At 46.1% G+C, this 57,671-nt stretch carries 48 protein-coding genes (2 of these 48 cut by a window edge); 22 read left to right on the forward strand and 26 right to left on the reverse strand.

Going from position 1 to position 57,671, the window contains the following annotated elements; translation table 11 throughout:
* Together QUA02_RS04360 and QUA02_RS04365 are read right to left on the reverse strand one after the other, a co-directional pair.
* Positions 1-3,037, reverse strand: the 5' portion of a protein-coding gene (locus QUA02_RS04360) for an aminotransferase class III-fold pyridoxal phosphate-dependent enzyme (RefSeq protein WP_333025587.1). 2,066 nt of this gene lie to the left of the window's left edge; the window shows 3,037 of its 5,103 coding nt (coding positions 1-3,037); its start codon is at positions 3,035-3,037; its stop codon lies beyond the left edge, outside the window.
* A gap of 3 nt (positions 3,038-3,040) precedes the next feature.
* Positions 3,041-6,415, reverse strand: a complete 3,375-nt coding sequence (locus QUA02_RS04365; protein ID WP_333025588.1) for a non-ribosomal peptide synthetase — start codon at positions 6,413-6,415, stop codon at positions 3,041-3,043.
* 451 nt (positions 6,416-6,866) lie between these two features.
* Between QUA02_RS04365 and QUA02_RS04370 the strand changes: the two genes are divergently transcribed.
* Complete coding sequence (locus QUA02_RS04370) at positions 6,867-7,034, forward strand: hypothetical protein (RefSeq protein WP_333025589.1); 168 nt, start codon at positions 6,867-6,869, stop codon at positions 7,032-7,034.
* A gap of 361 nt (positions 7,035-7,395) precedes the next feature.
* On the opposite strand, the gene QUA02_RS04375 is transcribed toward QUA02_RS04370, so the two are convergent.
* Positions 7,396-9,144 (reverse strand): hypothetical protein, encoded by a 1,749-nt coding sequence (locus QUA02_RS04375; RefSeq protein ID WP_333025591.1) that lies wholly within the window; start codon positions 9,142-9,144, stop codon positions 7,396-7,398.
* Between the two features lie 404 nt (positions 9,145-9,548).
* Between QUA02_RS04375 and QUA02_RS04380 the strand changes: the two genes are divergently transcribed.
* Together QUA02_RS04380 and QUA02_RS04385 are read left to right on the forward strand one after the other, a co-directional pair.
* Positions 9,549-9,779: a hypothetical protein gene (locus QUA02_RS04380; RefSeq protein ID WP_333025592.1), complete on the forward strand. Its 231-nt coding sequence runs from the start codon at positions 9,549-9,551 to the stop codon at positions 9,777-9,779.
* A gap of 47 nt (positions 9,780-9,826) precedes the next feature.
* Complete coding sequence (locus tag QUA02_RS04385) at positions 9,827-10,042, forward strand: hypothetical protein (RefSeq protein WP_333025691.1); 216 nt, start codon at positions 9,827-9,829, stop codon at positions 10,040-10,042.
* Between the two features lie 734 nt (positions 10,043-10,776).
* Here QUA02_RS04385 and QUA02_RS04390 read toward each other — a convergent pair.
* From QUA02_RS04390 to QUA02_RS04415, 6 genes are all read right to left on the reverse strand, one after another.
* Positions 10,777-11,175 carry an MgtC/SapB family protein gene (locus QUA02_RS04390; RefSeq protein ID WP_333025593.1) on the reverse strand — a complete coding sequence of 133 codons (399 nt, stop codon included), beginning with the start codon at positions 11,173-11,175 and terminating at the stop codon, positions 10,777-10,779.
* A 103-nt stretch (positions 11,176-11,278) separates the two neighbouring features.
* Positions 11,279-11,935, reverse strand: coding sequence for a hypothetical protein (locus tag QUA02_RS04395; protein WP_333025594.1), 657 nt, complete (start codon positions 11,933-11,935; stop codon positions 11,279-11,281).
* 230 nt (positions 11,936-12,165) lie between these two features.
* A complete protein-coding gene (locus QUA02_RS04400) occupies positions 12,166-13,131 on the reverse strand; it encodes an N-acetylglucosamine kinase (RefSeq protein WP_333025595.1) in 966 nt (321 codons plus the stop codon).
* Positions 13,132-13,402: 271 nt separating this feature from the next.
* Positions 13,403-14,548, reverse strand: coding sequence for an RNA-guided endonuclease InsQ/TnpB family protein (locus tag QUA02_RS04405; RefSeq protein WP_333025596.1), 1,146 nt, complete (start codon positions 14,546-14,548; stop codon positions 13,403-13,405).
* A gap of 13 nt (positions 14,549-14,561) precedes the next feature.
* Positions 14,562-15,416 carry a Uma2 family endonuclease gene (locus tag QUA02_RS04410; protein WP_333025597.1) on the reverse strand — a complete coding sequence of 285 codons (855 nt, stop codon included), beginning with the start codon at positions 15,414-15,416 and terminating at the stop codon, positions 14,562-14,564.
* Positions 15,417-15,575: 159 nt separating this feature from the next.
* Entirely contained in the window at positions 15,576-15,932 is a 357-nt protein-coding gene (locus QUA02_RS04415) for a zinc ribbon domain-containing protein (protein WP_333025598.1), read from the reverse strand.
* Between the two features lie 218 nt (positions 15,933-16,150).
* On the opposite strand from QUA02_RS04415, the gene QUA02_RS04420 reads away from it, so the two are divergent.
* Together QUA02_RS04420 and QUA02_RS04425 are read left to right on the forward strand one after the other, a co-directional pair.
* Positions 16,151-16,477: a phasin family protein gene (locus QUA02_RS04420; RefSeq protein WP_333025600.1), complete on the forward strand. Its 327-nt coding sequence runs from the start codon at positions 16,151-16,153 to the stop codon at positions 16,475-16,477.
* A 259-nt stretch (positions 16,478-16,736) separates the two neighbouring features.
* The gene (locus QUA02_RS04425; RefSeq protein ID WP_333025601.1) at positions 16,737-17,324 is read left to right on the forward strand and encodes an FKBP-type peptidyl-prolyl cis-trans isomerase; all 588 of its coding nucleotides are present in this window, start codon (positions 16,737-16,739) and stop codon (positions 17,322-17,324) included.
* Between the two features lie 92 nt (positions 17,325-17,416).
* On the opposite strand, the gene dnaB is transcribed toward QUA02_RS04425, so the two are convergent.
* The 4 genes from dnaB to gloB all read right to left on the reverse strand — a co-directional run bounded on the left by dnaB (position 17,417) and on the right by gloB (position 25,497).
* Positions 17,417-18,742 (reverse strand): replicative DNA helicase, encoded by a 1,326-nt coding sequence (gene dnaB / locus QUA02_RS04430; protein ID WP_333025602.1) that lies wholly within the window; start codon positions 18,740-18,742, stop codon positions 17,417-17,419.
* A 189-nt stretch (positions 18,743-18,931) separates the two neighbouring features.
* Positions 18,932-19,390: a 50S ribosomal protein L9 gene (gene rplI / locus QUA02_RS04435; protein WP_333025603.1), complete on the reverse strand. Its 459-nt coding sequence runs from the start codon at positions 19,388-19,390 to the stop codon at positions 18,932-18,934.
* Positions 19,391-19,523: 133 nt separating this feature from the next.
* Positions 19,524-24,605 (reverse strand): PAS domain-containing protein, encoded by a 5,082-nt coding sequence (locus QUA02_RS04440; RefSeq protein WP_445305140.1) that lies wholly within the window; start codon positions 24,603-24,605, stop codon positions 19,524-19,526.
* Positions 24,606-24,723: 118 nt separating this feature from the next.
* Entirely contained in the window at positions 24,724-25,497 is a 774-nt protein-coding gene (gene gloB / locus QUA02_RS04445; protein WP_333025606.1) for a hydroxyacylglutathione hydrolase, read from the reverse strand.
* Between the two features lie 221 nt (positions 25,498-25,718).
* Here gloB and QUA02_RS04450 point away from each other — a divergent pair, with 221 nt between their 5' ends.
* The 13 genes from QUA02_RS04450 (at position 25,719) to QUA02_RS04510 (ending at position 39,616) form a co-directional block, all read left to right on the forward strand.
* Entirely contained in the window at positions 25,719-25,922 is a 204-nt protein-coding gene (locus tag QUA02_RS04450; RefSeq protein ID WP_333025607.1) for a hypothetical protein, read from the forward strand.
* Positions 25,923-25,978: 56 nt separating this feature from the next.
* The gene (gene galE / locus QUA02_RS04455) at positions 25,979-26,980 is read left to right on the forward strand and encodes a UDP-glucose 4-epimerase GalE (RefSeq protein ID WP_333025608.1); all 1,002 of its coding nucleotides are present in this window, start codon (positions 25,979-25,981) and stop codon (positions 26,978-26,980) included.
* 46 nt (positions 26,981-27,026) lie between these two features.
* Positions 27,027-27,950, forward strand: a complete 924-nt coding sequence (locus QUA02_RS04460) for an alpha-1,2-fucosyltransferase (RefSeq protein ID WP_333025609.1) — start codon at positions 27,027-27,029, stop codon at positions 27,948-27,950.
* Entirely contained in the window at positions 27,950-28,777 is an 828-nt protein-coding gene (locus tag QUA02_RS04465; protein WP_333025610.1) for a hypothetical protein, read from the forward strand. Before QUA02_RS04460 ends, QUA02_RS04465 begins: the two co-directional genes overlap by 1 nt.
* 132 nt (positions 28,778-28,909) lie before the next feature.
* Entirely contained in the window at positions 28,910-29,725 is an 816-nt protein-coding gene (locus tag QUA02_RS04470) for a class I SAM-dependent methyltransferase (RefSeq protein WP_333025611.1), read from the forward strand.
* Positions 29,722-30,879: a glycosyltransferase family 4 protein gene (locus QUA02_RS04475; protein WP_333025612.1), complete on the forward strand. Its 1,158-nt coding sequence runs from the start codon at positions 29,722-29,724 to the stop codon at positions 30,877-30,879. The genes QUA02_RS04470 and QUA02_RS04475 overlap by 4 nt, the downstream gene beginning before the upstream one ends.
* Positions 30,880-30,965: 86 nt before the next feature.
* A complete protein-coding gene (locus QUA02_RS04480; RefSeq protein ID WP_333025614.1) occupies positions 30,966-32,969 on the forward strand; it encodes an ABC transporter ATP-binding protein in 2,004 nt (667 codons plus the stop codon).
* A gap of 102 nt (positions 32,970-33,071) precedes the next feature.
* The gene (locus QUA02_RS04485) at positions 33,072-34,286 is read left to right on the forward strand and encodes a glycosyltransferase family 4 protein (RefSeq protein ID WP_333025616.1); all 1,215 of its coding nucleotides are present in this window, start codon (positions 33,072-33,074) and stop codon (positions 34,284-34,286) included.
* Between the two features lie 107 nt (positions 34,287-34,393).
* Positions 34,394-35,344, forward strand: coding sequence for a glycosyltransferase family 10 domain-containing protein (locus QUA02_RS04490; RefSeq protein WP_333025617.1), 951 nt, complete (start codon positions 34,394-34,396; stop codon positions 35,342-35,344).
* A gap of 11 nt (positions 35,345-35,355) precedes the next feature.
* Positions 35,356-36,456, forward strand: a complete 1,101-nt coding sequence (locus QUA02_RS04495) for a formylglycine-generating enzyme family protein (RefSeq protein ID WP_333025618.1) — start codon at positions 35,356-35,358, stop codon at positions 36,454-36,456.
* A 127-nt stretch (positions 36,457-36,583) separates the two neighbouring features.
* Positions 36,584-37,558 (forward strand): Npun_R2821/Npun_R2822 family protein, encoded by a 975-nt coding sequence (locus tag QUA02_RS04500; protein WP_333025619.1) that lies wholly within the window; start codon positions 36,584-36,586, stop codon positions 37,556-37,558.
* Positions 37,555-38,427 carry an Npun_R2821/Npun_R2822 family protein gene (locus tag QUA02_RS04505; RefSeq protein ID WP_333025620.1) on the forward strand — a complete coding sequence of 291 codons (873 nt, stop codon included), beginning with the start codon at positions 37,555-37,557 and terminating at the stop codon, positions 38,425-38,427. Before QUA02_RS04500 ends, QUA02_RS04505 begins: the two co-directional genes overlap by 4 nt.
* Positions 38,428-38,581: 154 nt before the next feature.
* Positions 38,582-39,616 carry an Npun_R2821/Npun_R2822 family protein gene (locus tag QUA02_RS04510; protein WP_333025621.1) on the forward strand — a complete coding sequence of 345 codons (1,035 nt, stop codon included), beginning with the start codon at positions 38,582-38,584 and terminating at the stop codon, positions 39,614-39,616.
* A gap of 115 nt (positions 39,617-39,731) precedes the next feature.
* On the opposite strand, the gene QUA02_RS04515 is transcribed toward QUA02_RS04510, so the two are convergent.
* The 5 genes from QUA02_RS04515 to QUA02_RS04535 form a co-directional block, all read right to left on the reverse strand.
* Positions 39,732-40,682, reverse strand: coding sequence for an NAD-dependent epimerase/dehydratase family protein (locus QUA02_RS04515; protein WP_333025623.1), 951 nt, complete (start codon positions 40,680-40,682; stop codon positions 39,732-39,734).
* Between the two features lie 193 nt (positions 40,683-40,875).
* Entirely contained in the window at positions 40,876-41,250 is a 375-nt protein-coding gene (locus QUA02_RS04520; RefSeq protein WP_333025624.1) for a hypothetical protein, read from the reverse strand.
* 117 nt (positions 41,251-41,367) lie between these two features.
* On the reverse strand, positions 41,368-43,044 hold the full coding sequence (locus QUA02_RS04525; protein WP_333025626.1) for an ABC1 kinase family protein: 1,677 nt from the start codon (positions 43,042-43,044) through the stop codon (positions 41,368-41,370).
* Positions 43,045-43,073: 29 nt separating this feature from the next.
* Positions 43,074-43,292 carry a hypothetical protein gene (locus QUA02_RS04530; protein ID WP_333025628.1) on the reverse strand — a complete coding sequence of 73 codons (219 nt, stop codon included), beginning with the start codon at positions 43,290-43,292 and terminating at the stop codon, positions 43,074-43,076.
* Between the two features lie 358 nt (positions 43,293-43,650).
* The gene (locus tag QUA02_RS04535) at positions 43,651-44,808 is read right to left on the reverse strand and encodes a DegT/DnrJ/EryC1/StrS family aminotransferase (RefSeq protein WP_333025629.1); all 1,158 of its coding nucleotides are present in this window, start codon (positions 44,806-44,808) and stop codon (positions 43,651-43,653) included.
* A gap of 127 nt (positions 44,809-44,935) precedes the next feature.
* Here QUA02_RS04535 and QUA02_RS04540 point away from each other — a divergent pair, with 127 nt between their 5' ends.
* On the forward strand, positions 44,936-45,715 hold the full coding sequence (locus QUA02_RS04540) for an ABC transporter permease (protein ID WP_333025631.1): 780 nt from the start codon (positions 44,936-44,938) through the stop codon (positions 45,713-45,715).
* A gap of 204 nt (positions 45,716-45,919) precedes the next feature.
* Positions 45,920-46,561, forward strand: a complete 642-nt coding sequence (locus tag QUA02_RS04545; RefSeq protein ID WP_333025633.1) for a Uma2 family endonuclease — start codon at positions 45,920-45,922, stop codon at positions 46,559-46,561.
* Positions 46,562-46,674: 113 nt separating this feature from the next.
* Here QUA02_RS04545 and QUA02_RS04550 read toward each other — a convergent pair whose 3' ends face one another.
* The 7 genes from QUA02_RS04550 to QUA02_RS04580 form a co-directional block, all read right to left on the reverse strand.
* Positions 46,675-47,448, reverse strand: coding sequence for a hypothetical protein (locus tag QUA02_RS04550; protein WP_333025635.1), 774 nt, complete (start codon positions 47,446-47,448; stop codon positions 46,675-46,677).
* Complete coding sequence (locus tag QUA02_RS04555; protein ID WP_333025637.1) at positions 47,441-48,574, reverse strand: AAA family ATPase; 1,134 nt, start codon at positions 48,572-48,574, stop codon at positions 47,441-47,443. The genes QUA02_RS04550 and QUA02_RS04555 overlap by 8 nt, the downstream gene beginning before the upstream one ends.
* A gap of 169 nt (positions 48,575-48,743) precedes the next feature.
* A complete protein-coding gene (locus QUA02_RS04560) occupies positions 48,744-50,633 on the reverse strand; it encodes a hypothetical protein (protein ID WP_333025638.1) in 1,890 nt (629 codons plus the stop codon).
* A gap of 158 nt (positions 50,634-50,791) precedes the next feature.
* Positions 50,792-51,466, reverse strand: coding sequence for a nitroreductase family protein (locus QUA02_RS04565; protein ID WP_333025640.1), 675 nt, complete (start codon positions 51,464-51,466; stop codon positions 50,792-50,794).
* Between the two features lie 184 nt (positions 51,467-51,650).
* Complete coding sequence (locus QUA02_RS04570; protein WP_333025642.1) at positions 51,651-52,634, reverse strand: GntR family transcriptional regulator; 984 nt, start codon at positions 52,632-52,634, stop codon at positions 51,651-51,653.
* 210 nt (positions 52,635-52,844) lie between these two features.
* Positions 52,845-54,401, reverse strand: a complete 1,557-nt coding sequence (locus tag QUA02_RS04575) for an adenylate/guanylate cyclase domain-containing protein (RefSeq protein ID WP_445305142.1) — start codon at positions 54,399-54,401, stop codon at positions 52,845-52,847.
* Positions 54,402-54,583: 182 nt separating this feature from the next.
* Positions 54,584-55,972 (reverse strand): aminopeptidase P family protein, encoded by a 1,389-nt coding sequence (locus tag QUA02_RS04580; RefSeq protein WP_333025644.1) that lies wholly within the window; start codon positions 55,970-55,972, stop codon positions 54,584-54,586.
* 524 nt (positions 55,973-56,496) lie between these two features.
* Between QUA02_RS04580 and QUA02_RS04585 the strand changes: the two genes are divergently transcribed.
* Positions 56,497-56,940 (forward strand): DUF4332 domain-containing protein, encoded by a 444-nt coding sequence (locus QUA02_RS04585; protein ID WP_333025645.1) that lies wholly within the window; start codon positions 56,497-56,499, stop codon positions 56,938-56,940.
* 72 nt (positions 56,941-57,012) lie between these two features.
* Complete coding sequence (locus tag QUA02_RS04590) at positions 57,013-57,363, forward strand: Spx/MgsR family RNA polymerase-binding regulatory protein (protein WP_333025647.1); 351 nt, start codon at positions 57,013-57,015, stop codon at positions 57,361-57,363.
* An 11-nt stretch (positions 57,364-57,374) separates the two neighbouring features.
* On the opposite strand, the gene QUA02_RS04595 is transcribed toward QUA02_RS04590, so the two are convergent.
* Positions 57,375-57,671, reverse strand: the 3' portion of a protein-coding gene (locus tag QUA02_RS04595; RefSeq protein ID WP_333025648.1) for a GNAT family N-acetyltransferase. 132 nt of this gene lie beyond the right edge of the window; 297 of the gene's 429 nt are visible here — the last part of the coding sequence; its start codon lies beyond the right edge, outside the window; the stop codon is at positions 57,375-57,377.

The following is a 57,671-nucleotide window of genomic DNA, read 5'->3' on the forward strand; positions in this document are numbered from 1 at the left end:
GCTGGCGAAAGGTAATTTTGATGCTAAATTCTTTTTGCAAATTCAGCGCTACTTGAGTTAAAGATAGAGAATCTAAACCCATTTCTAGGAAAGTCAAGTCCTCATCAACACTGCCTAAATCCTCGCCAGAAGTTTCTTCTAGGATGTTTTTAATTACAGGGATAAGTCTGTATTTTCGCGCTGCTTGTTTGGTTTCAATCTGTGAATTTGGCATCGGTAATTGATTGTTGACTGTTGACTGTTGACTGTTGACTGTTGATTGTTGGGAATTGGGAATGGGCAATTGGGAATCGGGCATCGGGAATTGGGAATTCTCCCACTCTCCCACTCTCCCACTCTCCCCATCTCCCCCTCTCCCACTCTCCCCCTCTGACACTTTTGGTTCGATCCAGAAGCGTTTGCTCTCGAACGGATAAGTCGGCAAGGGAAGGCGATCGCGCGTTTCCTCTTGATAAAAGCTCTGCCAGTCGATCGATACTCCGCAAAGCCAAAGCTGTCCGGCTGCACTCAACAAAGCCGCCCATTCAGTTTGATTTTCAGGGCTGTCGCTGAGGGAAGAAATGGCAACTTGTTTTTTCAAATTTTTGGCTTGTTTGCGAGCTAAAGTAGCAGCAGTTGTTCTCGGCCCGACTTCCAAAAGTATCCGGTTCGGATCTTGCCAAAGCTCTTTTATCCCGTCAGCAAAACGCACTGTCGCCCGCAAATGCCGCGCCCAATACATCGGATCTGTTGCTTGTTCCGCTGTTATCCAACTAGCAGTTACAGTCGAAACAAAGGGGATAGTTGGCGCTGACAACTGCACTTTTTTGACATATTCGGCGAAAGGTTCGACGATCGAATCTACCATCGGCGAATGAAAAGCGTGGGAAGTGTGCAGTTGTTTGCAGACAACGCTTTCGCTTTCTAGTTGCTGCTGAAAAAGTGCGATCGCCTCCGTCGGCCCGGAAACAACGCATAAATCCGGCGCATTCACCGCAGCCACTGCCAAATCTCCACTCAAGCGCCCTTCTACCTCGGCAGCCGGTAAGCGCACCGACAGCATCGAACCCCCAGGCAAATCTTGCATCAAGCGCCCTCTCGCTGCCACCAGCATCAAGGCATCTTCCAGGGAAAACACGCCTGCAATCGTTGCAGCTACAAATTCGCCGATGCTGTGTCCGATCGCACCTTGGGGAGTGACGCCCCAACTCTGCCACAGCTTGGAAAGCGCGTATTCTACGGTAAATATCGCAGGCTGAGTCAAGAAAGTTTGGCGCAGCGATTCGGCGGCTGTCGCTTCATCGCTGCCGGGATACAGGACTTTCCGCAAATCTCGGCCGAGGTGCGGCTGCAAAATTTCGGCGCAGCGATCGACTGTTTCGCGGAATAAAGGCTCGGATTCGTACAAATTCAAGCCCATATTGACGTATTGCGACCCTTGTCCCGGAAACATGAAGATTACTGCCGGATTTCTCGATTCGGTGCAGCGGGTTGCTGTACGCAGCGGTGGCAGGGATTCGAGTAACTGCACGGCATCGGCGCGATCGCTGCAAACGGCAAAACGGCGGTAATTGAAGGCTTGCCGCCCGATTTGCAGGGTGTAAGCAGCATCGGCGAGATCGATCTCCGGGTTTTGGGCGAGGTGCGATCGCAAATTTGCGGTAGCTGCGTCCAAAGCAGATGGAGTTTTCGCCGACAGCAGCAGCAACTGCCGCGGGCGAGAAGGACTTGACGGTTCCAGCGCGGGCGCTTCTTCGAGGACAACGTGAGCGTTGGTGCCGCCGACGCCAAACGAACTGACACCCGCTCTTCTGGGCGTTTTGCCGGCTTTCCATTCAGAAAGTTCGGCGTTGACGTAGAAGGGGCTGTTGGCAAAATCAATGGCTGGATTCGGTTGCTCGAAGTGGAGAGTGGCGGGTATTTGCCGGTGTTTGAGGGCTAAAGCTGTTTTGATCAGCCCTGTGACTCCCGCCGCGGCGATTGTGTGTCCGAAGTTGCTTTTGATGGAGCCGATCGCGCAAAATTGTTTGGCTGCGGTTTCGCGTGAAAAAGCCTGAGTTAGCGCTTCTATTTCGATCGGATCGCCCAGTGGGGTTGCCGTGCCGTGGGTTTCGACGTAGGATATCGTTTCGGGATCGACGCCTGCCATCGCGTGCGCCATCGCGATCGCGTCTGCTTGGCCGTCTACGCTGGGTGCCGCAAAGCTGACTTTGGCTGCCCCGTCGTTATTCAAGCCGACTCCGCGAATTACGGCATAGATTGTATCTCTGTCGGCGATCGCTTCTTCCAAACGCTTGAGTACCACAGCCCCGGCAGCGTTGCCGAACACGGTTCCTTCAGCCTTGGCGTCGAAAGGTTTGCAGTGTCCGTCGCTGGAGAACATCCCCCCTTCTTGATACAAATAACCGCTATTTTGGGGCACCGTAATTGATATCCCGCCGGCCAGGGCTAGATCGCACTGGTAGCTCATCAAAGCATAAAAAGCTTGACAAACTGCAACTAATGATGTAGAGCAAGCGGTATGCACGCTGACGCTCGGCCCCTTGAGATTCAGCTTGTAGGAGGTGCGGGTAGCAATGTAGTCTTTTTCATTCCCTACCATCACCTGAAACTCGCCCGCGCGGGAAATTACATCCGATCGTCCGGCGATGTTGTTGGGAAAATAAGTATTGTTGCCCGTGCCGGCGTAAACTCCGATCGAGCCGTTGAAGGTATTGGGATCGCAGCCTGCATTTTCTAGGGCGGCCCAAGCTATTTCTAAAAAAATGCGCTGCTGCGGGTCGGTAATTTCGGCTTCGCGGGGACTCACGCCGAAAAATGCTGCGTCAAAGCGATCGGCACCGTCAATAATTCCTCTAGCTTTGACGTAATTGGGATTTTGTCTGAGATTGGGGTCAATACTGGGGTCTAGTTCTGCGTCGCCGAACAACGTTGTAGACTCCACTCCGCCGCACAAATTCTGCCATAATTCACCGACACTGGCAGCACCGGGAAATCGGCCCGCCATGCCAATAATCGCAATGCCGTCAAGTTCTGAGTTTTCCTGCGAATTTGTCATAAGTTAGGGTTTTTTGGTAGATTGCTTTTGCCGTTTAAAAGCAGCTTTTTGCCGATCGGCCCTGTCTTGAAATTTGTTGTTAGATGGGCTTGCAGTCTGTCCCTGATTTAAATAATTTGCCAATTGGGCGATCGTCGGGTGTTGGAACAATTTGACAACCGGCAAATCTTTACCTAACAGAGTCCGAACTTGGACTGCAACTTGCAGCGTCATCAAAGAATTGCCTCCAATCTCGAAGAAATTGTCGTGAATGCCGACGCGATCGAGCTTCAGCAGCTTAGACCAAACACCCGCCAGCAAAAGCTCCAACTCGCTTTGCGGTGCAGCGTAACTCTGCGACAGTTCTTGTCGCTGCGAGTCCGGTGCCGGCAGGGCGCGGCGGTCGATTTTCCCGCTGGGCGTCTTCGGCATCGCCTCAACATTCACAAACACCGCAGGCACCATGTAATCGGGGAGTTGCCCTTGCAGGTAAAGGCGGAGGTCGGCTATTGCCAATTCCTCCTCTGGATTCGCAACTATGTATGCAACCAGTCGTTTGTCCCCCGGTGCGTCTTCCCGCGCCAGCACCACAGCTTGTTTAACCGCCCGATGGTTTGCTAGTGCCGTTTCGATTTCTCCCAACTCTATGCGGAAGCCGCGAATTTTGACTTGGCCGTCAATCCGCCCGATGTACTCGATGTTACCGTCGGGCAGGTAGCGAGCTAAATCTCCTGTTTTGTAAAGGCGCTCTTCCTCATCCTCGATCGCGCTTATTTCATTGTGTTTAAAAGGATTAGGAATAAATTTTTCAGCAGTCAAGTCCGGGCGGTTGAGATAGCCCCGGGCCAAACAGATACCCCCGATGTATAGTTCTCCCGCTACTCCTAAAGGTATAGGCTCACCATCTGTTTGTAACAAATATATCTCCGTGTTGGCAATAGGGCGGCCGATCGGAGGCAGTGCGGGCCAATCTCCGGGCGGGCCTGCGAGGGTATAAGCTGTTACAACGTGGCTCTCGGAGGGGCCGTATTGATTGTGCAGGGTACAATTTTCTAGCTGCTGAAAGAAATTGGCTATGTAACGGTTGACTTGCAACTGTTCGCCGGCGGTGACTACTTCGCGCAGCGATTTGGGTACTAGCTGATAGGTATCGGCGGCTTCGGCTAAGTGTTGCAGGGCGATGAAAGGGAGAAATAGTCTTTGAATCTTTTCTTTGTCGATTAGCTGCAACAAACTCTGGGCATCTCGCCGGATTTCTTCTGTGATGAAAACGAGGGTGCCGCCGGCACACCAAGTACAGAACAGTTCTTGAAACGAGACATCGAAGCTGAGAGATGCAAATTGCAGGGTTTTGGCTGCGCCTTCAAGGCTGGAGTTTTGCAGTTGCCACGCAATTAGGTTGACTAGGGCGCGGTGCGGGAGGGGAACTCCTTTGGGTTTGCCTGTGGAACCTGATGTATATATTGTATAAGTTAAATTTTGGGGAGAGACGCTGCTAGCTGGGTTTTCGGTGCTGTGACTGCTGATTGTTTCCCAGTCTGCGTCCAAGCAAACGGCGCGGGCTTGATGTGCGGGCAACCCCGATACTAAGTGAGATTGAGTGAGAATAACGGGAGCTTGGGTGTCGGCTAACATGAAGGTCAGCCGTTCTTGGGGGTAGGCCGGATCGAGGGGAACGTAAGCTGCGCCTGCTTTGAGAACGCCTAAAACGGCGATCGCAATTTCTAAGGAACGTTCCATGCAAATAGCTACTAAAACATCGGGCCCGACGCCTAATTGCTGCAAGTAATGGGCTAGTTGATTGGCTTTGGAATTGAGTTCCAGGTAGGTGAGTTGCTGTTGGGAATTTTGGGAAAAAACGGCGGCAATGGCATCGGGCGATCGCTCGACTTGTGCTTCAAATAATTGGTGAACGCATTTGTCTTGCGGATAATTTGCTTGAGTTTGATTCCACTCGTGCAACTGAGCAAGTTCGGCTGCTGTCAGCATTGACAATTTGCTGATTTTCTGCTGGGGATTCGCGGCTATACTTTCTAGCAAAGTTTGCAGGTGTCCCAACATTCGGGTAATGGCGATCGGATCGAACCGCTGGCGATCGCCCGCAATTTTTAGCAGCAGTTCGGTTCCCCCATATGCGTAAACTGTTAGGGGAAAACTTGTCTGTTCTAAAAGCTGAAACTCTCGGTTTTGCCAGTTGCCGCCCAAAGCTTGCAAGGCAGAGTTAATGTGAGATTTTTCAACTACTAGCAGGCTTTCAAATAAAGCTGTGCCCCGGGAAATCTCGCTCCATTCTTGAGTTTTTGCCAGCGGCACGTTCCCGTATTCTTGAAAGGCCGTCCACTGAGTTTGCAGTTGTTTGAGCCAGTCGATCGCTGGTAAATCGGGAGATACAATTACCCGAAACGGCAAAGTATTTATGAATAATCCTACCGCTGATTCTGCGTTTTCTAGATTCTGCGATCGGCTGTTGCAAATAGTTCCAAATACTACATCTTCAGAACCGGAACAGCGGCTCAAAAGTAAAGCCCACGCTCCTTGCAGCAGGGTATTTAGGGTTAGTTGCTGTTCTTGAATTAGGGAGTTTAAGGCTGCGGTTACGGTGCTAGAAAGCCGGATTTCTGGTTCTGCTGATAAATTTTCTGTTGGTGTCACGAACAGGCCAGATGCCTGTTCCACAACTGATGAATTTCCTGGTGGGGCGGGCATCTTGCCTGCCCTTAAAACATCCCCAACCAGAGGGGTAGGAGCGCTGAAACCGCTTAAGTATTGTTTCCAGAATGTTTCTGCTTTCGAGATGTCTGGCTGCTGCCTCGACTCGATGCAATCTCGATCGCGACGGGGCGGTTGTAATTCTAATGGTCGATCGGCACACAGGGATTCGTACAAGGTAAAAACTTCTTGCAAAACAGTTATTGCCGAGGTACTGTCAAGCAAAATGTGGTGATAAGTCCAGATGAGTTTGTACTCGGTTTCCGCAACTCGGAACAAAGCCAAACGCATCAGCGGGGGTTGAGTGAGATCGAAGCCTTGCAGGCGATCTGCTTGCAAATAGGTTTCGAGTTGGTTTGCGCGATCGCCTTCCGACAAATTTCGCCAGTCTCGTTCAACGCTTGGCAGTTCAACTTGTTGGTGTAATGTTTGCAGCGGAACTTCTTCACCTGACCAACAAAAACTCGTTCTCAAGATTGGATGCCGCTGCACTATTTGCTGCCAAGCTTTGAGGAAAGCTGAAACATTCAAATTTTCCCGGATGCTACAGATCGCTTGTTCGATATCTATCCCTGATTGTTGGCCCGAAAGGCTGTCGAACAACATCCCCTGCTGTATCGGTGAAAGTCGATAGGAAGATTCACTATCAGTGGTTGCGGACTGCGGGCGATCGTCTGCTGGCAATGACATATTTATATGTAAGTATTGAGGGAAAGAGTTTTGAGCAACTGTAGCGGGATTTTTAAGGCTTTTTTAAGTAACTATTCATCCCCAAGCACGCTAAAATAATCGATCGCGTGCATCCGATCGTAATATTTTGTTTTTGGCTGTAATATTTTATCGGCTCAGCCGATGTTAACTCAAACTCTACCGCCCTGTAAAGTATTTATGATACATTTTACGGGTAGTGCGCCCAAAGAGCATTTCCCGTTCACCAACCGTGTAATTCCACAGCCTGTAAATATTAAAATTGCTTAATATTCTGTTGGCGATCGACTTTCTTCTCTCAAGAATAACTAAAGCCTTCAACATCTGCTATAACAGGCTGACATCCGCGCTCAACAGCAATGATTTGCATCCTGTCTGCTGGCAATCGCTGCGCTAGATTAGCTACAGCCAACCTCAACCTTTAAAGAAAGCTATGGGATATTTGATTGGTGCGATCGTCCTCGGAATGTTAATTTGGGCTGGATTCGATATCGTGCATACCATCCGCAACTGGGAACTGAATCGCTCCGAAATCAACAAAAAAATTCAAGCTGAAATGGTCAAAGAGACATATTGCTGTCAATTTTATGATTCTGAATAACCACAGAAAGTATAAAGTATCGTTCTGACGCACCGTTTATTGGCTGGTGCGTCATATCAATCCCGGTTGCACCGGAATGATAGCCGCAGAGGACACGGCAATGCCGTTTCCCTACCGCAAAATAATCGTAGCACGAGAGATGTAACAATCGTCCGATTAATTGTAGGGAAACGGCACGGCGCCGTGTCAGACGTGGTTCTACTCCGCACGCGCCTACCGCTGTCGGTAATATTAATTCCGATGCCACCGGAAACAATATCAGTTGGGAGATTGTTAATTTGTATCGAAAATCATCCTGGCTGACGCACCCTACAAAATGAATGGAAAATGCAATTTAAAATTTTCCATTCACTATCTATTTTTATGCCTTAGCCTGAACCCAAACTGTCACCCCTTCAACCCTCAAACCTTTGCCGCGAGTGCCGCAGTATTGACCGTTAGCAGTAACAGGAGTATCACCGACATTCTGGATGTGAGCCGTATAAAATACATCGTATTTATCAGCTTCCGATCCAGTCAGCCGCACTGCAAATCCCTCAATCCGCTTGGCTTTGCCCCGGAATCCAGCTAACTCCCCTTCTTCGATCCAAGCAGTGTCGCCAACTCCTTCAACGTGAGCCATGTACTGCAAATTTAAACCGGCAACGGGAGGCTCTATTTTAATTTGAAATCCTTCCACGCGGCGGCCTTGAGCGCGTGTGCCGGCATATTCTCGATCGCTAAAAGTTCGATCGCCAATTCCTTGAATGTGCGCCAACACTTTTAAACCCACAGGCGCCGCTGGTTGGGAATTCGCAGACGGCGCGATCCAAACTTTGATGCCCTCGATCCTCAAGGCTTTGCCGCGAGTGCCGCAATATTCGCCGTTGGAGGACACGTCGGTGTCGCCGATATTCTGAATGTGAGCCGTATAAAATACGTCGTACTTATCAGCTTGCGGCCCGCTCAACCGCACTGCAAATCCTTCAATTCGTTTCGCTTGACCCCGAAAACCTGCCAATTCTCCTTCGCTGAGCCAAGGAGTATCGCCAACACTTTCGACGTGAGCCATGTACTCGACATTTAAGCCGGGAATTGGAGGATCGATATTAATCGCAAATCCTTCGACGCGGCGCCCTTGAGCTTTAGTACCCGCGTATTCTTGAGCACCGAAAGTTCGATCGCCAATTCCCTGAATGTGCGCCAAGACTTTGATTCCCAAAGTGCCCTCTACTGGCACTTGTTGAGTGCTCCGAGGCGCCCCAAAAACAATGTTCCCGGAGCCGGTTGTTTGGAGGGACTGAGGTACTTCGACGCTGGGAACGATAATCACCTCGTGCATGGGGGCCGAAGGTGCGGGGGATTCCAAAATCTGGATCTGCGGCGCAACTGCAACTTGTTTCGGCGCGACATTTCCCGACGGAATGATAATCACTTCGGGTAAGGGTTGGGCGCTGATTTTTGGTTCTGGCGCTGCTTTCAATGCGGGTTCGACTTTAGCAGGTGCTGCTTTTACCATCTCAGCAATGGTTAATTTGCCTCTGGAAATGGCGACGGCGATTTGTTTGCCAAAAGCGGCGCTGACTGTTTCTTCGAGGATGACCCACTGTTCGTCGTCTAATTTGTCTTGCTGTTCCACCAAGGCCAGCACTGCTGAAACTGGGTGTTTGCCGCTAACTAAGGATTCTGCGTCGGAATGCAGTTGAGTCGGGGTAGATTCGGAAATCGCGCGGTGCAGTTCGCGGGCTTTGGCATGAACTGATTGTAAGGGCGCGAAGTCGCTTTGTTCGCGGTGGGCGATCGCCAATACTCGATCGAGCACTTTCAAGGCTGCGTCGCGAATTTCTGCTTTACCTTGGGAAGCTGCTGCTGTCTGGACTAAGTTTTGAATGTCTTTGAGGGAAGCAATTTCCCCTGGCGCGATCGCGGATTTGTTGAGTTCGAGAGCTTGTTTTTGGACTGTGGCAAAGTTGCGGCTGTAGGCGGCGACTTCTTGCAGCAAGCTGTCGGAGGGAGGAAGGCCGGAGTCTTGCAGTTGTTTGGCTGCTTGGGAGAGGCGATCGGCTAAATTACCATAAGTTTCCGATAGTCGGGCTATTTGTTGTAGCAAATCGTTATGTGCTGCTTCCATAGGTCTTGCCGTAAATATTTAACTTGCTGATTATAGACGGTGAGCGTCTTCTGAAGGTAGAAGGCGGTAGTCATTAGTCATTAGTCATTAGTCATTAGTCATTAGTCATTAGTCAGATGTTGAAGGAAGATTTTCCAACTCTCCCACTCTCCCACTCTCCCACTCTCCCACTCTCCCACTCTCCCACTCCCCCACTCCCCCACTCCCCCCCTCACCCACTCATTCTCTCCCATCCCCCGCGCGATCGCCGTCACACCCGTGCAAATACTTAGTCACACACGGAGAGCCCGGTTGTCACGACCGACCCCTAAAAATGTCACACAAATTGAGCAATAGCCGTCACTGCGGAGTCAGTTAAAACGGTTGATACTGAGGCTACTCAAACAATAAAACCCAGAAGTGTTATGGTACTGATTCGCGACCTCGCCCAACAAGCTCTGACCCTAGGCTATCTCACTATTGAAGCCGAAAATCAACTGCGGCGGATGTTAACTACTACCAAGTATGAGCTGGAAGACTTAAATGCTTTTATGGCTCTGCAACTAGCAGCTATGTCCGGAGGAGTGAAACAAGAGTCTCGCGAGCTGAAACAATTTGAAATGTTTGGCGAGACAGCCTCTAAAACTTCCTGTTAGTAATTAGTTGGCTTTTAACACATTCCAATTTAGTAAGGAACCTTTCTATCGTGCTGATTCGTGAAGTTGTACAACAAGCTATTGTCGCTGGATATCTAAGTGTGGAAGCCGAAAATCAAATGCAGCAGATTTTTGCCTCCGCAAATTGCGATCTGGAAGATTTGAATGCTTTTATGAGCTTGCAGTTAGCTGCAATGGCGGGTCGCGTCAGACATGAGTCTTTGGAATCGATCAATTTACCCAAACTTTACGAACAAAATTAATGAGCTTTCTTCAGTCCTCGGGCTGGAGAGATATTAACTTCTATGCCAGAAAACAGACTTAGATAATAATTTGATTTTTCCTAATTGTATGTACTAATTAATTATAAAATTATTGATATTTGAGTTTCAGCGGTAGGGAGCATCAAGCGCGAGATAATTTATAGGCTGCAAGCGTCTCGCTCGCACTCCTAAAAAATGCTTTTTAATTTCCGAAAAAGATGCTCCAGATAGGTATTAATTGACATTAACTCAGATTTAAAAACTTTAGTTATACTACTTCGGAAAATTAGTGCTACTCGTGAAATTATCAGCTATCGTCTGTAGGGAAACGGCACTGCCGTGTCCGGCCGGGGGTCAGAGCGAATGAACGATAATTTACAGCGTATCCCAGGTTTAGGAAGTGCAGCTTTAGACACGGCCCAGGGTAAGTCCCTACGGGGCTCGATCGATCCGAGGTGTACTTTATAAACGTGGAATCTGCTGTATAATAAGAAAATCAATGGACTAAGACTTTTTTTAATTGGTATTAATACCAATTAAAAAAAATTTGCTATAATCCTCGATCTTATACCAATTATTGAAAACCGCAGCTCCCCACACCGGACACGGCAAGGTCTAAGTCCCTAAAGATGCTCGCCTACAATCTATAGGTCGCAAGACTTTTCATAATTGGTATTATCACCTTGAGGCGGGCTTAAAATGCTCACCCTACCAATCAAGTTGAAGGACTGAGACTATTTCCGACTCCGACGCTCTAATTCTTTAATTAGTCTCAGAACAAACAGCGACATTAAAGCGCCAATTAATGCCAGTTGCCACAACCCGCATCCTGCTGCAGTTCCTAAAGCTGCTGACACCCAAATAGCAGCAGCAGATGTAAGCCCGTGAACTTCAGCTTTGCCTATTTCCTCCTGACTTCCCCGCAGGATTTCTCCGCCTCCCAAAAACCCAACGCCTGCAGCAATGCCTTGAATTACGCGCTCTACAGCATCTCGTTCGTTTCCATTTTTACCGATCGCCAGCGGTATTAAAATAAATAGTGCAGAACCCATACTTACTAGCATATGAGTTCTCAAACCTGCTGGTTTGTGCCGCAGTTGGCGTTCCCATCCAATAATTCCCCCAACAAACATGGCTAGGCACAACCTTAACAGTATGCCTAGCCAATTATCGGGAGACCACAAGTTAGCGATCGACAATGTTTTACTGCAAATAATTAATCGGAAGATTCCAATATTAGCGCAGCACGATGTCCGATCGCAATCTCACCGCCAAATCTTGTTCCGGGCGAATCACGATCACGTCAACGCTGCGCCGCCCCAACAATACTCCAGCTAAAGCGCCGATCCCAGCGCCGCCCAATACTTCTTCAGTGGCGATCGCTTTGTCGCCGGTAATGCCTGCTAGGGCTGCTGCTGCTGCTGCACCCAATGCTGCACCTTGCGCTAATGAACCTGTGCCAGCACCTTTTTGAACTCTTTCGGTTCTGGTAATAATTCCCGAATTTCCGTCAATCCGATAGCGTTGGCGGCGGCTGACAATTAACTCTGTGGCAACAAATTGAGTACCCCTTTGATTGCCCCTTCTGACAGGTCGCAATTCCCCGACAATTTGACTGCCTGCGGGGATTAATACTCTTCCTTGAGCTGTGCGGATGTCTCGCGCTACTGTTAAAGTTAAAGGTGCAGTTTCTTCGGGGGTGACAACTATTTTGTTTTTTTCATAACTAACTGGAATGACACTGCCCGAGGGAATTCGGACGCTATCAAATTGTGAAATTCTTTGTTGAGCTTCTGCGGGAGTAGCTACCACCAGCGGCGCGCTGGTTGCAACTGTAATGCCCAGTGCGAGGATTGCTGCTGTTGCTGAACGCCATTTTTGAGAAGTAATCATATAATTTGTCTCCTTGGTTCGGTTTTTCTTTACTTAGGAACTGACTGCTGCTAAACTTGTTTTTGGTTGCGCATTCATTTGATGTTTTAATTATGGCAGGCTGGAATACAGCAAGTTAGGAAGATAAGGTAGATAATCAAGAATTTTAAAATTTGGCACAATCTAGAAAATCCTTAAGACTAGGGCGATCGGGAAGATAAGGAAGATAGTCAACAGCCATCAGCCAAAAATTAACTGTTGAGAGCGTTTAAGGCTAACAATCCAGCACCGAAAGCTGGTTCGTATCGGGGCGAAATTACCTTGGCTTTCGGGGCGATCGCACTTATTGCAGTTTCAAACCGACCCCGGCAATTTGCCTCGCCACCCCATACACCTCCGATCGTCACAATTTCAAAGTCTTCTGTTTGGTTAAATAACCCTGAAATAGCTGTTTTCGTGGCCCAGATAAATTCTGCCACAGCACTATTAATAATGTCATCAGCAACGCGATCGCCCTCTGCGGCAGCGCGATCGACAATCAGCGCTAAAGCTGCAATTTCTTTCACACCCCAACCCCGCCGATAAACAACTTCTACCAATTCCTCAAGGTTTTTTAGACCTAAATGTACTTGAAACTTTTCTGCAAGTATGGTATAGTTTCCGCGTCCATCGTAGAATTTCAAAGCAGCTTGCAAACCCCGAATTGCGATGTCATATCCGCTGCCTTCATCACCTAAAATATATCCCCAACCGCCGACTCGTTTAGTTTCCCCTTGACGGTTTTGCCCGAAAACAATCGAACCGGTTCCTGAAATCACCGCAATCCCTGAAGAATGGCCCGTGCCGCCAACAAGGGCGATCGCGCAGTCGCTGCAAACTACGATATTTTTAGGCTGCCATAATTGGCTAATTGGTAAATTATGAGTTAACTGCAAATTCTGCACGAAAAACTGCACGATTTCAATATCTTTGGGACGCCCGACGCCTGCTAATCCCAGACAAATTGCTTCTATGTTCAGATGGCGATCGACTTTGATGTTAGCGGATACAATTGCTTGTTCGATCGCCAATTGAATCGATTGTTTAGCCTTCTCAATTCCCAAGGTTTGATAATTTGATGGGCCTGCTTCGCCGCGTCCCAAAACAAGCTTGTTTTCGTCCATTAACAGACAAATAGTCTTAGTTCCGCCGCCGTCTATACCGAATACATAACTCATGCCAAAATTCTTAATTTATCTTAGTTAACTAAAATTGATTGACCTCGATCCGCCAGGGTACAAGCTCCTGGATTCATCCGTGAGGTCGCTTTCTTCAATTGTCCAATTCTTCAATCTAAAATCTAAAATTTAAAATCTAAAATCCATTGACGGCTGCGACACAATGCGGCTATGCTCAGTGCTATGGGTTGCTTTGTTCAGATGAAGCAACCGGCCTCGCCCAAAAATCTATTGACATACTCTCCGGCTTAAACGCACGGGCATTCTAGGGTCAAACAGCAATTGCAGGCATAGCCTGTCTGACATCGCCTAACCTAACCGTTGATGCCCCAACAGCTTGAATGTTCTTGGCGGCATTTTCATCCCGTCCATTAATAGATTGACAGGACGGGCAACGCCACTCTCTAACTGACAAATCTAGGCTTTCCAGAACATGACCGCAATGAGAGCAAGTCTTACTCGACGGATACCACCGCGAGATGAAAACAACTTGTTTGCCTTTCTTGTGGGCAACCCATTCAAGAATTTGCAGAAATTCACCCAATGCCAGGTCTGAGATTTGGCGACCCCAAAGACGCTGCATCCCTTTGAGATTCAGTGTCTCGAAGCACAACACATCAAATTGGTCTGTCAATTCATGTGCCATTTTCCAGAACCAATCACAGCGGCGATTTGCCACGTCCTCATACTGGCGAACCAGGTTTTTTCTAGCACGTTCTCGGTTTGCCGACCCTTTCCGTTTCTGAGAATGCTGACGACTTGCAGTTTTAATGGCGTTAATGGATTGCTTCAAAAATTGCGGGGATTCGATTTTTGTTCCATCCGAGATAGTGAGAAATGTTTTCAAACCAAAGTCAAAACCCGCGATTTTACCCGTCTTGAATTTGGCTTCAGGTTCGCTTACATCGCCAACAACCACAATCATCAACAACTCGCCTAATGCGGTTCGCTTAATGGTTAAGGTTTTGACCTTTCCCTCAATCTCTCTAGAATTCCAATACTGATACACGCGATTGCCAATTTTGACCCGGTTGCCACCGAGAAACTTAGATCCGGCTTGCTTCAGGGTGAATGACTTGTATTTCTTGACCTTTTTGAACCCGGGGGGCGAGACTCCTTTTTTCTGATGCTTGAAAAACAGTTGATATGCCTTTTCAATGCGTTGGCAGATATCTTGAACTGCTTGAGAACCTACGTTCTGCCAGAACGGGTTACGTTTTCGCAATTTGGCAATATGACTCTGAAGCTGAGCACAATTCAAGTGGTTGCCATACATCCGATAGTACCGACGATGGAGGGCAATGCAATGGTTGTAGATTACCCCGGCAGCATTAATTGACCGCTTGAGGTATCTATTCCGCTTGTGATTGTAAAGCTTGAACTTCAGAGTTTTCATGCTAATTATAGTAGCATACATGGCTACTCGTTTGTTATACATTGTCAGTGTCAATTCCGGCGGCTCGGAGTCGATCGAGCAATCGCTCTTTTTCCAGCCGTTCCCGTTCCAGTTGAGACTCAACTAAAGCAAGCTGAGTCTCAGCTTGTTCTAACTCAGACTCTACTTGCTCTAACTGAGTCTCAGCTTGTTCGGCCCGCTGTTTTTCTATTTGGGCTCGCTCCGAACCAATTAGCAGCAAATTCCCCTCCGAATCCCACCACCGCAACCAAATTTGCGTTTGATTTTGATAACTTCCTTCCCACAATCCTAGCTCTATCCCTAAAGGAGGAATAGGATAATGCCCGCGCTCGTTGGGAGTCGTTTTTTGATAGTCACCATTGGCAAACTGGTAAACCTCTAACTTGTTAGTTTGGATCTCAAAAATCCCGTAAAAATGTACGCGCATGATGCGCTCGTAAACCCAGAACTTGCCAGGTTTTTGCACTTCCCCATCGTTATTGTAAAGAGGAGTTCGGTCTCTTTCTTCAGAGCCGTCGCCGGAGGCAAATTCGAGGACAATTAACGGAGCTAAATGCTCTCGCCACAGCACATAAGAACGGCGATATTGACCGTCTATTTTCGGCGGTACATCGGGAACGTAGAACCAGTCAGGGGCTTCTGCTCCTTTTTCTGCGGGTTCGGTTTCTCGCCAGTAGATGCCGCAGTCTTGACCGATCGCATACAATCCATCGGGATGCCGCTGCTCCAAAATTGGCCCGATCGAATCTGTTAAAATTATGCTCTGAGGATGTTCTTGAAAGTTTTTCACAAAGGTTCCATCTTCCTCTGGTAATTGCGTGTGATCGGGAAAGGGTTTTGGTAAATCTTCGATGGTTGTAGAAGTCATGGGATTTTAGATTTTAGATTTTAGATTTTGGATTGAAGAATTGAAGAATTGAATCCACATATGAATCCGGGCTTGCGACCAACTTAGTTTATTTCGGTCATTTTATTTTTAACTGCTTCCGAAGGCAGATGTGTCTATTGTATGCTTTGTGCTATTGGCTTAAATGGACAGGGCAATGCTAATAACAATTAAACCCAATAAAACCAACCAAACGAGATGGCGCTGACACCAATTTTTGATTGATTGCGGCCAGCCGCCGCTGATGTAACGGCTCTTCTGCGGCACAAGCGGCTCGGCTTTGTCGTGATAAAGGGTGCATTCTTTGGCTTTGGGACGCTGCGGGTAGTTGCAGGTGTCGTCTTCGTGGTAAATACAGGTAGTGCACAGAAATTCTGCGGATGGCGATCGATAAAGGGGGATGCCCGGATGACCGAAAGCCTTGAGAGAGGTTCGGCAGTGCGGGCAGGCGATCGCTCGGGCGTCTACAGGTTGGTGACAGCGGGGGCAATCAGGCATTGACGAAAGCTAGTGATGGGGTAATGTTGTCGGTGGGCTCATTAGCGGGTTTTCCGAACGCTGATTGGCGCGATCGAACTCGCCATCAGGCGGCTGGATGCTCCAAAATAGAAAGGTAGGTCAGCGCTGATGTAACTTTAAGTTTACAGATGGTTTCGCAGCGACAGCAGCCGACCTGAGCCGATCGGGTATTACGGGGCAAACAACCGGAAAAATCTATGGATAACAATAGCAACTTACTCAAACAACTGGTAATGCTGGGCATTGGTACTACCTCTCTGGTAGCCGAGAAATTGCAGGAAGCTAGCGAGCAATGGGTCAAAGATGGCAAAATCAATCCCGAGCAAGCCAAAACCTTTGTCGATGACATGACGGAACAGCTTAAATCGGAGCAGGGCAATTGGGATACGCAGTTGCAGCGGCAACTGCGGAATATGCTGCAAGATATGGGAGTTCCCCGACAGTCCGAAATGGATGAGTTGCGCGGCAGGCTCGATCGTCTCGAACGTCAGATGCGGGATCTAGAAAATCGCAACTGGCGCTGAGTGCGATCGGCGAACCACTTCGCTGCTATCTTGTGATAAAATTGTCACCCGAAGGCACTTATGCTCGAAAAGGCACTTATGTAGAAGGCAGAAGGTAAAATTACAAACATTCTGACTTCTTTCTTTCTTTTGCCTTGAAAATTAACTGGAACAAGCCATATTTTGGCTTAAAAGTTCAGATAAAATTTGGTAGTTCTTGTTGTAAGAGGTGTCTTAGATATCTGAGATATCGCGGTTAAAAGTATCAGGAGGATTAATTTTGCGAGGAGTTCTAGTCAGCTTGGGGGTAATGCTGGTTTGCTTTGTGTTTTTGATAGTCGCTCAAATGAGCGGTTCTGGGTCCCAAGCAGTTGCCGCCGAATTGAATAATTTTTTACCCGACACTGCGATTGAGATGCGATCGGCGCAGTCTTTAAATGAAGATAGCTTGCTAGTAGCTGATGCTACTTTACCGGAGGTACCAGCTACTATCGCTGGCAATAACATGACTGAAAATACTGAGAAAACTATCACCACAGATTCTGGCCTGAAGTATGTTGAGTTGAAGCAGGGTGATGGGGCGACTCCAAAAACCGGCCAGACGGTTGTGGTGCACTACACTGGCACTTTGGAAGATGACACGAAATTTGATAGTTCGCGCGATCGCAATTCTCCTTTTCAGTTCAAAATCGGCGTGGGCCAAGTAATTAAGGGTTGGGATGAAGGTGTCGGTACAATGAAAGTTGGAGACCGCCGCAAGTTGATTATTCCCCCTGAACTCGGTTACGGTGCTCGCGGTGCGGGCGGGGTGATTCCTCCTAATGCTACGCTGATTTTTGATGTGGAATTGTTGAAAATCACTGGCTAGGTCGCTCAACGTAACTAACCGCAAAATTTTTACGGTGTTTAGAAACCCGGTTTTTTTTAAGAAACCGGGTTTTTGTGTATGTTCTGGTTGATTTACGATCGCTTTGGAGATGCCAGATTGCGGAAGGAGGTAAATTGGGCGTCAAATAATAGTTTGATGATGCCGGTGGGGCCGTTTCTGTGTTTGGTAATAATTACTTCGGCAATTCCGCGATCGGGCGAATCAGGGTTATAGTATTCATCGCGGTAGAGCATAATTACTAAATCTGCGTCTTGCTCGATCGATCCGCTTTCTCTCAAATCTGACATCATCGGCCGCTTGTTTGTCCTCGCTTCCACACCCCGACTCAACTGAGATAAAGCAATAATCGGCACGTTGAGTTCCCGGGCTAAACCTTTGAGACTTCTGGTAATTCGAGATAATTCTTGGACGCGGTTGTCGCTGCTACCTTCCATTAATTGCAGGTAATCTAGCAAGATTAATCCTAGAACTCCGCCTTGTTCTGCTTGGAGGCGACGCGCTTTCGATCGGATCTCCATAACGGTAATATTGGGAGTATCGTCAATAAATAGCGGCAGTTCTGATAAGTTACCAATGGCTGCACTGATGGGTTCCCATTCGTTTTGGCTGATTCTACCCGATCGCAACCTGTTACTTTCTATTTTGGCTTCACTCGACAAGATGCGCTGCACTAGCTGTTCTTTCGACATTTCTAGGCTAAACATGGCAACGGGCAATTTCTGCTGTCCAGCGGCGATGTGGTGGGCGATATTGGTACAAAAGGCGGTTTTACCCATCGCCGGCCTGGCTGCAACGATGATTAAATCCGATCGCTGAAAGCCTCCTGTCATAGCATCTAAGTCGTAAAAACCGCACGGAATACCGGGAAGTGTTAGGCCTTCATTGCGATTTTCTAGGTCTTGAAATGTTTGGTTTAGCGTTTCGCCGATCGACACTAAATCTTGTTGCGGACGTTCTTGAGTTATGCTAAAAATTTCTTGTTCGGCGCGGTCTAAGACTGTTTCTAGGGGTGCTGATGTCTCGTAACCTAATTGTACTATGTTGTTCCCAGCTTCGATTAATTTACGGCGCTGATATTTGTCTTCAACTAAGGCTGCATATTGGTCGATGTTGACTGCTGAAACTGTGCGATCGACTAATTGTGCTAATTTGGTTAATCCTCCCACTTGCTCTAACTGGTTGCGGTCGGTTAGCCAAGTTGTTACCGTCATTAAATCGGTAGGTTGACCCTGTAAAAATAGGCCTAATGCCGATCGATAAATGACTTGATGAGCGGTGATGGCAAAAAACTCCGGTCGCAGAATTTCTGCAATTCGGGAAATAGCTTCGGGGTCAATTAAAATCCCGCCCAAAATTGCTTCTTCTGCCTCTATATTTGTCGGCATCAAATCGCTCATTAGTCAATAGTCCTCAGTCATTAGTCCGCAGTCATTAGTTATTAGTTATTAGTCATTAGTCATTAGTCATTAGACATCTCCAATAATTCTTGTGGAACAGGCATCTTGCCTGTTCAAAACTTGCTTTTCTGGAGATGTCTATTAGTTATTAGTCCGCACAACTGATGACTGATGACTGATGACTGTTAATTACATCGGAACAACTTGAATATCAACTTCGGCGATAACTTCTGCATGAAGTTTGATTTCAGCTTTGTATGTACCAGTTTGGCGAATTTCGGGTAGGGTGATGCCGCGCCGATCGACTTCTTGACTGGTAGAGTTGAAAATCAGTTCTGCTACTTCTTGGTTGGTAACAGTACCAAAAATCGCGTCTCCTTCGCCGACTTGCTTGGAAATGATGAAAGGCCCGGCCGATTCGAGGGCGGTTTTGCGGACTTCAGCTTGCTGCTTGAGCTCTAGCTGGCGCAGTCTTTCTTCTTCACGGCGGCGCTCTGCTTGCTTGAGAATGCCCGGAGTGGCTCTAAATCCCATGCCTTGGGGTACTAGGTAGTTGCGGGCGTAGCCCGGGGCTACTTCTACTACGTCGCCAGCTTTGCCGAGTTTGCTGACATCTTTATTTAAAACTAATTGAACGCGCTTGGCCATGATCGTTGGTTGTGGGGTTTTAACTGCAACTTTTTATAATAGCGAAGTTTGAGGGGCGATCGCAAGGAACTTCGGCAACGAGCAATGTACGGGATGTAACGGATGGGCATTGCCGTGTCTAAAGCTGCACTTCCTATACGCTGTCAAAGACCGATCGCGCTACAGTAGCAACTAACTCAGTCGGATCGATCGGCTTAGTTAAGTGCTTGTCAAATCCGGCTGCCAAAACTTGGCGCTGGTTCCCTTCTCCAGCATAGGCCGTCAAGGCGATCGCCAACAACTGCCGGAACTGGGGCGCAAGCTGAGTGCGGATGCGATGGATCAGCATATATCCGTCCATTTGCGGCATTCCGATGTCGCTGACGAGCAGATCCGGTGCAGTTTGTTCGATCGACTGTAGCGCCTCAGCACCAGATGACAGGGAAATCACCTCTGCACCCGCTTCCTCAAGCACAAAAGCGACAAAATCTCGCGAGTCAGGCTCATCATCTACGACCAAAATTCTCAATCCAGCTAGCGGCAAGGATGAAAGAGCGGGACTCACAGCCGAATGACGTTCTTCCTCCTCCTGCCTTCTAGAATCATCATTTAATAGCGGTAATCTCACCGTAAACGTCGCTCCTTTACCTTCTCCAGCGCTTTCTGCAAACACCGTTCCGCCGTGAAGTTCGATCAGTTGGCGGACGATCGCCAATCCCAATCCCAAGCCGCCAAATTTGCGAGTTGTTGCGCCGTCTTCTTGTCGGAAATGGTCGAAAACATAGGGCAAAAAATCGGCAATAATACCTTTACCCGTGTCCGTGACTTGAATTTGAGCTATGCCTTCGATTTGCCCTAATCGAACTTCAACTCGACCGCCTTCGGGCGTGAATTTCACCGCGTTTGATAACAAATTCCAGACAATTTGCTGCAAGCGACTGGTATCGCCGACAACTTGACCGACATCGCGACTTAAAATAGTTTGAATTTGAATTTTTTTTGCTTGGGCTGCTAATTGCACGGTTTCCACGGCAGACGGAATAATGGTTGCCAGATTCACCGGAGCAACATTCAATCTGAGTTTCCCTTGCAGAATCCGAGACACGTCAAGCAAGTCTTCAATTAATTGAGATTGCAGTCTCGCGTTGCGCTCGATCGTCTCAAAAGCCTTGGCACTTTGAGCCGCGTTCAGCTTGTCGGCGACGAGCAGTTGCGACCAGCCTAAAATCGGATTTAAGGGCGATCGCAACTCGTGAGAAAGCACCGCCAGAAACTCGTCTTTAATCCGGTTGGCCCGCTCGGCTTCCGCGCGGGCCGTTTGTTCTAATTGCAGAACCATATCGCGCTCGGTTTCCACTTGTTTGCGCTCTGTAATGTCCATTACAGAGCCGATATAACCCTCAAATTGTCCGCTTTCGCTAAATCTGGGATCGGCCGCATCGATCGCCCAAGAATATCGGCCATCGGAGCGCTGCACGCGAAATTCCACGCGGTAAGGTTCCTGGCGTTCGTTGGCGCTCAAAAATGCTTTCTTGGCCTGTTCTCGGTCTTCTGGATGCAGCGCGTTTACCCAACCCAACCCCAAACCAGTTTCCTCAGTTTGACCTGTGAATTCATACCAGCTTTCGCTCAGAAAAGTGCAATAGCCTGTGGAATCTGTTACCCAGACCATAAAAGGAGCGTTGTTAGCCATATTGCGGAATCGTTCTTCGCTTTCTTGCAGCGCTGATAAAGCTTGTTTGCGTTCTGTGATATCCCGACAGACAATCACTCCGCCTGTGATATCGCTGCTAATATCAACTACCGGATAACCGCTGATACTTATCCAGCGATCTGCGGCATCTTCGCGGCGGACAAATACCTCTACATCATTGACATATTCACCTTTGATTGCTCTGGCTAGAGGTAGTTGAGCGTCGGGAAATAGGGTTTTTTTGTCGGCCAAAAATAGCCCGTAGGTGCTCGACCATTCCTCCCAGGATTTTTCATTCGATAGCTGACCGAATATCGCCACGGCGGCTCGGTTAAACAGCACGAACTCCCCTTGTTGGTTTGCCAAAATTAAACCGTCACCAATGCTGTCAATAATTACTTGCAGTAACTTAGTTTGTTCTTGCATGGCGACTTCTGCTCGTTTGCGATTTGTGATGTCGCTGGAGATGCCAATCAGGCCGATGACTTCTCCCGCCTGATTGCGGTAGGGAGCTTTCATTACCAGAAATGTCCGAATGCCATCGTGAGATTCTTCGAGGACTTCTGTTTTGCCGGATTCCATAATGCGCCGATCGTTTTCCGTGACTGTGACTGCAAGTTCTACTACTGGGTATAAATCCAGATCGCGACCACCAATTACTTCAGAAGCAGATTTGCCCATTATTTCCAGCGTGGCTGGATTTGCATAAATAATCCGTCCTTCTCGATCTTTGACAAAAATTGGCGTGGGCGCTGACTCGTTAATCACGTTCAAAATCGCATTCTTTTGCCGCAGTTCTTCTTCAGTGCGTTTGCGATCGCTAATATCGCTCCAATAAGCCGTAAGTCCGTCGGCCGCAGGATAGGCGCTCACTTCTATATATCTCTGGATAGACGGCGAGAACTCTTCAAACTTGACAGAAACTTGTTCGGAAACAACTCGATGAAATTCTTGATAGGCCCTTGAATTGGATTCTTTCTCGGCGGGAAATAGCTCCCAGATCGATCGACCTAACAAGTCATTTCTCGATCGAGCCAGCAGTTTTTCTGCTGTGGCATTAACGTAGGTATAGCGCCATTGTGAATCGATCACCATAAAGGCATCGGTAATACTTTCTAGAATATTGCTGACTTGCTGGGAGGCCGCTTGCAGCGCGAGTTCAGCGTTTTTGCGCTCGGTGATTACTTCGGAAAAAATTATGATCCCGCCAATCTCATTGGTGTTGGTTCGCCAAGGGTGAATTTCCCAGCGCACCCAGTCGATCGAGCCATCAGCGCGGGGAAACGCCTCTTCAGGGGACATTTCGACTGCTCCCGCCAGACAGCGCTGGTGGATTTGTCTCCAACGATCGGGCAATTCCGGAAAGATGTCGTAGTGCGATCGGCCTACAATGTTTTGAGTACCGAGCCCGTAACTTGCCAGCCAGCGGTCACTCACCAGCATATACCGCATCTGGCGGTCAAACATCGCCACCCCCGCAGGCGAATGTTTGACGAACAGCCGCAGTTGCTCGGACTGTTGCTGCAAAAGATTCTCCGACTGTTTGCGATCGCTGATTTCTTTGAAAAGTACGGCGACTTTGCGGCTGTGCGGCTCAGGAGTGCGGAACGCCGAAACCTCAAACCAGCGGTTCATGACTTCCGAGCCGTGTTCCAAGCGCACTGGCTCCCCTGTCAGCGCGACTTTGCCGTAAACCTCAAACCAATAATCTTCGAGATCGGGAAGCATCTGTCGCGCCGTTTTACCCGCAACTTGTTCGAGTCCGGTTTGTTTCAAGAAGGCCGGATTGACTTCCAAAAAGCGGTAATCGATCGGCTTTTCGTTTGCGTCAAACAGCATTTCGATGACGCAAAAGCCTTCGTCTAGGGAGTCAAACAAAGTGCGATACCGTTCCTCGGAACGGCGCAAAGCAGCAACAGCTCGTTTGCGATCGCTAATATCCACAAACGCCGCCACACAGCCGCGAACTGCGCCCTGTTCGTCAAATAACGGCACCGCATTCACCAACCAATCAAACGCCGCCCCGTCCTCGCGCACCATTTGAATTTCCACATCTCGCACTTCGACGCCCGAAGCCGCAGCCCGCTGCATTGGGAGCTCTTCTCCCGGAATTTCCTTTCCGTTGCTGAGTCGTCTAAACGGAAGGACTGCGGCTTGCTCTCCGGTTGCAGAAACATTGGTATCCGGCCCCACTGTCAGCATCAATTGAGCAAACCGGTTAGCGTGAATTACTTGACACTGCGGATCGCGGGCGATCGCAATACCGACGGGTACAGCATCAAGGATTGATTGCAGTTCGTTAACTCGCCGCTCTAGTTCCTGGTTGAGCCGTTGAATTTCTTTTTGGGTAGCTTTGCGTTCGGTAATTTCATGCACCGTTACATTCACGCCCAAAACGCGATCGTCCTCGGCCCTCAGCGGATAGAGACTCAACAGCCAATCCTGTTCTAGTTCTGGCTGTGCTGAGTTCGTCCTGCGAACTTCGAGCTGTTTGAGAGGAACTTTAGTTTCAATAACTTGTCGGTAAAGCGGCTCTAAATCATCTGCCATTTCTGGCAAGATTTCGCGCCATGTTTTGCCGATATGGGCGGCCGCTGGAACTCGGTTAATTTCTGCTAGGCGATCGTTGATGCGGACAAACCGCAACTCGGTATCGATAAAGCAAAGTCCGATCGGCGCGCTAGCATAAATCGCCTCGATTTCTGCTAGTTGTTGCTGCACAGTTTGCGCTTGTTTAATAAAAATAGCCCTCGCCGCCTTCTGCTCGGTTACATCTTGAAAATAAACGGCAAGTCCCGATGGGATCGGATAGGCTCGTACCGCATACCAAGCATTGAGCGGCGGATAAAAAGATTCAAAACTAACCGTAACTTGGAAGGTCGCAGCGCGGCGATATTCCTGCTCGAACAAACTGCCCACAGATTCGGGAAACTCTTCCCAAACGCTGTTGCCAATCACCTCTTCCGGGAGTCGATTGAGCCACCGCGCCGCTTGCGAATTGAGGTAGGTAAATCGCCAGTCTCGATCCAAAGCAAAGAACCCGTCCGAAATACTTTCGAGAGTGTCTGACAGTTGTTGGGCGGGCGCGTTACAGACTGCTTCGGGCTGAGGCTTAGCGTGGGTAAAGGTTGTAACTACCGCATAAGGAGTCGATCGATCTCCCTGAAATAAAGGTTGAGAATTGAGCGTCAACCAAATCAATTCTCCCTTTGGTTGATAAAAGCCCATGATGACATTTGAGCACGGTTGCCCGGTTTGCAGCGCCACCATCGCCGGATGCTTCTCGCCGGGAAAATCCGAGCCATCTTCACGCACAGTTTGCCACAGACTATTGATAGAAGAGCAGCCCTGCATCTGTTCTGCTGTCATCCCCAACAGATACTCGGCGTGAGAATTGCACCCCTGAATGCTGCCATCTGCCAATTGCAAAACCATCCCTACATCTGTTGGCGTTGGCGCATTTGGGTAGAGTTCTTTGTTAGAATCCATTGAAACAGAGGGGTGGATTTGGGATTGAGGTTCAGTATTGCCTAGATTTTTCATCTTCTAACAACGATCGTTGTAATTTTGGCTAAGCCAATGGCGCTCATTAGTTATATATAGGGAAATAATTCAGCGGAACTTTTGATTTAAGCAGGGTAACAATTCAATCTAATACTCCTCAAAATCGGTCTTTCATCCCGCGCAATCGAGCGAAGGTTTGCACTGGATCTTGACTGTTGGCGACTGACTGAAGACTCGGAAAATCAAGGCGCAAAAATGGGTTTGTGCTTTTCTCGATGCCGATCGATGATGGTATCGTGGCTTCATTGCGGCGGCGCGCTGCTTTGACTTCGCCCAAGCGCTGCTGCAAATCAAAATTGTCCTCATCCACAGTTAGGGCAAATTGCAGGTTTTTCAGCGTGTATTCGTGGGCGCACCAAACTCTTGTATTGTCCGGCAAGTTTCGCAGTTGCGCGAGGGAGGCTACCATTTGAGTTGGAGTTCCTTCAAACAGTCTGCCACAGCCTCCAGCAAATAAAGTGTCGCCGCAGAACAATTCGCCGGTTTCGCCTGGGTTGTTGGGGGGGAAATAGTAGGCTATGTGAGCTTTTGTGTGGCCGGGTACGAAGAAGATTTCGGCTGTTCTGCCGGCAAATTCAACGCGATCGCCCGCTTGTAAAAAGACTTGCTGTCCGGGAATTCTGCCTCGGTCTTCTGCACCGCCGTAGACTTTTATTTGGGGAAAGCGATCGATCAGTTGCTGGTTGCCGCCTACGTGGTCGCTGTGGTGGTGCGTGTTGAAAATTGCTGTTAATTCGGCTCCGAGCGAGATCAGTTGCTGCAAGACAGGCTCTGCGACGGCTGGATCGACGACTGCTGCTGTGTGGAGATCGGGGTCGTGCAGCAAGAAAATATAGTTGTCGGACAGTACGGGAAGCCGATAAACCTGCATAGAAAACTGCCTCTCTAGGAAAATTATTATAGAATTGAATTGGTTAGAACGCTATTCAAAGGCACTGTGCAGAATTATCAACTCCGCGCATCTATCTTTGGCAGTAAAACTCTGATACCTTATGTGGGCTGTTCCACAAATTAATTTGTGCTCAGGTATGCACCTTTGGGTCAAGAACTGCAAGCAGCTTTGACTATTTTGACATAAATGCGATCGAATAAATGCGAACATCTCAAAACAAATCGAACTTAACAATTTCTCAAAGGGTCGATCGGATTGTAGCATCTGGCAAAATCTCTCGCCGGGAACACTTAGTTTTGACTTCTGCTATCCTGTCAGATGATAAAATTTCAGAGGAGGATCGACATCAAATCAATCGGATATTTGATTATATCCAAATTGGTCGCCTCAAGTTTATCGATTGAACTTGTAAATTCACAATGTAATCGACAGTTGCAGCTACAAAAACAGGCAGAATAAAATGAGTGCAGAAAAGCAAACTATTTTGGTTACGGGCGGAGCAGGATATATTGGCTCTCACGCGGTATTAGCGCTGAAAAACAGCGGTTACGGTGTGGTGATTTTGGATAATTTAGTTTACGGTCACCGAGATATAGTAGACCAGGTTTTGCAAGTGGAGTTGGTAGTTGGCGATACGAACGATCGCACTCTTCTCGACAACTTGTTCGCTACCCACAAAATTGATGCGGTAATGCACTTTTCTGCATACGCTTACGTCGGCGAATCTGTTACCGACCCAGCTAAATATTACCGCAACAACGTCATCGGCACTATTACCCTTTTGGAAGCGATGATCGCTGCTGGGGTGAAGAAATTGGTGTTTTCTTCTAGTTGCGCGACTTACGGCGTACCGGAGAAGATTCCGCTCACAGAAGACCACCCGCAAAATCCGATCAATCCCTACGGTGCTACTAAGTTAATGGTAGAACGGATTTTGTCGGATTTTGACCCTGCGTACAATTTCAAGTCTGTTTGTTTCCGCTATTTTAACGCGGCTGGGGCAGATCCGAACGGGTTGTTAGGAGAGGATCACAATCCTGAAACTCACCTGATTCCGCTGGTGTTGTTCGCTGCTTTGGGGAAACGAGATTCGATCGCAATTTTTGGCACGGATTACGATACTCCTGACGGTACTTGCATTCGGGATTACATTCACGTTAACGATTTGGCGTCGGCTCACATTTTGGGATTGGAATATTTGTTAAATGACGGTAAATCTGATTTCTTTAATTTGGGCAACGGCGGCGGGTTTTCGGTGAAAGAGGTGATAGAAACGGCTCGCCAAGTGACGGGAAAAGAGATTAAGGCTGTTGAGTGCGATCGGCGTCCGGGAGACCCGCCTAGTTTGGTTGGTAGCAGCAAAAAGGCGATCGAAACCTTGGGTTGGTCTCCAGAATATCCCGATATTAAGGATATCATCTCCCATGCTTGGCAGTGGCATCAAAAACGCCACAACTCTTAGTATGTAGGGTGCGCAATGCGCACCTTACCCTCACAAAAAAGCGAGTATGCTAATAATATCTGCCAAATCGGGACAACTCGGCAACAGACTGCTACTTTTTGCTAATTTCATAGCTTTGGCGATCGAGAATAATTTAACTGTTCTCAATCCCGCCTTTGAGGAATATGCAGAATTCTTTGTTGGCACAGCCAGCGACTTTTTGTGCTGTTATCCTCCTCCATATTTTACCGTACCAGGTAACAAGTTTATCAGAAGTAAATATTTTAAACTTATTAACAATTTAAGCACAAAAAATATCTTAAAAACGCAAGAAATAACCCGAGAAAAACCTTTTAATTGGGTAAAGTATCAGGATATTGAAACACTCAAACACAGTTCAATTGTTTGTTTTCAAGGCTGGATATTTCGAGATGGCTGGTTTGTAGAAGATGTGCCAAAGTTACGCAAGTACGCCGACCAAATTAGATCCTACTTTAGACCATTAGAGCAATATACAATTAATGTAGAGAATTTGATATTGAATGTAAAAAATAACGCCGATCTTATCATCGGAGTTCACATCCGTCAAGGGGATTACGCTCAGCACCAAAATGGGAGGTACTTTTACAAAACTGAGCAATACTTAGAAGTCATGAATTCAGCGGTCAAACTATTTGAAGGGAACAAAATCAAGTTTTTGATTTGCTCTAATATTCCGCAAAGTTCTAGTTTATTCGATCGTTTTAACTGCCTTTTTGCCAACGGTCATTTAATTGAAGATATGTATGCTTTGGCTGAGTGCGACTATATTATCGGGCCGCCTAGCAGTTATACTATGTGGGCTTCTTTTTACGGCGAAAAACCTCTTTACATGATTAGAGATGTCCGTCAAGCAATTAACCTGAAGGATTTTGTGCATTTTTATGAGTGGCAAGGAATTTTTAATTGTCGAGATAACTGGAGCGAGAGTTTTTGGGAGTGGACGCACTAATGAAACTAGAAGCTAAGGGATTTATCACGATTTTAACCGGTTTGTACTCTTTTCAAGATTGCGTTCATTTTCTGGCATCTGTCAGGAAGTTTCACCGCGAACCTATTATTGTTTTAATAGATAGAGTTCCTCGTGTTTTATATCCTTTACTTCAGGCGTTTGGAAATGTCATATTGAAACCTGCACCTGAGAACGAAAATCCTGTTTTATCGTCGCGGCAAGCTAAACTGGCTTTGTACGGGGAATCTCTGTTTGAGAAGACTATTTATATGGATTGCGATATTTGTTTGCTGTCGCCAATAGATGAGGTGTTTGATTTTCTTGATGGGGTGGATTTGTTGGTGACGGAAGATGTGCAGCCTGCGATCGCTAAAGCGGCTAATTTATTAAGAGTCAAGCAGGATATTCTCTCAACGTTGCAATCAGTAGGATTGCCGCTTAACGAAAATAGCATTCAATATAATGGCGGATTTATCGCCTTTACAAACAGCAGTAAAAATCAGGAATTATTCAATTTTTTTAAGAAATATTTCGATATAGTAGTTGCCAATCAAGATGTGCTACTATTAAAAGACCAGGGTGCTTTTGCTGCTGCTATTGCATCTGTCAAGCCGAAAATGAAAACTTTGTCGCCTGTTTACAATTACTTGGACAAATGGAAAGATGTTTATGCGATCGACAAACCGATTAAAGTAATGCACTGCACTTATCCTTACCGCCCTCAGTACGCGAAGAACGTGACGAGAACGCTTTTTACTAGAATATTCGATCGCACGGCTAAAATATTGTTACCAAATCAACTTAACAATCCCTGGCGTTTAAAATAAACTTTATTAAGTTACTCAATATTTAAAAAATTGTAAAAATCTCTCTCTTTCTTTCCTCTCACTCTGCGCCCTCTGCGGTTCAAAAAAAAAATATCATGACACAACAAATAAAATATAACTCCTCTAGCTACTGTGCAACACTACACTGAAGAATTATACAAATACTTACAAAAAACCTCCCAAGAATCAGCCAGAGAAATTATCCCTATCCTTTGGGAATTCGTGCAGCCCAAGCGAGTAATTGATGTCGGTTGCGGCACGGGAACCTGGCTGTCAGCATTCACAGAATTCGGCGTTGAAGATATTTTGGGAATCGATGGTGATTGGGTCGATCCAAAAATGCTAGAAATCCCCGATGCTAACTTTTTAGCATTAGATTTAAACCAGCCTTTGCCCATTGAAAAACAATTTGATTTAGTTGTTTCCTTAGAAGTGGCAGAACACTTGCCCTCTGAGTGCGCCCAGGTATTTGTAGAGTCTTTAGTGAAGCTGGGCCCAGTTATTTTATTCTCTGCCGCAGTACCATTTCAAGGAGGAACAAATCACGTAAACGAACAGTGGCCAGAGTATTGGGCAAAACTCTTTCAAGAGCAAGGATATGTGGCGATTGACTGCGTGAGAAACAAAATATGGCAAAACGATCGAGTTAAATGGTACTACGCCCAGAATATACTTGTATTTGCGAATGCAGAATATTTAACAACGAATCCTGTTTTGCAAAAAGAGGCCGCTCGAACTAACATTTTTCAGCTTTCCTTAATTCATCCCCAGCTTTATTTGCGAACGGCATCAGCAGCAACCAATTTAAGACAAGAAATCAAAGATGCTTTAGCCTTAAAAGATCCGAGAATTTCCCTAAAAAAAGTAATTTTTGCTTTGCTACCCTTGACAAAAGCCCGGTTAAGTAGGAAAATAAAGCAGCTTTTTGATAAAAAAATTACCAAGTGAAAGTTTCATTAGTGGTGAGCGATTTGTCGGGAGGAGGTGCAATTCGTGCTTTTCTTTTGGCTCAAGTCCTGATTGAGCTTAACTATGAGGCAGAAGTTGTCGGATTTCAGTTTGGCAAGGAATTGTATGCTATTCCTCCGCGAGGCATCCCGGTATGTGCGATACCGGGGAAAAACTATCCGGGGTTTTTGATGGATGCTCAAAAAGTTTTGAAAAAAATAGATGGGGATATTATTTATGCGGTGAAACCTAAACTTACAAGCTTTGGTTTATCGCTGCTAAAAAAACTGGATACTCGCCGCCCTGTAATCTTAGATATAGACGACTGGGAACTTAGCTGGTTCGGCGGAGACGAATGGAAGTATCGCCCTGATTTGAAACAACTTTATCGAGACATTTTAAAAAAAAATGGTCAATTAAGAGAACCAGATCATCCGCTGTATGTCAAGTGGATGGAAAGTTTAGTTTCCCGCGCCGATGCTGTCACTGTGGATACTGAGTTTTTAAAACAACGTTTTGGTGGTGTATATTTGCCTAATGGCAAGGATACTGAGATGTTCGACCCTGCTAAATACAATCCTGAATTGAGCAGACAGCGTTACGGGTTGTCCGGGTATAAAATCTTAATGTTTCCCGGGGCACCGCGACCTCACAAAGGTGTTGAGGATGTTTTGATGGCCCTCGAACAGTTAAATGAGCCCGATTTAAAATTAGCGATCGTCGGTGGAAGTCCTTATGATGATTATGACGATCGACTTATGCAACAATGGGGGCGTTGGATTGTTAAACTGCCAAGGTTTCCAGTCGAGACGATGCCGGAAGTTGTAGCGGCGGCTCATGTTATCGTTGTTCCTCAGCGAGAGACTATGACAGCGGTGGCTCAGTTCCCGCTCAAGTTGACAGATGGGATGGCAATGGCTAAGCCTGTTTTGTCTACGCGAGTGGGGGATATTCCAGCAATTTTAGGGGGAACTGGTTATTTAGTCGAGCCGAATTCTCCCGCTCAAATTTCCCAAAAAATTCAATGGATATTCCAAAATTTGACAGCCGCGAATTTTCAAGGACTGAAAGCTAGGGAAAGATGCGTAGAGAAATATAGCATTCAAACAATGGCGCCTATCCTTTCAGATATAATTGCAGGTATGTCGAGGTAACTTTTCAGTGACTGAATGGAGGAATATAAACTGGCTGTAATTAAAAAAGATTTTGAAATCTCGTACTGTTTAGCTGGGAAGGCTCCATGTCTGCAAATAAGCTACTCCTAAAATTTGCCAGACGATATCCAGGCAGGATTTTTTTGACTGTGCTGCTGGGCTTTTCTGGGGCTTTATTCAATGGTATCAGCACTACTCTGATTGTACCAGTGCTTTTAAATTTTTTGCAGGAAGCTGTCGAGTTGCGGGGCGCTCCACCTTTAATTAAAACTTTGATGTATCCCTTTGAAGGAATGCCTCAAAATCAGCGTTTGGTGTTAATGACGGCAGCGATTGTTCTGGCAATTCTTTTAAAAAATATTGCTAGCTATACTAATACTTTAGTAGCAACTTCTCTGACGCGCTCTTTGACTTTTGACTTGCGAGAGGCTGGTTTGCGGTTGTTGCTAGAAGTAGATTTGGATTATTATTCAAAAACTAAAGTAGGGGATTTAATTAATAGACTGGGCGGAGAAGTGGGTCGGACTGCTAGTGCAGTTGGCACGGCTATAGGAATGTTTACTACCTCAATTACTGTTTTGGTGTTTGTGGGTTTGCTGCTTTCAATATCGTGGAAACTGACGGTGACATCTACAATTTTGTTGGGGTTAGTCGCTTGGACAAATCAGTACATTATTACCCGTTCTAAGCATTTTGGTCATCAGTTGTCCGAAATGTCGAAAGATTATTCAGTTAGGGTACTGGAAACCATGACTGGGATTCGGTTGGTGAAGTCAACGGGGAACGAGGAAAGGGAGTATCAGCGGATTAAGCAGTTAATTCAAAGGCGAGAACAAGCGGATTTTTACGCTCAGGTAAACTACGCAGCGATCGCCCCGATTAACGAAGTTGTGAATTTGATAGTTATTATTTTGATCGTGTTTATGGGTCGCACAATATTTGCTAATGAAATAGAGTCGATTTCTACTGTTTTACTAACCTATTTATTGGTACTTTTTAGGCTGATTCCTTTAATTTCTCAGTTAAATGGTGGTCGCAGTCAATTTGCTACTACGTCGGCTAGTGTAGAGGTGGTAAACGATTTTTTAAGTTGTGATGACAAGCCATTTATGTTAAATGGAAAAGTGCCATATACTCAGTTGCGATCGGGAATTCATTTTAATAAAATATCTTTTAACTATCCAAATCATAAAAATTTAGTTCTTCATGGAGTAGATTTATTTCTGCCTCACGGCACTACTTTGGCTTTGGTAGGGAGTTCTGGTTCTGGTAAGTCAACTTTGGCAGATTTACTGCCGAGATTTTACGATCCTACGGAAGGTTGTATCTCGATTGACGGCACCGATCTGCGCGAATTTGATATCAAAAGTCTCAGAAAAGCTATGGGAATTGTTAGCCAAGATACGTTTTTGTTTAATGCTTCAGTGCGCGAAAATATTGCTTATGCTAGGCAAGAAGCAAGCGAAGCAGAAATTGTGGAAGCGGCGAAGGGAGCAAATGCTTACGAGTTTATCGAACAGTTGCCGGAGGGGCTGGATACTCAAATTGGCGATCGGGGCGTGATATTATCGGGAGGGCAGCGTCAGAGAATTTCCATTGCTAGAGCTTTGCTGCAAAACCCGGAAATCTTAATTTTAGATGAGGCAACGAGTTCCCTGGATACAGTTTCGGAAAGGTATGTGCAAGAGGCGATCGAGAAATTGAGCTGCGATCGCACAACCTTGGTAATCGCCCACCGCCTCTCCACAGTCCAAAAAGCCGACAAAATCGCCGTGATCGATCGCGGAAAAGTAGTAGAAATGGGCTCCCACGAAGAATTGCTAGCAAAAGGAGGATACTACACTCGCTTGTATTCAGTGCAATTTGCCGAAGAAACCGCTCGCGATGAAGCTCTAATTAGAGGTTCTTACGAAATTCGCACTCGCCTAACTCCTATGATAGCTTATCTCAAATTGCTAGTAGATGAAATGGTAGATTCTCCCGAAGAAAGAGACGAATTAATCAGGGAATCATTTCACTCGGCTGCTAATATTTTTAAGACTTTAGAATTTATAGAAAATACTATTAAACGTCAGGCTGTTAAGAAGTAGTGACTTGGCAGTTGGCAGTAGTCAGTAGTCAGCAGTCAACAATTACCAATTCCCAATGCCCAATGCCCAATTCCCAATTCCCAATGCCCAATTACCATTACCATGTCTAGATATTATGTATTTTTTACCAGAAATGTCTTGCCACAACCCAATGTAGCCAGCTTAGTTCAAGTTGCGCACTCTGCGAATGCCGCAGCAAATCTCGGTTTACCAGCAGTTTTGGTATATCTCCGCAAAGGATGGAATGCTTTTAATCCGGTTGATTTGTTTCATCCTTTTCAACCGAGAAAACCCGACGAAAAACTTGCCCAAATATACAATATTCAAGATAAATTAAAAATAGCAGATTTACCGATGCCGTGGCCGATCGACCTTTTCGACAGCAAGTGGACGAGTTCCAGTACAATAGTGTCAAAATACTACTTACCGATTCACCTGCGGAAGTCCACCAAAATCGTCCACACCCGCGACTGGAACTTTGTCAAAGCGGCGATTAAAAACGGAATTCCCGCTATCTACGAACAGCATCACCACGAATCCAAGCAATTTGAGCCAGAAATTATCCGCAATCCGCTGTTTCAGATTGCCGTAACTGTTGCCGATACCGTGCGAGACAGCATGATTGAAAATGGAATGCCACCGGAAAAAGTGATTACGCTGCATAACGGTTTCAATCAGTTGTTTCTCGCGAGACAAACCGAAGATGCCCAGATATGGCGACAGAAGTTATTAGGAGATGGAAGAGAGAATTTAGCAGTTTATGCGGGAGGGCTTTACCCGTTTAAAGGTGTTGATATGTTAGTGGATGTGGCTAAGGAATTGCCAAAAGTTCAATTTGCGATCGCAGGTGGCGATTCATCCCAAGTAACAGCATACCAGAAGTTAGCCAAATCCAAGCAAGTTAACAACATCAAATTTCTCGGCTACCTCCCGCAAAATCAACTAGCTAGCTTGCTGCAAGCAGCCGATGTTTTGACTCACCCGCACTGTTTGACAGAAGCCGCGACGTTCACCTCTCCTTTGAAGTTCTTCGATTATATGGCATCGGGAACTCCGATTGTGGCGACGGAGATTCCGTCTTTGCTTGAATTTAAGTCGGGAAATATCGCTGCGACTTGGTGTACACCCGATAACCCGTATGAATTTGCACAAAGCATTCAGGCTAGTTTAACAAAATATCCGAGGCTGGTCGAAGGTTATCCAGAAACTATGGATTTTGTCAAGCAATTTTCGTGGGAAAATCGGATCGAGAGGATTTTGAGTTATGTGGATGAGTCATTAGTAGGGTGCGTCAGTCCGCAGGCGACAGACCATTGATAAAATTATCAAAACTGACGCACCATTAACTGTGCGGTGCGTCAGCTTTTAAATTATCAATTATTGCGAAAATCACCCAAGCTGACGCACCCTACATACTACTAATTATGAACCCAAAAATCATCGGCACAATCACCACCTATCCAGGCATGAACCAAAGCGACTGGCTGTGGCAACAAACCCCCCACAACTTCGGCAAATGGGGAAACATTCAAATGCTAGCAAATCACCCCGATCCCGATTTTTTACTCATGTATCAATTCGACTTTCCCAAACCGCCCAAAAATCAATCCTGGCTCGACAAAATCCGCCGCCCAAGCCCCCAAACTCCAGAAAACGACATTCGAGAAAAACTGCGCGGTGTCCCCAAAGAACGCATAATTTACCTAATCCGCGAGCCACCATTACCAGAAGTTATTGAAATTACCAAAGCCAACTACGAACAAGCAAAACTTTATTGCGGTTACGTTTCCGGCCCCGACGACTTCGCACCCAACCCCAATTATATGCCCGCGATTTGGTATCACTCTAACTCGTTTCGAGAACTAGATGAAATGCCGCCACCAGCTAAAACTAAATCCTGTTCTTGGATTACTTCAGGTGTTAGCCGAACTGCCAATCACCGCCACCGATTGAATTTTATCAAATTGCTGCAATCGCAAGAATTAGACTTTGACCTTTACGGGCGAAACTTGCCAACTTGGGCGCAGGGAAATGGCACTATGAACAATAAATGGCACGCCGTCGCACCATACTATTACAACTTAGCTATTGAAAATTATGCCGAAAACGATTGGTATGTCAGCGAGAAGCTTTGGGATGCCTTATTAGCTTGGTGTTTGCCGATTTATTACGGCGGTGCTGCGGCGGATAAGTTGTTGCCGGCGGGGAGTTTTTTGCGGCTGCCGAGTTTGGATGAGAAAGGAGTAGAATTTATTAAAGAGGTTGTGGCTACTGCGGATTATTGGCATGAAGCGAGAGAGAAAATTGCCGAAGCCCGACAAATCATTCTCCACGAATTGAACTTGCTTAATTGGCTGTCTAACTTTGTATCTTAGGAAATAGCGCAATGACAGAAAACCAAAATCAACCCAGAGAATACGATGCTGTCAAAGGCGGTCAAAATCCGCCACCCATAGATGCTGCTGTTTTAGGCGGGATTCCCGGCGTTAAGAGTCGTTTGGCTTCACCGATTGTCGAGGTGAAAATTGCTGCACTATCTGAAGCGCTGAAATATGGAGAAGCTGGTTTAGATTTAATAATTGCGGTACTGCAAGATGAATCAATGGCAGTGAAGTTGGCAGCCTTTTCGCTGTTGAAGGATAGAGATGAACTAAATATAAAAGAGCAGTTACACAAATATTTGCCTATTTTTGAGTTTGATGTGATAACAGTTGATGCTGAAGGAAAAGAAAACAGTCGTCATAGTTCCTCTGCTCACTTCTTCCCCGAAGACTTAGGGAACAAAGTTGCACTGGAAATTCTTTATATTCCCGGCGGCACTTTTATGATGGGTTCGCCAACAACAAGAGAACGTAGAGACGATTCGGAAAATCCACAGCATCAAGTAACAGTACCCGCTTTTTATGCAGGCAAATATCCCATTACCTACCCACAGTGGCAAGCAGTGATGCGAAACAATTCATCGGATGTCAAACGTGACAAACATCCTGTTGTAAATATATCGTGGCGAGGTGCTGTCAAATTCTGTCGCCAACTCTCCCAAAAAACCGGGAAACAATATCGCCTCCTGAGCGAAGCAGAATGGGAATACGCCTGTCGTGCCGGTACAACAACCCCATTTCATTTTGGGAAAACGATTACCCCGAATTTAGTCAACTATGACGGAAACAGCCCCTACGCAAACGCCCCCAAAGGAGTTTATCGCCAACAAGCAAGCGATGTCGGGAGTTTTCCCCCTAATGAATTTGGACTGTACGATATGCACGGCAATGTTTGGGAATGGTGCAGCGATCGGTGGCACGAAAACTATATCTGCGCCCCAACTGACGGAAGTTCCTGGGACACTGGCACAAATAATTACCGACTGGTGCGTGGCGGTTCGTGGAGCAGGGATGCGGTCAATTGTCGCAGTGCCTCTCGTGGCTGGTATCCGGCGCACAAGGGCAGCCCATTTATCGGTTTTCGTGTGGCTCTGTCTTTCGCGTAGCCTCGGGTTTTTGGTTCTGTGCTTTAGTCTTCCCCGATCGCCCTTCTCTATCCTTTTACCATTTAGATAATTCGGCGGTTGAAACCGCAACGACACAAACAAAGTCCGCCTTCGCGAGACTATAGATATGAATGGAATTTGCACGCTAGCCAACGATACAGTTTGCGACCAACTAATTGCCTTGCTCAACAGTATTGAAGTTATCTTAGGCTCAAATACTCCTGTCTGTATTTATCCTTTCGACGACCAGATAGAGCAAATCAAAGGTGAAATTGTTAACCGTCCCAACGTCTTTATTTATGAAGATAGCGCATCAATCCAGCGATGGGACGAATTCATGCAAGCAGCCGCACCAGAGCGTTTGAATCGCCACAAATTCCGGCTTTACGGCGCGCACCGACGCTTTTGCGCTTTCGACGGCCCGTTTGAAAAGTTTATCTATATGGATGCGGATACTTTGGTGATGAATTCCCTTGATGCGGTTTTTCAGAAGTTAGAGAAATCGGATTTTGTGGTTTATGATTTTCAATTTCGCGATCCAACTAAAGTATACAACATTCAGTCACGAAAACTGCTCGAAGTTTTTGAGCAAAATCGGATCGACTCGGAAATATTTTGTTCTGGATTTTACGGCAGCAAGCAAGGATTGTTTGACAGAAATACTAGAGAATGGCTGTTAGCTCAACTGCAATCTGGCGAGGCGGAAATTCTCTATGAAGGTGCTGGAGAACAGCCGTTGCTCAATTATATGGTGATGAAAACGGGGATGAATAGCTATAATTTTGCTTATAGCCTCCCGGAGGGCGAAAAAACTGGGTGCAGCGTCACTTCTAAACATTTTGAAGAGCAAGATGGGGTTTTGTACGACAAGGGAAACCGACTTACTTACATTCATTATATTGGTGTGCCGCCGGATGTAATTCGGAGAGTTTGTGCGGGCGAAAATATTGGGTTTCCCTATCGCGATTTGTTTCTGTATTACCGCTATCTCCGCGAACCGGAAAAGCGGCCGATTTTTGCCCAAGCGCCAAAGTCTTATACTGAGGTTTCTGCGTCGAATTTGCTACAAAGAGTGTTGAGAAGGTTGAGGATAAATGTATGAATCGCGGTATTTATATTGTTGCGAATGATAAGGTGATCGAAAGTGCGATCGCCCTTCTAAACAGCATACGTCTGTACAATTGTCAAGTACCAGTTTTTCTGATCCCCTTCGACGACAATTATCAGCAAGTCGCAGCCGCACTCAGCCGTCTCCACGGGGTTCAAATGTTCCCAAATCTGGAGTTTGTGGAACAGTTTACCAGGGAAATTGGCCAAATGTTCGATCGCAACTTTTTAGCCCTCCCCAACAAAATGCGAAAACTCGTCGCCTGGTTTGGCCCGCTTGACGAATTTCTCTACATCGATACAGACATCATCGTCTTTGAAGACATCGCACACAACTTAAACAAACTATCAGAAGTAGATTTCTTTTGCTGCGACTACCACCACCTCAGCGAAAAACTGCGAAATGTATTTTCACCACTTGTAAAAGAACAGCATATTTTCACAAATTTAGAACTTCAAGATGTCTTCAACAGCGGCTTTTGGGCTTCCAGAAAAGGAACTATTACAGAATCGCAAATGTATGAAATTTTGCGAGAATGTTCGCAGCATCGAGAATATTTTGACTTTACTCAAAATGTCACAGACCAACCTATACTAAATTATATCATTCTCAAGCTGATTCCTAAACGCTGCAACCTTGTTAAAGTTTCAGCAACAGAACCCGGAAGCTGGGCAGGTTCCAAGCATTTTCAGGAAATAAATTATGTGCTTTACGACAAAGGTAAAAGGTTAAAATATCTCCACTGGGCCGGAATACCGATTAAATCGGGTAGTCCCTACTGGGAACTGTGGAAACATTATCGTTATTTGTATGAGGAAAAACCTAATTTAATGCAAAAAATATTGGAAAATTTCGGTAGGTGAGTATAAACTGAGATGTTAAATTATTATCAAAAAGCTTTGATGAACAGGCAAGATGCCTGTTCCACAATTGATAATTTTTTTATAGTGGTGTGGGCATCTTGCCCGCACCTAAAAAGCAATATATATGCGCTGGTCTACTTATTAAGTAAAAATTATGACAAATGGTATTTATATTCTAGCAAATGATGTGGTTTTTGACCACTTAGTCGCTTTATTAAACAGTCTCGAAGTCAATGGGGCAAAAGATATTCCTGTTTGCATTATTCCCTATGATGATAACCTGAAAAAAGTTCGATCGCACATTGCCTCCCTAACCAGCGTCACCCTGTTTGAAAATACCGAGTCAATCATTTTCTGGGAACATTTTGCAACTCAAGTTTGGAAAACTCATGCCAAAGCTCAAAAAGTTTGGCAAGCTAAAGGTTTAAAACCTGTTCAATGTTTGGAAATGCACCGAAAATTCTGTTGTTTCGACGGCCCTTTCGATAAATTTATCTATTTTGACGCAGACACTCTGTTAATGGGTTCTCTCGATTACATTTATCAAAAACTCGATGAATTTGACTGGGTAGCAAACGATTTTCAATACAAATCAGACCTAAATTATATATTTGATTTGTCGTCCCCAAAATTACCCCAAATTTTAAATTTGGACGAACTGCAATCTCATATTTTTTGTGCGGGTTGGTTTGCGTCAAAACCAGGGATTTTTAATCGCAATAATTGCTCTCAATTTTTAGAAAAAATAACATCAGGAGAAGCGGAAATTATGTCTGTGCGGGGCGCTGACCAATCTTTACTTAACTATTTAGTCGCCCGCAGCGGCATATCTTTTTATAACTTTGCTTATCATCAACCTGCGCTGGTAACGGGCAATCATTGGTCTTCTGAATTTGATGTGAGAGATTATGTTCTCTACGATAAAGGACGGCGGCTGACTTATTTGCATTACATGAGTATTTCGGCTGCCAAAATTAATCAATTGTGTGCTGGTGAAGATGTTGAGATTCCTTACCGAGACGTATTTCTGCACTACCGCTATTTGAATTCGCCGGAAACACGACCAAAACTCGCGCCTCCAAATTTGCTGATTCGCTTGCAGAGAAATCTCAAAAGTTGGGCAATTCAAAAACTTAATAATGTTCAATTTAAGTTGCGGAATTTTTGGGAGAAGCTGTGGAGCATTTAAACCATTAACGATCCAGGTAAGGTGCGTCAGCTAGAACACTTACTATACATGGGAAACGCTTATTACTGACGCACCCTACTATCCTCCTTTAAATGCCGAACAGCTTAGATAGCATCTAACTGTACAAAGACTGAATCCACTCCCATTCGCGCCTTAAACCTTCTTCTAAAGCAACTTGCGGCTGATAACCTAAGATTTTCTTGGCTTTAGACACATCCGCGCTAGTGTGCCGCGCGTCTCCCCTGGCTGCTTCTGCAAAATCGATCCGAATTGGTCGATCGACAATTCTCTCTATTGTATCAATAACTTCTTTCAAAACTACCCGACTTCCCCCGCCAATATTAAAAACTTTCCCCGCAGCTTCGGCAACCTCAGCCGCCGCTAAATTCGCCGCAACGCAATCGCTGATAAAAGTAAAATCCCGCGTTTGCAATCCGTCGCCGAAAATTGAAATCGCCTCGTCAAACAAAATCGACTTAAAAAACTTGTGAAAAGCCATATCGGGGCGCTGTCTCGGCCCGTAAACGGTAAAATAGCGCAGCGAAGTAGTCGGAACGCCAAAATTTTTGTAATAAAGTCCGCACAAACGTTCACCGGCTAACTTCGTAATTCCGTAGGGAGAAACCGGCTGCGGACAAGCGTTTTCATTCGTGGGGAAAGCTTCAGCATTGCCGTAAATTGAAGACGATGAAGCATACACAAACCTTTGCAAATTTGGCGCATCTTTTGCCGCTTCTAACAATACTTGGGTGCTGTTAATATTGCGTTCGGTATAGCTGCGGAAACCGTCGCCCCAGCTAGCGCGAACTCCCGCTTGCGCCGCCTGGTGAAAAATCACCTCTGTATCGGATAAAAGCGATCGCCAATTCAGAGACAAAATATCGCCTTCCACCAATTTAAAACCAGGATACTTATCAAATTGTGCAATATTCTTGCGCTTGAGAGCCGGATCGTAATAATCGTTGAACTCGTCAACACCTATCACTGTCTCCCCTCGATTTAAAAGAGTTTCTACTAGATTAGAGCCGATAAATCCTGCTGCACCCGTAACAATAAAATTACCCATTCGATTTTAGATTTTAGATTTTAGATTTTATATTGGAAATTTTATACAGAAATTCCTGCATAAATTGTGAGCCTCTTCTTTCTATTTCTCTGAGTTCTCTGCGCCCTCTGGGGTTCAAAAAGCATCAAATTAGGATAACATTAGAGAACTATCAACCCCCTTCCTTCTCAGAAAAGAGGTTGATAGCTAACTCTCATCCTTCAAAAGAATCTAGATCCAGCGCTTTGGAACCTCCGCGTTCTAGCTCGATTAAAAGCTTACCCAACTGAGTCCAAACTAGCCAGCCCGTGAGTACCGTCAGTGGCAAAGCTAGAACATAAGAAAGTAATTTTGGGAAGCCAAAAATCTCCATCCCCGAAGCTAAAAATACGCAAATTCCGCCAGCCATTCCCAGAAAAGGTATCAGCAATTGTAGCCCTTGCAGGTTAGCCAAAGTGCGAGTAGAACGATTTTTAGACCACAGTTGTACGGCTTGTTTGAGAGTTGCTTCAAAGGCTACACCGGAGGCCATACCTGCTAGTAATCCAGCCGACATTAAAAAATACGGAGGTTCGGGAAAATAATACACGAATAATTCCTTAATTTGGGTAATTGCAAATTGGAAATTGGAAATTGGAAATTGGTAATCAGGAATTATATCAAATCCTAATAATTTTCCTTTTTCCTTCTTCCTTCTTCCTTCTGACTACAACCGAGTCAGCGCGGCTGCTCCTTCTGTGGAAAACTCCGCCAAAGCGCCTAGAGCAACGTTGAATAGGCGGCCGGGTTGCAAGTCTTCCTTGACTAAGTTCCACAGGCTGCGAACTTCTTCGGTGTGGAGTCGATCGTCCTCAATCAAAGCCAATATCAATTGGCGTCTCAAAAACGACCCTTCCTCTGACAGCAAGAATTGCAAGCCTAGTTGGGCGGTGGGGAGCAAGTCGAAACTGCGATCCGATCGGGCGATCGCGATCATCTCCTCCAACCTGTTCCACTGGAATTTGCCATCCTTGAATAATACCTCAATCAGGCGGCGCCGCAGTGCCGGAGATTCTCCGTTCAACAAACGCCGCGCTACATAAGGATACGCCACCTCGACTATCTTGAAATCGGGATTCAGCGTCAGGGCCAAACCTTCTTCTGTCACCAGAGAGCGAATAATTAAGGCAAATTTCGCCGGCACTCGGAAAGGATAATCGTACATCAACTCCGAAAACTGGTCTGTAATCGTCTTGAAGTTAAAATCTGACACCTTTTCGCCGACGATATCGCCGAGCACAGATTCCAGCGCCGGAACGATCGGCATAATATCTGTATCTGGAGTCAAAAAGCCAAGTTTGACAAAATCCTTGGCTAACTCTAAATAATCTTTGTTGATCAAATGAACGACAGAATCAACCAAAGTTTCTTTAGTTGTTTCTTCCATCTGATCCATCATCCCAAAATCAATGTAAGCCATGCGGCCGTCCGCTAAGGCAAACAGATTTCCCGGATGGGGGTCAGCGTGAAAAAATCCGTGTTCCAGCAACTGCCGCAAACCGCTGCGGACTCCGACTTCAATTAAACTATCGGTATCCAAACCTGCGGCTTTAACACGTTCTATATCTGTCAGCTTGATGCCATCAATCCATTCGAGAGTCAGAACGCATTTTGCAGTATAACGCCAGTAAATGCTCGGAACTTTTACTGTCGGATCGTCGGCAAAATTTGTCGCAAATTTCTCGGCGTTGCGGCCTTCATTAATGTAATCAATTTCCTCGAACAATTTGATACCGAATTCATCGACTATTAAACCAAGGTCGTGACCGAGATTTAGTGGCAGCAACGGGCCCAACAATCCAGCCGCCCAGCGCATTAAATAAAGGTCAAGGCTCAAGATTGGTAACAGATTCGGTCGCTGAACTTTAACTGCTACTGCTTCCCCGGTGAGGAGGCGAGCTTTGTACACTTGACCGAGACTTGCTGCGGCGACAGGTTCGGGGGAGATTTCGCTGTAGGTTTCGCTAATTTTGCGATCGAGTTCCGCTTCAATAATCTCAAAAGCTCGCACGGAGTCAAAGGGCGGCAATTGATCCTGAAGTTTGATCAGTTCTTGGAGAAAGTCTTTGCGGATTAAATCCGGTCTGGTAGAAAGGGCTTGACCGACTTTAATGAAAGTGGGGCCCAAGCGAGTGAGTATTTGTCGCAGGTGGGTGGCTCGTTCCGGCTGGTGTGCTGCGACTTCGTGCTGCCAACTGTCCCACAGCATCCCGATGACAAAGCCTGCAAAAGACCAAATAACGGTAATTGCTCGCCAAATTGCTTTCCAAGGACGTTTGCGGTAATACTGAGCGATCGCTTGTGGATCGTAGCGTCTAGCCTGAGTGAATTGATACTGAGGCACTCGTTTATTTTCCTCTTATCTTCTGAAAATTACAGGTTAAATTGAGAATTGGGCATCGGGCATCGGGCATCGGGCATCGGGCATCGGGCATCGGGCATCGGGCATCGGGCATCGGGGATTAAAAGTCGAAAGTTCAAATATTCTTTATTCTTCCTTCTTCCCTCTTCCCTCTTCCTGACATCCGTTACATCCGTTACATCCGTTACATCCGTCGAGCGAATCCGTTGCCGAACTTCCTTCTTCATCATTGACCGATCGCATTGCAAGTTTTAGGCGAGCGGAAAATGTACCCGTTTGAGGCGGATTGCTAGCCTAAATTTGTTTCTTTTCATTAAATATAGTACATAAAAGTACAAGCGATCGGTCAAAATACTTAACGGCTCTACCTGACCCAGCCCAAAAACGGATACGCTGCCACGTACTTAAGTCGTGGAAAGATAAAAATTTTAGACCCTAGTTCAAGCTCCCAGATTTATCTGTGGAGTAAATCTAAAATCTAAAATCTAAAATCTAAAATCGACTGACCGCTGCACATTCTCACAGCCCTGCAACCCTGCAATTCTTTTCTCCTCCTGCGTTTCCCTCGCTTATGCCATCGCGCCAAAGCTACCGGATGCGATCGCCCTTTGCCAAGCAATCTTTAAGCCCATAAATCGTCCGCTCTTGTTGATCCCTCGACAGTTCCGGGAACATCGGCAAAGACAAGACTTCGCGGCAAACTTGCTCGGCCTGTGGCAACTGACCGACAAGATAGCCCAAAGATTTGTAAACAGGTTGCAGGTGCAAAGGTAACGGATAGTAAACCATCGAACCGATGCCGGATTCCTGCAACTGAGTCCGCATCCAATCTCGAAAATCGCCAGAGGGATTTGGCGCGTCTTCTGGACTTGTCAGCCGGATCGTGTATTGATTCCAAACTCCTTTTGCTTCCGGCAATTCTTTGGGAACGGCAACTCCGGGCACGCGGGAGAGAAATTCGCTGTAAAGAGTCGCGATCGAACGTCGCTGGGCGTTCCAACTGTCGAGATACCGCAATTTAATGCTGAGAATCACCGCTTGCAGGGCATCTAAACGGCTGTTGTAGCCGATTTGTTCGTAGAAATATCTAGAAGACTGTCCGTGTTCTTTGAGCACTCGCATCGAAGCTGCGAGGGCAGGATCGTTTGTCGTCACTGCGCCACCGTCACCGCAAGCGCCTAAATTTTTGGTCGGATAAAAACTGAAGCAGCCGACATGGCCGATGCTGCCGACTTTTCGAGACTGCCACTCGGCCCCGACAGACTGGGCGCAATCTTCAATTACGGCTAAATTGTGTCGAGTCGCAATTTCCATCAACCGAGTCATGTCTACCGGTTGGCCGAAGATGTGGACTGGCATAATTGCCTTGGTTTTGTCGGTAATTGCCGCTTCGAGGAGTTCGACATCCAGATTAAAAGTCCCGCTGTCAATATCGACAAACACGGGAGTTGCGCCGACGGCGCTAATTACCTCAGCCGAAGCAAAAAAGGTAAAAGGAGTGGTAATCACTTCATCGCCGGGGCCAATTTTGAGAGATCGCAAGGCCAAAATCAAGGCATCGGTGCCGGAGTTGCAGCCAACGCACTCGGAAACGCCCGTGTATTCGGCAAACTCTCGTTCAAAAGTCTTCACGGCCGGGCCGCCTACGTAGCCGCCAGAGGCAAGCACTTTTTGCACCGCAGCGGTTATCTCGTCGCCAATTAAGGCGTACTGGCGGGTTAAGTCGAGGGGGGGAACATTATTCACTCTTCACACCACAAATTTCAACCATTATCAAAGCAAATTCTTGCAGCAAAACTGTTTCCCAGAAACGTTTATTCAAATATCTTATATTTGGACAGGCAAACAATCACGTTATCGAAAGGGTGGACCGGTGTTAATTCAGCTAGATTTTACAGATTTGGGTTGGGCTTTGGGGATGGTGGCGATCGCGATCGGGCTTTCGGCGTGGCAGGGATTGGGGTTGGAGGGGGCGATCGCGATCGCCGCGGGGCGCACCCTGATCCAGCTAATCTTAGTCGGGTACGTGCTCGCAGTCGTATTCGATCCGGAGGGGAAAAATCCTTGGCTGGTTTTAGCAGTTTTAGCAATCATGCTGACAACAGCTAGCATGGTTGCCAGCAACCGCATCAGCAAAAAAATCAAGAACTTACTGCCCTTAGTTTGGGGTTCAATTTTTATCAGTACGGCCTTGACTCTCGCCTATACAAACTTGCTAATTTTGCAACCTGACCCTTGGTACGAACCGCAATACCTGATTCCTTTAGCGGGTATGATTTTGGGCAATGCCATGAACTCCGGGGCGATCGCGGGCGAAAGACTTGTCAGTACAGTTAATAGCAGCCAGTTAGAAATAGAAACCCATTTAAGTTTAGGTTCCACGCCGCAGCAAGCAGTAAAACAGTACCGCAAAGATGCCATCAAAGCTGGATTAATCCCGACATTAAACACAATGACAGTCGTAGGAATAGTAACTTTACCCGGAATGATGACAGGTCAAATGCTGAGCGGTGTCAGTCCTCTCGATGCAGCATCTTACCAGATTTTGATTATGTTTGTGTTAGCGCTGGCAACTTTAATCGCAACTTTGCTGTTGACAGAGGGATTGTGTCGGAGGTTTTTTAATCAAGACGCACAATTGATAAAATGGTAATTGGTAATTGGGCATTGGGAATTGGGAATTGGGAATTGGGAATTGGGCATTGGGCATTGGACATGGAATTGGTAATATAATATAGGTAGGAACTTGCATTTAGCCTTATTTTCTTGAACAGGCAAGATGCCTGTTCCACATAGAGTGAGTTATCTTGTGGAGTGGGTTTCTAGCCCGCCCTAGTCATCACTAAGGAGAATAACCATGATTCAAACAGCAACTAAAACGCTAACTTTTGAAGAATTTGCGGAATGGAAGCCAGAAAACGGACGTTATGAACTGCACAATGGAGAGATTGTTGAAATGTCACAGCCATTAGGAAAGCATGAAAAAGTTGTCGGTTTTTCAGCCAGAAAATTGACCGCGCAATTCGATCGATTAAACCTTCCGTACTTCATCCCCAAACAAGCATTAGTTAAGCCATCAGAAAACGAATCAGCTTATTCTCCCGATATTCTAATCTTAAATGAAACCAATTTAGCATCAGAACCTCTGTGGGAAAAGTTCTCCACTGTGACTCAAGGGGCATCAATTCCGCTGGTTATTGAAGTAGTTAGTACCAACTGGCAAGATGACTACATCAAAAAAGTAGGGGAATACGAACTAATCGGGATTCCTGAATACTGGATTGTGGATTATCTCGGTTTGGGCGGCCGGAGATTTATCGGGAATCCTAAGCAACCGACTATTTCGATTTATCGGTTGGTTGATGGTGAGTATGAAGTTAGTCAATTTCGGGGAGATCAGACAATCCAGTCGCCCACTTTTCCCGAATTGAAATTGACGGCGCAACAAGTTTTTCAAGCTGGATTGACTGCGGATAAAATTGCTGGGGATACCGATTAGTTGTGAATGAACAGCACTTATGCAAGAAGTGATTATACGCGCTACTCATAGCGGTAAGGCGCGCAGTGCAAACCTGCAATATAGAGGTTATGCGTAAATCCTGAATTACTCTTTTAGTCAGATAAAATAATGGGAATTAATCGTTCCTCGATTTCATCAATATAGGCTGTTAAGCCTGTATTAACACCGTTTTTTCGTAGATATTCCAGAGGCGTGTCTTCCCAGCACTGTTGTTCGCGTTCCATCTTGCCACCTGTTAGCTTTTCGACAACAACTTTAGGATTTCTAATGCGATCGGGTTCTTCCCATGAGTTAGATCGTAGCCTGTGTGACTCTTCGCAAGGATTAAACGTCAATTCGGTCGTTATCTCTTGAAGAATTTGTTTTTCCTCTTGATTAGATGGAATAAACCCATTCAACACCCAAGCTTCCCGCATTCGATCGGCTGTACCAATAATAATTGCTAATTTAGGTTGTCGATCGATGTGTTCTGAACGCGCTTGCTCGATCCCTTGTCTTCGTTCAGGTTGATTATCTAGATCGCGGATTAGGAGAACTGCTTCAATCTGTCGTGTTTTTTGAATAAATCGTACTAAATTCAGAATTTTTATAGCTGCTGCACCATCAGCTTTTAATGTTCCATCTTTACGATGACCTAAATACCTTGGAGGACGGAATCCTAAGCTTTGTTGGAAATTATCTATAATTTGATTAATATTTTTCCAGCAAGAATTCTCTGTGCCAGCTTCTAAACCACTCCATTGAACTAGATGTTGCAGCGTCTCGTGCTCTAACCACTCAATTTTTTCTACTAAAATGCGATCGGCTAATTTAGTAGCGGTTCGTGCGTCTGCGCTACTTTCCACAATTACAACAAACTCAATCATTGATTTCCCCTGCAACCACCCAATCTTCTCCCTCCGCATCCCAGAATTCTCCGGTGGTTAAAGTTTGTTTTGCCCATTCTACATCAGGATGTTCATCCAATCGTTTGCAACGAGTCACACCTGAATTGTTGTTACTTAATACATGGACTTGAGAAGGAATAAGTTCATCCACAATGTAAGGAGAATGGGTAGAAAAAATAATTTGCAGATTGCTGTTGTCTTGAATAATTTCTTTTAAAACAGCGATTAAGTCTCGTTGCGCTTTGGGATGGAGTCCCTGTTCAACATCATCTAGTAACACTAAATTAGGTTGATTGGGATTCATCAAAACAGTCAGTAATCCGAGAGCGAGCATTGTGCCTTCGCTAATGGCATGGGCTGGTATACGCTTACCAGTATTCATGTCTAAGACAACTTCTTGCCCTGCCATTTCCTGACTTTCTTCGTAGGAGATAGACTTTCCACCGACTTCGATTAAGCGTTGGCGATTCACCATAACTTTAGCTCGCCTTACCCCTACCTCGCGTACACCTGGTACAATCCGTTTCAACATTTCCTGTAAAGATTGAAATTTATCTGGAGCTTCGTCACGAAGATAGTCTAAGGTAGGTGCTAACCCGGAACCATCGAACTCAACTCGCGGTGTAATTGCATCACTGTAAGCTGCTTTAGCAAGATTACTGGCTACGAGCTTAAGATGAACTGCGTTTCTCAAAGATTGCTGAATTGGCTCTTCCGTAGTCATTAAGGAAGGTGCAGAGGTTACTTCATATTCCGGGTTTTTATTGGCATTCCATGATGCTCTAAACGCCCACCCATGATTAACGTCTACGCTCCATTTATAGGAAGCTTTCCAATTATTTATATCTGGGTTTTTCCAAAAACCAGTTGCAGTAACAGACATATTATCTTGCCCAATTGTTGTAATAAATTGAGGCGCTATTTCATGCTGAAAAATATTTTCAAATGATGAATTAGCAAGCCGACTGAGATAATGCACTGCTTGCAACACTGATGTTTTACCCGAACTGTTTTGTCCTACGAGTGCGTGTAGGCGTGAATTATCAAAATTAAGTTCTGTATCTTGATGACTTTTGAAGTTATGAAGTTTTACCTTTTGCAGCATTTGATGGCTAACATCCTTTTATACTTTTTGATTGCCGAAATTGTAGTGTGTTTTCGGATGTTCTAAGTTGTTAGCGCGCATTTAATTGTAACAATCATTTTTCTTGAAACAATGAGTGGGGCGTTGCTCCTCGCCCGCCCCAAAAACTCAAATTAAATGCCGTAACAGCTTACTTCGGTTCGTGACTCGCAATCCGCTTGCCTTCGCCATCGTACACCTGCATCGGAATTTTCGCGTTGTCTGCGATCGCCTCCAAAGCTTTTTGCAAGGTTTCAACGTGCTTTTCCACAGCTTGGCGAGTCTTGGTAGCGTTGTTGTTGTTTGCTTGGATGAAAGTTTGTTGCAGTTTCTGCACGTAATCGGGAGTCATCTGCACCGCAATCAAACCTTTGCTAACAGTATAGTCGCAAATCTTCGGTTGGCCTTTGCAAGTTCTATCCAAATCCGTGCGCGCTTTTTGCAGGTTCCTTTCTTCCTGCAACTTTACTTCTGCTTGCTGCAATGACGTTTTGTAGGAATCGATTAGCGGTTTGGCTTTCTGCGAATAAGAAGTTGCCGCCGGCACTTGCTCGGCGTAACTCAAAGCTCTCCGCCAGTATTCTGATGCTTTAAACCAGCCGTTTTTGCCCTCAAAAATTTGAGCTTCTGCTGCTAAAGTCACTGCTTGAGTGTAGGCATTTTCCGAAATTCCTTCGACATTTTTGCGCTCGCGAGCTTGTGAAAGCTTGGTTTCGTATTTCGGAACTAGGAGTTTACCTTGTTGGTAAGATTGCGTACTGGTGGGAATTTCTGATAGGATTTCGAGGGATTTTTCCCAACCTGATTGCACTTGATCCCAAGTCTCGGCAGTAGTCGCTACTGCTTCGCGAGCTTCTGCTATTTGGGCTGTACTTTTGGCGGCGAGCAGCGTTTTTTCGGCTTGTTTCTCTGTGCTTAACAGCCGATTTCCGCTTGCTAAATTCTTCTGATATTCTTTTGTCTTTCTCTGAGCAAACGGATAAACTGGGCTGTCGGTGGGGATTTCTCCGAGTTGGGCGATCGCGCTTTGCCACAGAGATTGCGCTTCCTGCCCGTTCTCGGCAGAATAAGGCGGATTTTTGGTTTTCTCGGCTGCCGATCGTGCGAGGCGCGCTGCATCGATCGCAGAGTTTACATTCTGACTTTGCTGCCGGTAGTTTTCGAGAGCGCTTTGAGCTTCACCGCGATGAATTGACCAGGAGGGAATCGGTTCCAAAAGGGCGATCGCCTGTTTTAACTGTTCCTGCGCTTCTTCGGGACTGCTAGCAACTTTTGACGTTTTCAGCGTCTTCGCCGAATTTTCGCTCAACTGTTTAGCATTAGCTAATTCAGTACATTCTCCAATGACGCAGGGGCGGCTCAGCAGGTAATAACCGCCTGCCAAAATTGCCCCCGCGATGCTGATGATTCCAGCCGCAGCCAGCATCGCCAACGGTGAATGCTTGGGGGTTTGAGCAACTGTTACCGCAGGCTCCATATCCAGCGGATTAAAGGGATTGTCTGCAATATCTGCCGGGATTGCTTGCACGCTGAAGGCGATCGGATCGCTATTGCTGGAACTTTCTGAAAAATCTGGAAAATATTCATCGCCCCCCGCATCTTTAACATCTGTTTCTAACGGCACATCCTCCGCTGCATCCGCTGCATCCGCCGCATTTGCTGTTAAGACTATCCCCGTTTCTGCTGCGGGAATCTCGGTTTTTTTGAACGCTTGTACTGTTTTTGGTCTTGACAAAACAGGGTGGTGCATCGTAAAAGAATGGAAAGCGTAAGGCTGTTTTTGCCCGGTAATTTTTAGGCAAAGTCCAATCTGTTGAATAGCTTCCGGTTCTATTTCGAGAATTGCTGCTTCTAGCACCGCAAAAGTCGGTTTTGCTTTGAGAACTAAACTGCGCGGGTGTTCTCCCACAACCGTCAAAGAGTCATCTCGAAAATCGCAACTAATATAAAGCGGTAAATTTTTAAATCCGGCTGCTTGCAAGTGCTTTTGCAATTTTACTTCGAGAATTTGGGCGTTACTTTGTCGCTCTGCTACTGTCATACTTTTCCTCTGTCTGATATCACCACTTTCGATTTTAGATTTGGGATTTTAGATTTTAGATTGCGGAACTGTCGGGATTTTTGATTTGTTTGAACTTTGGCACCGATTCATTCCAAATCTTAACTCTTAAAATTCAAGTTGCCACAAAATCTTAACTCTCAAATCTCAACTTGCAAAGTCTCTCCGTAACTTTCGCTGTAATAAACTTGAGTCACGTCAAAACGCCCGCCGTATTGTTTCAAAGGTTCTGCTGCATAACCGAGCGGCAGCAAACAGCAAACATCTACTTCTTCGGGAATTTGAAAGGCTTCTTTCACCTTAGCGCCGACAAAACCTTCCATCGGACAACTGTCTACCCCAAAGCTTTTAGCTGCAATCATTAAGTGAGCTACTGCGAGCATTGTATGCCTGTTTGTCCAAGTTTCTAGGGACTCGAAGCAGGGACGGTTCTCGAACAATTGCGGGATTGCTTGTCGCATATAACCGGCTAAATTGTCGTTCATTGCGCCTGCGGCTTTGCCCAATTCGATTACGGCTTCGGTGTTTTCGGGTTGGGCGGCGCGCCGATCGCCGCAGCAGATTAATACTACTGGCGCTTCTACCACTTGGCGCTGATCGAAAGCGCAAGCTTTTAATTTTTCCTTGCTGGCTGCGTCTTGAAGTACGATAAACCGCCAAGGCTGCAAGTTGTAACCGGAGGGCGATCGCACTCCCAAGCGCAAAATCTCAGTCAATATTGCTGGGGGAATTCGATCGGGTTTGAAGCTGCGGGCGGCCCGGCGGCTTTCGATCGCTGTTTTAACATTAATTGAAGGTTGGATTTCAATTGGCATGGGTTATTGGTTATTGGTTATTGGTTATGGGTTATTAGTTATTGGTTATTGGTTATGGGTTATTGGTTATTGGTTATTGGAAATTAGAACAACAAATAACAACTGCCAAATAACAACTGCCAACTGTAAACTGTCAATTGCCAACTGTCAACTGTCAACTGTCAACTGCCAACTGCCAACTGACTTACCCCAAGCCCAACTCGCGCTTGAGCAAATTAATCGACTTAGAGCCGATGTAATTTTCCGAGCATATCAGTTGCGGCGGACGAATAATATCTTCTCTAGCCGCATTGATGGCAGCTTTTACTGTAGCAAAGCTCGGTTGATCGCAGAAAATTGTTCTGGCCGATCGCACGATCGAGTTAATCTTGTAGGCATCTGACAGCAAAGCCGTCATCACCAGCAAATCCTCGCCCCGGATGCTGTGGATGATGACTTCAGTCGATCGCAGCATTCCCGGGCTCAGGCTGACTAAACCCAAATAACTGTCTTTCGGCAAACCCCCCACTAACTGTATCTCCTGAACATAGTCGTAGATGTCTACGGGAATGACTCGCACCGAACGCGGTGCCGAAATCGATTCTGCTTCTCCGATAAAATAGCGGCTGGTGATCACAGTCCCCGAAGAGATTTGATCGAGAAAAGTACCTAACTCTTCCATCGGCACTAACTGGATGGGGATACGCAGAGCTTGTTCGAGTTCTTTCGCCATCAGCTCGCCCACGCCGATGTCTTCTGTGGGGGCTGTGACGACCACTCGCGCGCTGCACCGAAGCCGCCAGTCAATTTCGGCCAAAAATAATTCCCTAGCTTGGTTGAGCGTACAGCCCTGTCCCAGAAGGTGATCGAGACTTTCTTGCACTATTTTGTTGGCAAGGGGATATTCATCGAGGATCGGGGATTTGAGTTTGCTGCCGCCTTCGTGGCCTTGAGCGCGGACGTAAATGCCCGATCCGGCTTGGGCTTCCACGAGTCCGGTATTTTCGAGCTGTCGGTATACTTTGCTGATGGTGTTGCGGTGCAAACCTGTCTGCATGGCTAGTTGCCTGGTGCTGGGCAAGCGGTGTCCGGGCGGAAATTGTCGCGAGGCGATCGCAAACCTGATTTGATTGAATAGTTGGGTGGATGCTGGAATATCGCTATCTGTTTGAATATGAAATTGAACCATCTTAAGGGCTCCGAGGACTTCAACTTAGTATTTTTATAACGTCGAGTACCGGACATAGGATTGCTCGGATATCTCTGTCTCTAGCATAATCTGATTTTGTTCATCTGCTGCGGCCGTTCTGCCACAGGGCGATCGCGTCTTCGATGCGATCGCCGCCTCGGGAATTTCCCTCAACAATCAGGTACTTTCAAGTCTTAGTTTTATTTACTCTCAGATTTCGTTCTCGCTTGCTGTTTTTCTACCATTCAGGAAATAAGTCCGCATTTTCCCTTTACCTTTAATCTCGATCTCGCCACGATCTTCAAATTCATATTTATCCTGCAACAAATCATAAGTATAGTGGCTGATTTGAATTCTGCCTGGTATGCCGTGAGATTCCATGCGGCTAGCTGTATTTACGGCATTTCCCCACAAATCGTAAATAAATTTTTTAGTGCCGATTACCCCCGCTACCACCGGGCCGCTATTAATCCCGATTCGGAGGTCAAACTTCGCATCTAGCTTCACATTTAATTCATCAATTGCTGCTAGCATATCCAGCGCCATTTCGGTGATCGCCTCTGCGTGGTCTGGGCGTTCAATGGGAATACCGCCTGCTACCATGTAAGCGTCCCCGATCGTCTTGATTTTTTCTAAGCCGTGCTTGTCACTCAGTTGGTCAAAAGCTGAGAAAATTTCATTCAGCAAGTACACTAATTTAGTTGCGGGCATGGTAGTAGAAATTTGGGTAAAATTCACCAAGTCTGCAAAAAGAATTGTTGCTTTTTCAAACTTGTCTGCAATCACCCCCGGTTGGTACTTCAACCTGTCGGCGATCGGTTCTGGCAAAATATTTAGCAGTAAACTTTCAGTTTTTTTCTGTTCTTTTCTGAGTGCAGATTCCATCTGCTTGCGCTTGGTGATCTCGTGAAAAAACACAGAAATACCGTCGTAACCCGGAAAAGCCCGGACTTCCAACCACACTTTTAAGGGGAGATAATAGTTTTCAAAAGTCACTTCAACTTGTTTAGCTACAGCTTCATGATATTTTTCATAAAATACCGAATTTACTAAGTCTGGATACTCTTCCCAGAAAATTTTACCAAAAAGTTCTTCCGGCGATCGCTGCAAAAATTGCGATGCTTTGTAATTGACGTAAGTAAATCGCCACTGGGGATCGAGAGCAAAAAAAGCATCGCTCATTCCTTCTAAAAAATTGACAATTTGCTCGTCACTAGAACGGAGTTTTGCTTCTACTTGTTTCTGTCTGATCTGCGCGCGCTTTAATCTAGCCAGATTAATTCGCAACTCCATTTGGCTGATAATTTGCTTTCCTAAAGTCCGCAGCGCTTCTAGCTGTTCTGGGGTGAGATTGCGAGGAACTGTATCTATCGCGCACAAAGTGCCCAGCGGGAAACCGTCAGCAGTTACTAGGGGCGATCCAGCATAAAATCGAATATTCGGATCGGAAGTTACTAGCGGATTGCCGGCAAAGCGATCGTCTTCTAGAGCATTCGGTACAACTAGCAATTCGTTGGGATTTAAAATAGCGTGAGCGCAAAAAGCTAACTCTCTCGGAGTTTCTAGCGCTTCCAGACCGACTTTTGATTTAAACCATTGCCTATTAGAATCTATTAAGCTTACTAAAGCAATAGGAGTGCCGCAAATATAAGATGCTAAAGCTGTTAGGTCATCAAAAGCTGCTTCGGCCTCTGTGTCGAGAATGTTGTAGCGGTGAAGTGCTTCTAGCCTCTCTGCTTCGTTGCTGGGCAAAGGCGCAGCTTGCATCGGCGGCGGGGATACATCTTTCTGAAAAATGCGCGCAAGTCTCTGTGCTGCGAATTTTTGGACTTGCGCGGCCAGTTTTTCAACGAGCATCAAAAGACCTATTTGCCAACCTTTATTCATATTTCTTTATTTTTTCTCACACTTGATTGAACTGCGGGCGATCGATCTAATTCGATCGATACTTATGCACTTACCGCAATTAACTCCTCAATCTCCAGAGCTTTTGTTGGCAATTTCCCTGTCAATACTTCTCGACCCTCTTCCCTGACAAGTATATCATCCTCAATCCTGATTCCCCGCACGTCTGCGAATTTTTCCAACTCGTCCCACTTTACAAAATCTTTATATTTGGCGCGAGTTTCCGAGTTATTTAAGATTGCCGGAACTTGATAAAATCCCGGTTCGATCGATACCAGCATTCCCGATCGCAAAACTCGATTCAGCCGCAAAAATCCCAAGCCAAACCGACTGCTTCTAACTCTCCCTTCTTCATAACCAGCCAAATCTCCCAAATCTTCCATATCGTGAACATCCAAACCGATTAAATGTCCGATTCCGTGAACAAAAAACAGCGCGTGAGCGTCCATTTCTACCAAATCTTCAACATTGCCCCGCAAGATGCCCAAATCTACCAATCCTGCCGCCATAATTCGAGCAGCTAAAAGATGAATGTCTTGATATTCCACGCCCGGACTAATTTTCTCAATACAAGCATCGTGCGCTGCCAAAACCACATCATAAATCGCTCTTTGAGTCGGAGAAAACTTACCAGAAACCGGCCAAGTGCGAGTCACATCAGCCGCCCATCCCGTTGATGTTTCTGCACCGACATCTGCTAACAGCAAATCTCCTGTTTGTAGGGAATTGTGATAATGTTCGCTGTGCAGGACTTCCCCGTGTACTGTAACTATACTGGGATAGGCAGTGGTCATATTTTCCGAGATGATGACACTTTCCATTGCAGCGCGCACCCCTGCTTCAATTTGAGCATTTCGAGTTGCCGCCATTCCCGCTTTGTGAGCTGCTACGGTGATAGCAGCAGCTTGACGCAATTCGGCCAAACCGGCTGCATCGTGGCTCAGGCGCAGAGATACGATCGCCTTGGTTAATTCTAGGTCGATTCCGGTTGGGGATTTGGGCGGTGCCAGAGGGCGATCTAGAATTTGTGACTGTTGCAACTGAGTCAAATTATCCTGAACGGCGATCGTTGCTGCATTTGTCGCTCGCAATTTCAATTCGGCCATTGGAAAAGCAGCATCAGCCCCAATTAGTTCGGCAATTTCTGCTCTTTTCGGCATTTGCCCGTGCCAAAGAGTGCTGCTAGGAGGTGCGTCATCTAAGAACAGTTCTAATTTGCCAGATTCTAAGCGAATGGCAGCATTTTCTAAGGGCAAACCAGCAAAATATAGAAAGTGACTGCTGGCGCGAAAAGGGAAAGTAAGAGCCGGATAATTGCGAGGAATGCTGCACCCAGACCAGAGAATTATCGGAAAATTAATTAAACTGGCCAGTTTTTGCCGCCGTTGGTGTAGAGTATTTGTTAACAAGTCATAACCTTTGGTAATTTGCATGGGTAAAAACCGATAATCTTGAATTTGGTTTGCAGTAAGCCAGGAGTCCTTTGATTCTCGGCATTAAATAAATAAAGTCCTGATATCAAATCCGGTAGCATCGGAATTATGAGCGCGCTCACGTCGTCCATAGCGAACGGCTACAGATCGCGAGCGAGACGCTCGCACTGCTATCATCCAAATATATTATTCCGATGCTACCGTCCATGATATGACTTCAAACTTAGCAGCCATTTTTGCACAAAGTCTAATCTTTATTCTGTTTTTGGCGATCGTCTTTTTCGCTGTCTTTTTTATCATCTTTGTCGTCATCGCCGGCATGATTTTGTTAAGCAGGAACCCTGCCCGACTGGGAGGACAAAAAGGCTGAAAGTGCTAGTAGGCCACCAATTAGCAGAAATGTCACAACACCCGCCGCCCAATTCGTTTGTCGGGTTTTGGTTGATTTTGTGACATAAGCGATCGCCTGTATTGACTGTTTTATATTTTAGACTTTAAAGTATAAGTAAATTCACTGAAAAAACATGAAAATTTATAACAAAGCTCCTCAAACTTCCCTGCAAGTACGCGACTGGCCGATCGCACACTTACCGGGATTGAGCAAGGAAAACCAATCTCAACTGGAAGAATGCAACATCACCACAACCGGACAACTAATTCGCATGACGAAAACACCGGCTGCGAAAGTGTTGCTAGCGCATCAACTACAGATTAACATTCAATCTGTTAATAAATGGGTAGCGATGGCAGATTTGGCTCAAATTCCGAGTGTAGGCTGTCAGTATTGCGGGCTGTTGCTGCACGCCGGCGTTGCTTCTGCGGCTCAATTAGCTCAAATGCCCGTAGAGAGATTGCACCAACAAATCTTAAGGCTGCACGTAGCGACAATGCAGCGCAATGATTTGACTCCTTCGGTCGATCGCGTGCAAAAATGGATTCAACAAGCTAAATTAGTCATTAGTTATTAGTCAGTTGTCAGTTGTCAGTTGTTATTAGCTAACAGTCAAGATTCACGATTCAAGATTCAACAGTCATCTATTATGTCAATTCAAGTTTACGGAATTCCCAACTGTGGAACCTGCAAAAAAGCTTTCCAGTGGCTCCAAGATAGCGGTGTTACTTACGAATTTATCAACACAAAAGAACAGCCTCCCACCCGCGAAACAATTCAAAACTGGGTAGCTGCTTTGGGTTTTCAACCAATGCGAAATACTTCCGGTCAATCTTACCGGGCTTTGGGCGACGACAAGAATAATTGGACGGGCGAACAGTGGGTGGAAGCATTTGCAAAGGATGCGATGCTGCTGAAACGTCCTCTTTTCGTTAAAGATGGAACGGCTGTTTTAGTAGGTTTCAAAGAAGAAGTAATTAGAGAAAAATTGGGGCTTTGAACAAGCGGAATTTAGCCTGTTGTTCGCTGCATAAACTTAAGTTCGCCCGCGTCATCCGTGAAACCCCAACGCTCGTAAAACGGCATCATGTTCGGCAAACAATTAAGATAAAACTTCTCCACGGCTTGGAGTTCGGGATGATTTAAAACTGCATCCATCAACTTCGCACCCAGTCCCGTCTTTCTGTGTGTCGGCTTGATAATGACATCAAAAATCATGGCTCTGTATACGAAATCGGTGATGACGCGGGTAATGCCAATTAGCCGATCGCACTCATCGACCAAACCAATGATAACATCAGTCGCCGC

Origin of the sequence: Microcoleus pseudofavosus SVA1_A4, from assembly GCF_036700565.1 — a bacterium.
Lineage (GTDB): Bacteria > Cyanobacteriota > Cyanobacteriia > Cyanobacteriales > Microcoleaceae > Microcoleus.

What these genes read in the sequence shown, in the direction of transcription:
- QUA02_RS04365 (WP_333025588.1), bottom strand. Translation starts at nt 6,415, where the DNA reads ATGTCATTGCCAGCAGACGATCGCCCGCAGTCCGCAACCACTGATAGT.
- QUA02_RS04370 (WP_333025589.1), top strand. Translation starts at nt 6,867, where the DNA reads ATGGGATATTTGATTGGTGCGATCGTCCTCGGAATGTTAATTTGGGCT.
- QUA02_RS04375 (WP_333025591.1), bottom strand. Translation starts at nt 9,144, where the DNA reads ATGGAAGCAGCACATAACGATTTGCTACAACAAATAGCCCGACTATCG.
- QUA02_RS04380 (WP_333025592.1), top strand. Translation starts at nt 9,549, where the DNA reads ATGGTACTGATTCGCGACCTCGCCCAACAAGCTCTGACCCTAGGCTAT.
- QUA02_RS04390 (WP_333025593.1), bottom strand. Translation starts at nt 11,175, where the DNA reads ATGTTTGTTGGGGGAATTATTGGATGGGAACGCCAACTGCGGCACAAA.
- QUA02_RS04395 (WP_333025594.1), bottom strand. Translation starts at nt 11,935, where the DNA reads ATGATTACTTCTCAAAAATGGCGTTCAGCAACAGCAGCAATCCTCGCA.
- QUA02_RS04400 (WP_333025595.1), bottom strand. Translation starts at nt 13,131, where the DNA reads ATGAGTTATGTATTCGGTATAGACGGCGGCGGAACTAAGACTATTTGT.
- QUA02_RS04405 (WP_333025596.1), bottom strand. Translation starts at nt 14,548, where the DNA reads ATGTATGCTACTATAATTAGCATGAAAACTCTGAAGTTCAAGCTTTAC.
- QUA02_RS04410 (WP_333025597.1), bottom strand. Translation starts at nt 15,416, where the DNA reads ATGACTTCTACAACCATCGAAGATTTACCAAAACCCTTTCCCGATCAC.
- QUA02_RS04415 (WP_333025598.1), bottom strand. Translation starts at nt 15,932, where the DNA reads ATGCCTGATTGCCCCCGCTGTCACCAACCTGTAGACGCCCGAGCGATC.
- QUA02_RS04420 (WP_333025600.1), top strand. Translation starts at nt 16,151, where the DNA reads ATGGATAACAATAGCAACTTACTCAAACAACTGGTAATGCTGGGCATT.
- dnaB (WP_333025602.1), bottom strand. Translation starts at nt 18,742, where the DNA reads ATGAGCGATTTGATGCCGACAAATATAGAGGCAGAAGAAGCAATTTTG.
- rplI (WP_333025603.1), bottom strand. Translation starts at nt 19,390, where the DNA reads ATGGCCAAGCGCGTTCAATTAGTTTTAAATAAAGATGTCAGCAAACTC.
- QUA02_RS04440 (WP_445305140.1), bottom strand. Translation starts at nt 24,605, where the DNA reads ATGAAAAATCTAGGCAATACTGAACCTCAATCCCAAATCCACCCCTCT.
- gloB (WP_333025606.1), bottom strand. Translation starts at nt 25,497, where the DNA reads ATGCAGGTTTATCGGCTTCCCGTACTGTCCGACAACTATATTTTCTTG.
- QUA02_RS04450 (WP_333025607.1), top strand. Translation starts at nt 25,719, where the DNA reads ATGCGAACATCTCAAAACAAATCGAACTTAACAATTTCTCAAAGGGTC.
- galE (WP_333025608.1), top strand. Translation starts at nt 25,979, where the DNA reads ATGAGTGCAGAAAAGCAAACTATTTTGGTTACGGGCGGAGCAGGATAT.
- QUA02_RS04460 (WP_333025609.1), top strand. Translation starts at nt 27,027, where the DNA reads ATGCTAATAATATCTGCCAAATCGGGACAACTCGGCAACAGACTGCTA.
- QUA02_RS04465 (WP_333025610.1), top strand. Translation starts at nt 27,950, where the DNA reads ATGAAACTAGAAGCTAAGGGATTTATCACGATTTTAACCGGTTTGTAC.
- QUA02_RS04480 (WP_333025614.1), top strand. Translation starts at nt 30,966, where the DNA reads ATGTCTGCAAATAAGCTACTCCTAAAATTTGCCAGACGATATCCAGGC.
- QUA02_RS04485 (WP_333025616.1), top strand. Translation starts at nt 33,072, where the DNA reads ATGTCTAGATATTATGTATTTTTTACCAGAAATGTCTTGCCACAACCC.
- QUA02_RS04490 (WP_333025617.1), top strand. Translation starts at nt 34,394, where the DNA reads ATGAACCCAAAAATCATCGGCACAATCACCACCTATCCAGGCATGAAC.
- QUA02_RS04495 (WP_333025618.1), top strand. Translation starts at nt 35,356, where the DNA reads ATGACAGAAAACCAAAATCAACCCAGAGAATACGATGCTGTCAAAGGC.
- QUA02_RS04500 (WP_333025619.1), top strand. Translation starts at nt 36,584, where the DNA reads ATGAATGGAATTTGCACGCTAGCCAACGATACAGTTTGCGACCAACTA.
- QUA02_RS04505 (WP_333025620.1), top strand. Translation starts at nt 37,555, where the DNA reads ATGAATCGCGGTATTTATATTGTTGCGAATGATAAGGTGATCGAAAGT.
- QUA02_RS04510 (WP_333025621.1), top strand. Translation starts at nt 38,582, where the DNA reads ATGACAAATGGTATTTATATTCTAGCAAATGATGTGGTTTTTGACCAC.
- QUA02_RS04515 (WP_333025623.1), bottom strand. Translation starts at nt 40,682, where the DNA reads ATGGGTAATTTTATTGTTACGGGTGCAGCAGGATTTATCGGCTCTAAT.
- QUA02_RS04530 (WP_333025628.1), bottom strand. Translation starts at nt 43,292, where the DNA reads ATGATGAAGAAGGAAGTTCGGCAACGGATTCGCTCGACGGATGTAACG.
- QUA02_RS04545 (WP_333025633.1), top strand. Translation starts at nt 45,920, where the DNA reads ATGATTCAAACAGCAACTAAAACGCTAACTTTTGAAGAATTTGCGGAA.
- QUA02_RS04550 (WP_333025635.1), bottom strand. Translation starts at nt 47,448, where the DNA reads ATGATTGAGTTTGTTGTAATTGTGGAAAGTAGCGCAGACGCACGAACC.
- QUA02_RS04555 (WP_333025637.1), bottom strand. Translation starts at nt 48,574, where the DNA reads ATGCTGCAAAAGGTAAAACTTCATAACTTCAAAAGTCATCAAGATACA.
- QUA02_RS04560 (WP_333025638.1), bottom strand. Translation starts at nt 50,633, where the DNA reads ATGACAGTAGCAGAGCGACAAAGTAACGCCCAAATTCTCGAAGTAAAA.
- QUA02_RS04565 (WP_333025640.1), bottom strand. Translation starts at nt 51,466, where the DNA reads ATGCCAATTGAAATCCAACCTTCAATTAATGTTAAAACAGCGATCGAA.
- QUA02_RS04570 (WP_333025642.1), bottom strand. Translation starts at nt 52,634, where the DNA reads ATGGTTCAATTTCATATTCAAACAGATAGCGATATTCCAGCATCCACC.
- QUA02_RS04575 (WP_445305142.1), bottom strand. Translation starts at nt 54,401, where the DNA reads ATGCAAGCTGCGCCTTTGCCCAGCAACGAAGCAGAGAGGCTAGAAGCA.
- QUA02_RS04580 (WP_333025644.1), bottom strand. Translation starts at nt 55,972, where the DNA reads ATGCAAATTACCAAAGGTTATGACTTGTTAACAAATACTCTACACCAA.
- QUA02_RS04585 (WP_333025645.1), top strand. Translation starts at nt 56,497, where the DNA reads ATGAAAATTTATAACAAAGCTCCTCAAACTTCCCTGCAAGTACGCGAC.
- QUA02_RS04590 (WP_333025647.1), top strand. Translation starts at nt 57,013, where the DNA reads ATGTCAATTCAAGTTTACGGAATTCCCAACTGTGGAACCTGCAAAAAA.